Origin of the sequence: Paenarthrobacter sp. NPDC018779 (genome assembly GCF_044391085.1) — a bacterium.
Lineage (GTDB): Bacteria > Actinomycetota > Actinomycetes > Actinomycetales > Micrococcaceae > Arthrobacter.
Genome location: NZ_JBIRZS010000013.1, coordinates 54,708 through 111,528, shown reverse-complemented (window position 1 = coordinate 111,528; position 56,821 = coordinate 54,708). Strand labels below are relative to the sequence as shown.

At 64.0% G+C, this 56,821-nt stretch carries 54 protein-coding genes (2 of these 54 only partly in view); 25 read left to right on the top strand and 29 right to left on the bottom strand.

The features are described 5' to 3' along the window. The 5 genes in view from ACH488_RS14480 to ACH488_RS14460 are tightly spaced (at most 46 nt apart) and all read right to left on the bottom strand, a layout consistent with a single transcriptional unit that may run on beyond the window. Positions 1-294, bottom strand: the start of a protein-coding gene (locus ACH488_RS14480; protein WP_397325224.1) for a bifunctional salicylyl-CoA 5-hydroxylase/oxidoreductase. The gene continues 2,097 nt to the left of window position 1, outside the view; only the first 294 of its 2,391 coding nucleotides appear in the window; its start codon is at positions 292-294; the stop codon falls past the left edge of the window. A 13-nt stretch (positions 295-307) separates the two neighbouring features. Beyond that, positions 308-2,005 carry an AMP-binding protein gene (locus ACH488_RS14475; RefSeq protein ID WP_397325223.1) on the bottom strand — a complete coding sequence of 566 codons (1,698 nt, stop codon included), beginning with the start codon at positions 2,003-2,005 and terminating at the stop codon, positions 308-310. Between the two features lie 46 nt (positions 2,006-2,051). Beyond that, on the bottom strand, positions 2,052-2,918 hold the full coding sequence (locus tag ACH488_RS14470; protein ID WP_397325221.1) for an acyl-CoA thioesterase: 867 nt from the start codon (positions 2,916-2,918) through the stop codon (positions 2,052-2,054). A 2-nt stretch (positions 2,919-2,920) separates the two neighbouring features. After that, the gene (locus tag ACH488_RS14465) at positions 2,921-3,403 is read right to left on the bottom strand and encodes a cupin domain-containing protein (RefSeq protein ID WP_397325220.1); all 483 of its coding nucleotides are present in this window, start codon (positions 3,401-3,403) and stop codon (positions 2,921-2,923) included. A gap of 28 nt (positions 3,404-3,431) precedes the next feature. Next, entirely contained in the window at positions 3,432-4,283 is an 852-nt protein-coding gene (locus tag ACH488_RS14460; RefSeq protein WP_397325218.1) for a fumarylacetoacetate hydrolase family protein, read from the bottom strand. A 137-nt stretch (positions 4,284-4,420) separates the two neighbouring features. Here ACH488_RS14460 and ACH488_RS14455 point away from each other — a divergent pair, with 137 nt between their 5' ends. Then, complete coding sequence (locus ACH488_RS14455) at positions 4,421-4,819, top strand: RidA family protein (RefSeq protein WP_397325217.1); 399 nt, start codon at positions 4,421-4,423, stop codon at positions 4,817-4,819. Between the two features lie 41 nt (positions 4,820-4,860). Beyond that, on the top strand, positions 4,861-5,205 hold the full coding sequence (locus ACH488_RS14450; protein WP_397325215.1) for an iron chaperone: 345 nt from the start codon (positions 4,861-4,863) through the stop codon (positions 5,203-5,205). A 79-nt stretch (positions 5,206-5,284) separates the two neighbouring features. Here ACH488_RS14450 and ACH488_RS14445 read toward each other — a convergent pair whose 3' ends face one another. The 12 genes from ACH488_RS14445 to ACH488_RS14390 all read right to left on the bottom strand — a co-directional run bounded on the left by ACH488_RS14445 (position 5,285) and on the right by ACH488_RS14390 (position 16,921). Continuing rightward, positions 5,285-6,082: an IclR family transcriptional regulator C-terminal domain-containing protein gene (locus ACH488_RS14445; RefSeq protein ID WP_397325213.1), complete on the bottom strand. Its 798-nt coding sequence runs from the start codon at positions 6,080-6,082 to the stop codon at positions 5,285-5,287. Between the two features lie 88 nt (positions 6,083-6,170). Further along, complete coding sequence (locus ACH488_RS14440) at positions 6,171-6,839, bottom strand: 3-oxoacid CoA-transferase subunit B (protein ID WP_397325211.1); 669 nt, start codon at positions 6,837-6,839, stop codon at positions 6,171-6,173. 2 nt (positions 6,840-6,841) lie between these two features. After that, complete coding sequence (locus ACH488_RS14435; RefSeq protein WP_397325209.1) at positions 6,842-7,534, bottom strand: 3-oxoacid CoA-transferase subunit A; 693 nt, start codon at positions 7,532-7,534, stop codon at positions 6,842-6,844. Between the two features lie 4 nt (positions 7,535-7,538). Next, the gene (locus ACH488_RS14430; protein WP_397325207.1) at positions 7,539-8,759 is read right to left on the bottom strand and encodes a thiolase family protein; all 1,221 of its coding nucleotides are present in this window, start codon (positions 8,757-8,759) and stop codon (positions 7,539-7,541) included. 98 nt (positions 8,760-8,857) lie between these two features. After that, entirely contained in the window at positions 8,858-9,328 is a 471-nt protein-coding gene (pcaC, locus tag ACH488_RS14425) for a 4-carboxymuconolactone decarboxylase (RefSeq protein ID WP_397325205.1), read from the bottom strand. After that, the gene (locus tag ACH488_RS14420) at positions 9,325-10,140 is read right to left on the bottom strand and encodes an alpha/beta fold hydrolase (RefSeq protein ID WP_397325203.1); all 816 of its coding nucleotides are present in this window, start codon (positions 10,138-10,140) and stop codon (positions 9,325-9,327) included. Before ACH488_RS14420 ends, pcaC begins: the two co-directional genes overlap by 4 nt. Further along, positions 10,133-11,671: a lyase family protein gene (locus ACH488_RS14415; RefSeq protein ID WP_397325201.1), complete on the bottom strand. Its 1,539-nt coding sequence runs from the start codon at positions 11,669-11,671 to the stop codon at positions 10,133-10,135. Before ACH488_RS14415 ends, ACH488_RS14420 begins: the two co-directional genes overlap by 8 nt. Further along, positions 11,668-12,255 (bottom strand): protocatechuate 3,4-dioxygenase subunit alpha, encoded by a 588-nt coding sequence (gene pcaG, locus ACH488_RS14410; protein ID WP_397325199.1) that lies wholly within the window; start codon positions 12,253-12,255, stop codon positions 11,668-11,670. The genes ACH488_RS14415 and pcaG overlap by 4 nt, the downstream gene beginning before the upstream one ends. A 4-nt stretch (positions 12,256-12,259) precedes the next feature. Beyond that, positions 12,260-13,129: a protocatechuate 3,4-dioxygenase subunit beta gene (pcaH, locus tag ACH488_RS14405; protein ID WP_397325197.1), complete on the bottom strand. Its 870-nt coding sequence runs from the start codon at positions 13,127-13,129 to the stop codon at positions 12,260-12,262. Between the two features lie 41 nt (positions 13,130-13,170). Continuing rightward, positions 13,171-15,042: a bifunctional sugar phosphate isomerase/epimerase/4-hydroxyphenylpyruvate dioxygenase family protein gene (locus ACH488_RS14400; protein ID WP_397325195.1), complete on the bottom strand. Its 1,872-nt coding sequence runs from the start codon at positions 15,040-15,042 to the stop codon at positions 13,171-13,173. Further along, on the bottom strand, positions 15,042-15,944 hold the full coding sequence (locus ACH488_RS14395; RefSeq protein WP_397325193.1) for a shikimate dehydrogenase: 903 nt from the start codon (positions 15,942-15,944) through the stop codon (positions 15,042-15,044). Before ACH488_RS14395 ends, ACH488_RS14400 begins: the two co-directional genes overlap by 1 nt. 206 nt (positions 15,945-16,150) lie before the next feature. Then, the gene (locus ACH488_RS14390; protein WP_397325191.1) at positions 16,151-16,921 is read right to left on the bottom strand and encodes an IclR family transcriptional regulator; all 771 of its coding nucleotides are present in this window, start codon (positions 16,919-16,921) and stop codon (positions 16,151-16,153) included. Between the two features lie 202 nt (positions 16,922-17,123). Here ACH488_RS14390 and ACH488_RS14385 point away from each other — a divergent pair, with 202 nt between their 5' ends. Beyond that, positions 17,124-18,446, top strand: a complete 1,323-nt coding sequence (locus ACH488_RS14385) for an MFS transporter (RefSeq protein ID WP_397325189.1) — start codon at positions 17,124-17,126, stop codon at positions 18,444-18,446. Between the two features lie 166 nt (positions 18,447-18,612). On the opposite strand, the gene ACH488_RS14380 is transcribed toward ACH488_RS14385, so the two are convergent. Further along, on the bottom strand, positions 18,613-21,351 hold the full coding sequence (locus ACH488_RS14380; protein ID WP_397325188.1) for an FG-GAP-like repeat-containing protein: 2,739 nt from the start codon (positions 21,349-21,351) through the stop codon (positions 18,613-18,615). A gap of 271 nt (positions 21,352-21,622) precedes the next feature. Here ACH488_RS14380 and ACH488_RS14375 point away from each other — a divergent pair, with 271 nt between their 5' ends. After that, the gene (locus ACH488_RS14375; protein WP_397325187.1) at positions 21,623-21,859 is read left to right on the top strand and encodes a hypothetical protein; all 237 of its coding nucleotides are present in this window, start codon (positions 21,623-21,625) and stop codon (positions 21,857-21,859) included. A gap of 46 nt (positions 21,860-21,905) precedes the next feature. On the opposite strand, the gene ACH488_RS14370 is transcribed toward ACH488_RS14375, so the two are convergent. From ACH488_RS14370 to ACH488_RS14360, 3 genes are all read right to left on the bottom strand, one after another. After that, positions 21,906-22,193: a MoaD/ThiS family protein gene (locus ACH488_RS14370; protein WP_397325185.1), complete on the bottom strand. Its 288-nt coding sequence runs from the start codon at positions 22,191-22,193 to the stop codon at positions 21,906-21,908. 7 nt (positions 22,194-22,200) lie between these two features. Further along, positions 22,201-23,445 (bottom strand): WD40/YVTN/BNR-like repeat-containing protein, encoded by a 1,245-nt coding sequence (locus tag ACH488_RS14365; protein WP_397325183.1) that lies wholly within the window; start codon positions 23,443-23,445, stop codon positions 22,201-22,203. 85 nt (positions 23,446-23,530) lie between these two features. Next, positions 23,531-24,298, bottom strand: coding sequence for an IclR family transcriptional regulator (locus ACH488_RS14360; protein ID WP_397325181.1), 768 nt, complete (start codon positions 24,296-24,298; stop codon positions 23,531-23,533). A gap of 130 nt (positions 24,299-24,428) precedes the next feature. On the opposite strand from ACH488_RS14360, the gene ACH488_RS14355 reads away from it, so the two are divergent. From ACH488_RS14355 to ACH488_RS14345, 3 genes are all read left to right on the top strand, one after another. Continuing rightward, positions 24,429-25,175 carry an aspartate dehydrogenase domain-containing protein gene (locus ACH488_RS14355; RefSeq protein WP_397325179.1) on the top strand — a complete coding sequence of 249 codons (747 nt, stop codon included), beginning with the start codon at positions 24,429-24,431 and terminating at the stop codon, positions 25,173-25,175. A 58-nt stretch (positions 25,176-25,233) separates the two neighbouring features. Further along, positions 25,234-26,562: an MFS transporter gene (locus ACH488_RS14350; protein WP_397325177.1), complete on the top strand. Its 1,329-nt coding sequence runs from the start codon at positions 25,234-25,236 to the stop codon at positions 26,560-26,562. A 141-nt stretch (positions 26,563-26,703) separates the two neighbouring features. Beyond that, entirely contained in the window at positions 26,704-27,219 is a 516-nt protein-coding gene (locus tag ACH488_RS14345; RefSeq protein ID WP_397325176.1) for a flavin reductase family protein, read from the top strand. A 56-nt stretch (positions 27,220-27,275) separates the two neighbouring features. On the opposite strand, the gene ACH488_RS14340 is transcribed toward ACH488_RS14345, so the two are convergent. Beyond that, complete coding sequence (locus tag ACH488_RS14340; protein WP_397325174.1) at positions 27,276-28,034, bottom strand: SDR family NAD(P)-dependent oxidoreductase; 759 nt, start codon at positions 28,032-28,034, stop codon at positions 27,276-27,278. Between the two features lie 126 nt (positions 28,035-28,160). On the opposite strand from ACH488_RS14340, the gene ACH488_RS14335 reads away from it, so the two are divergent. Together ACH488_RS14335 and ACH488_RS14330 are read left to right on the top strand one after the other, a co-directional pair. Next, positions 28,161-29,177, top strand: coding sequence for a zinc-dependent alcohol dehydrogenase family protein (locus tag ACH488_RS14335; protein ID WP_397325172.1), 1,017 nt, complete (start codon positions 28,161-28,163; stop codon positions 29,175-29,177). A 28-nt stretch (positions 29,178-29,205) separates the two neighbouring features. Continuing rightward, positions 29,206-29,601 (top strand): cupin domain-containing protein, encoded by a 396-nt coding sequence (locus tag ACH488_RS14330; protein WP_397325170.1) that lies wholly within the window; start codon positions 29,206-29,208, stop codon positions 29,599-29,601. An 83-nt stretch (positions 29,602-29,684) separates the two neighbouring features. Here the strand turns inward: ACH488_RS14330 and ACH488_RS14325 are convergent, their stop codons facing one another. Both ACH488_RS14325 and ACH488_RS14320 read right to left on the bottom strand, forming a co-directional pair. Beyond that, positions 29,685-30,914 carry an amidohydrolase gene (locus tag ACH488_RS14325; RefSeq protein WP_397325169.1) on the bottom strand — a complete coding sequence of 410 codons (1,230 nt, stop codon included), beginning with the start codon at positions 30,912-30,914 and terminating at the stop codon, positions 29,685-29,687. A 25-nt stretch (positions 30,915-30,939) separates the two neighbouring features. After that, the gene (locus tag ACH488_RS14320; RefSeq protein WP_397325168.1) at positions 30,940-32,406 is read right to left on the bottom strand and encodes an MFS transporter; all 1,467 of its coding nucleotides are present in this window, start codon (positions 32,404-32,406) and stop codon (positions 30,940-30,942) included. A gap of 84 nt (positions 32,407-32,490) precedes the next feature. Here ACH488_RS14320 and ACH488_RS14315 point away from each other — a divergent pair, with 84 nt between their 5' ends. The 3 genes from ACH488_RS14315 (at position 32,491) to ACH488_RS14305 (ending at position 36,002) form a co-directional block, all read left to right on the top strand. Beyond that, entirely contained in the window at positions 32,491-33,507 is a 1,017-nt protein-coding gene (locus ACH488_RS14315) for an Lrp/AsnC family transcriptional regulator (protein WP_397325167.1), read from the top strand. 111 nt (positions 33,508-33,618) lie between these two features. After that, a complete protein-coding gene (locus ACH488_RS14310) occupies positions 33,619-34,521 on the top strand; it encodes a LysR family transcriptional regulator (protein ID WP_397325165.1) in 903 nt (300 codons plus the stop codon). A gap of 110 nt (positions 34,522-34,631) precedes the next feature. Continuing rightward, a complete protein-coding gene (locus tag ACH488_RS14305) occupies positions 34,632-36,002 on the top strand; it encodes an L-serine ammonia-lyase (protein ID WP_397325164.1) in 1,371 nt (456 codons plus the stop codon). Between the two features lie 3 nt (positions 36,003-36,005). Here the strand turns inward: ACH488_RS14305 and ACH488_RS14300 are convergent, their stop codons facing one another. Both ACH488_RS14300 and ACH488_RS14295 read right to left on the bottom strand, forming a co-directional pair. Continuing rightward, positions 36,006-36,386, bottom strand: a complete 381-nt coding sequence (locus ACH488_RS14300) for a nuclear transport factor 2 family protein (RefSeq protein ID WP_397325163.1) — start codon at positions 36,384-36,386, stop codon at positions 36,006-36,008. Positions 36,387-36,498: 112 nt separating this feature from the next. Continuing rightward, positions 36,499-37,089 carry a TetR/AcrR family transcriptional regulator gene (locus ACH488_RS14295; RefSeq protein WP_397325162.1) on the bottom strand — a complete coding sequence of 197 codons (591 nt, stop codon included), beginning with the start codon at positions 37,087-37,089 and terminating at the stop codon, positions 36,499-36,501. A gap of 110 nt (positions 37,090-37,199) precedes the next feature. Here ACH488_RS14295 and ACH488_RS14290 point away from each other — a divergent pair, with 110 nt between their 5' ends. The 6 genes from ACH488_RS14290 to ACH488_RS14265 all read left to right on the top strand — a co-directional run bounded on the left by ACH488_RS14290 (position 37,200) and on the right by ACH488_RS14265 (position 44,696). Further along, the gene (locus ACH488_RS14290; protein WP_397325161.1) at positions 37,200-38,312 is read left to right on the top strand and encodes an ABC transporter permease; all 1,113 of its coding nucleotides are present in this window, start codon (positions 37,200-37,202) and stop codon (positions 38,310-38,312) included. A 169-nt stretch (positions 38,313-38,481) separates the two neighbouring features. After that, positions 38,482-40,032 carry an ABC transporter substrate-binding protein gene (locus ACH488_RS14285; RefSeq protein WP_397325160.1) on the top strand — a complete coding sequence of 517 codons (1,551 nt, stop codon included), beginning with the start codon at positions 38,482-38,484 and terminating at the stop codon, positions 40,030-40,032. 37 nt (positions 40,033-40,069) lie between these two features. Next, positions 40,070-41,011, top strand: coding sequence for an ABC transporter permease (locus ACH488_RS14280; protein WP_397325158.1), 942 nt, complete (start codon positions 40,070-40,072; stop codon positions 41,009-41,011). Further along, complete coding sequence (locus tag ACH488_RS14275) at positions 41,004-41,852, top strand: ABC transporter permease (protein ID WP_397325156.1); 849 nt, start codon at positions 41,004-41,006, stop codon at positions 41,850-41,852. Before ACH488_RS14280 ends, ACH488_RS14275 begins: the two co-directional genes overlap by 8 nt. Then, complete coding sequence (locus ACH488_RS14270; RefSeq protein ID WP_397325155.1) at positions 41,845-43,425, top strand: ATP-binding cassette domain-containing protein; 1,581 nt, start codon at positions 41,845-41,847, stop codon at positions 43,423-43,425. The genes ACH488_RS14275 and ACH488_RS14270 overlap by 8 nt, the downstream gene beginning before the upstream one ends. After that, entirely contained in the window at positions 43,422-44,696 is a 1,275-nt protein-coding gene (locus ACH488_RS14265; protein WP_397325154.1) for an MFS transporter, read from the top strand. The genes ACH488_RS14270 and ACH488_RS14265 overlap by 4 nt, the downstream gene beginning before the upstream one ends. A 200-nt stretch (positions 44,697-44,896) precedes the next feature. On the opposite strand, the gene ACH488_RS14260 is transcribed toward ACH488_RS14265, so the two are convergent. Further along, positions 44,897-46,084, bottom strand: coding sequence for an ROK family protein (locus ACH488_RS14260; RefSeq protein ID WP_397325153.1), 1,188 nt, complete (start codon positions 46,082-46,084; stop codon positions 44,897-44,899). A gap of 157 nt (positions 46,085-46,241) precedes the next feature. On the opposite strand from ACH488_RS14260, the gene ACH488_RS14255 reads away from it, so the two are divergent. From ACH488_RS14255 to ppgK, 6 genes are all read left to right on the top strand, one after another. Next, positions 46,242-47,537, top strand: a complete 1,296-nt coding sequence (locus ACH488_RS14255; protein WP_397325151.1) for an ABC transporter substrate-binding protein — start codon at positions 46,242-46,244, stop codon at positions 47,535-47,537. 65 nt (positions 47,538-47,602) lie between these two features. Continuing rightward, the gene (locus ACH488_RS14250; protein ID WP_397325149.1) at positions 47,603-48,580 is read left to right on the top strand and encodes a carbohydrate ABC transporter permease; all 978 of its coding nucleotides are present in this window, start codon (positions 47,603-47,605) and stop codon (positions 48,578-48,580) included. After that, positions 48,577-49,473 carry a carbohydrate ABC transporter permease gene (locus tag ACH488_RS14245; protein ID WP_397325148.1) on the top strand — a complete coding sequence of 299 codons (897 nt, stop codon included), beginning with the start codon at positions 48,577-48,579 and terminating at the stop codon, positions 49,471-49,473. The genes ACH488_RS14250 and ACH488_RS14245 overlap by 4 nt, the downstream gene beginning before the upstream one ends. Next, complete coding sequence (locus ACH488_RS14240) at positions 49,470-51,197, top strand: alpha-glucosidase (protein ID WP_397325147.1); 1,728 nt, start codon at positions 49,470-49,472, stop codon at positions 51,195-51,197. The genes ACH488_RS14245 and ACH488_RS14240 overlap by 4 nt, the downstream gene beginning before the upstream one ends. A 112-nt stretch (positions 51,198-51,309) precedes the next feature. Then, positions 51,310-53,235, top strand: coding sequence for a family 49 glycosyl hydrolase (locus ACH488_RS14235; RefSeq protein WP_397325145.1), 1,926 nt, complete (start codon positions 51,310-51,312; stop codon positions 53,233-53,235). 96 nt (positions 53,236-53,331) lie between these two features. Beyond that, positions 53,332-54,132, top strand: a complete 801-nt coding sequence (gene ppgK / locus ACH488_RS14230) for a polyphosphate--glucose phosphotransferase (RefSeq protein WP_397325144.1) — start codon at positions 53,332-53,334, stop codon at positions 54,130-54,132. Between the two features lie 93 nt (positions 54,133-54,225). Here ppgK and ACH488_RS14225 read toward each other — a convergent pair whose 3' ends face one another. Both ACH488_RS14225 and ACH488_RS14220 read right to left on the bottom strand, forming a co-directional pair. Beyond that, positions 54,226-55,380, bottom strand: a complete 1,155-nt coding sequence (locus tag ACH488_RS14225; RefSeq protein WP_397325143.1) for a GGDEF domain-containing protein — start codon at positions 55,378-55,380, stop codon at positions 54,226-54,228. Positions 55,381-55,474: 94 nt separating this feature from the next. After that, the gene (locus tag ACH488_RS14220) at positions 55,475-56,353 is read right to left on the bottom strand and encodes a helix-turn-helix transcriptional regulator (protein ID WP_397325141.1); all 879 of its coding nucleotides are present in this window, start codon (positions 56,351-56,353) and stop codon (positions 55,475-55,477) included. Between the two features lie 130 nt (positions 56,354-56,483). Between ACH488_RS14220 and ACH488_RS14215 the strand changes: the two genes are divergently transcribed. After that, positions 56,484-56,821, top strand: the 5' portion of a protein-coding gene (locus tag ACH488_RS14215; RefSeq protein WP_397325140.1) for an MFS transporter. Its footprint extends 961 nt past the window's final position; the window shows 338 of its 1,299 coding nt (coding positions 1-338); it begins with the start codon at positions 56,484-56,486; the stop codon falls past the right edge of the window.

Here is a 56,821-nt window from a genome sequence, read left to right as displayed (position 1 = left end):
TTCCTTGCGGCTCATCGCGGCGAAGCCCTGGCCGCCCACGGTGATCATTTCGCCGCGGAAGTGGATGTCGATGTCCGACCAGCGGGCGAAGCGGCGGCTCATGTACTCTGCCACCACGGGGTCCGCGTTTCCGATCCCGCCAAGGGTCTCATCGGAAAACACGACGCCGAAGCCGAAGGTATCGCTGGCAGCGTTCCGTTCCCAGAGGGTGATGTGGTGGGACGGGTCCAGCTGCTTCATGAGTGCTGCGAAGTACAGGCCGCCCGGGCCGCCTCCGACGATTGCGATTTTCATGGTGATGCTCCTTCTACGCCTGGCCCTGGCCGGCGGGGGTAAGTTCCTGTGGTTGCGCGGCTGCGTTCGCTGGGGAGTCCGCAGTGTTGCTCTCTTCGAGGACGCGGTCGCGCAGCTTGAAGTGCTGTAGCTTGCCGCTGGGGTTGCGGGGAAGTTCGGTGACGAAGCGGATGTCCCTGGGGTACTTGTACGGGGCGATGGTTTGCTTCACGAAGTCCTGGATTTCCTTACGCTTCGTGGCGTCTCCAATGACGCCTTCGCGCAGGACAATGAACGCGCAGACGATGCTGCCGCGCTGCTCATCCGGGATGCCGATCACTGCGTTTTCCACGACGTCCGGGTGCTGGTCGATCGCGGCCTCAACCTCGGGGCCGCCGATGTTGTAGCCGGACGAGACGATCATGTTGTCCGAACGGGCCTGGTACGTGAAGTAGCCGTCCTCATCCATGGAGAACGTGTCCCCCGTGACGTTCCAGCCGTTCACGACGTAGTTCAACTGTCGGGGGTCGTCCAGGTACCGGCATCCCGTGGGTCCAATGATCGCCAAACGTCCGGACTGCCCGGCGCCGAGCTCGTTGCCGTCCTGGTCCAGGATCGTGGCACGGTAGCCCGGAACCGCTTTGCCCGTCGTGCCGGGGCGGATGTCGTCGCCCGCGGCGGAAATGAAGACATGCAGCATTTCCGTGGCACCGATCCCGTTGACCAGGCTCAATCCGGTGGCCTCGTGGACCGCTTCCCACGTCTCCTTGGACAAGTGCTCTCCGGCGGAAACGGCAATCCGAAGGCGGCTCAGCAGTTCACCACGGTTCTCTTTGAGGATGGCCCGGTAGGCAGTCGGCGCCGTGAACAGGATGGTGGCTCCAGCCTCGGCAGCGCGTTCGGCAAGTTCCACAGGACCGGCCTTCTCCGTCAGCAAGGCAGAGGCCCCGAACCTCAACGGGAAGACCACCAATCCACCCAGGCCAAAGGTGAAGGCCAGCGGCGGGGATCCTGCGAACACGTCGTCCGCGGTGGGCTCAAGGATGTACCGCGCAAAGGTGTCCGCATTGGCCAGGATGTCCCGGTGGAAATGCATGGTCACCTTGGGCACACCCGTGGTACCGGACGTCGGGCCCAGCAGGGCGACATCGTCCGAGGATGTGTCCACCGCCGTGAACTCCCCGGTCTTGCGCGAGCAGCGGGAGGTCAGGTCGCCGTCGTCGTGCGTTCCGTACGTCAGGACCGTAACGTCCTCCCCTGCCGCGACCGCGAGCTCATCCACGAATCGGTGGTCCGAGATGGCAACCACGGGCTTGGTGAGCTGGATGATGGTGGAAACCTCGGTGGAGCGCAGCATCGGCATGGTGGTGACCACCACGGCCCCGGCCTTGATCACGCCAAGCCAGGCCGCGACGATCCACGGGTTGTTGGGGCCGCGAAGCAAGACGCGGTTGCCGGGGACGACGCCCAGGTCTTCGGTGAGGACCTGCGCTACCTGGTTGGAGCGGGTCTGCAAGTCGCCGTAACTCCAGACTTCGCCGTCCGGGGTACGGAGCGCGGGACGGTCGGCGCCGAACTGTTCGACAGCGTCGTCGATCAGTACGGCGGCGGCGTTGAGCCGGTCCGGGTAGTTGAGTTCGGGGAGGGTGAATTCGAACGCCGGCCAGGTTTCGGCGGGCGGCAAGTGGTGGCGGGTGAACGTGTCCACGTGGGCCGATGGCAACATGCTCATGGCCGTTCCTTTCAGTGGTGCGTCGTTGGGGCTGGGAATGGGTGAGTCAGGCGCGGATCATGCCTTCTTGGGCGACGGTGGCGAGGAGTCTTCCTTGCCGGTCGAAGAAACGGCCCATGGCCAGGCCGCGGTTGCTTTGGCCGGAGATGGCTTCCTGGGCGTAAAGCACCCAATCGTCCACGCGGCCGTCGCGGTGGAACCACATGGAGTGGTCAAGGCTCGCGGTGGCGAGTCCGGGGCTGGACCAGTTCAGGCCATTCACCCGGAGAAGCGGTTCGAGGATGGTGTAGTCGCAAACGTAGGCGAGGGCCGTGCGCTGGAGGTCTTTGCTGTCCGGGAGGGAGTCGAAGGCTTTCACCCAGATGGCTTGCTGCGGCGCAGTTCCGCCCTCAAGTTCGACATATACCGGTCCGGGAATATGCCGCATGTCGAAACTACGCCCCGTTCCCCAGTAGTCGGCAGCGGTTCCGTCAGTGTCGGCCAGCACTTCCGCCGCGGACCGCAGCGATTCAGGCTCGACGGCGGCAGGCGCCTGGGGCTGGAAGTCCGGGCCGTCTTCGGAAACCTGGAAGGAACCCATCGCGGCATACACGGGCTTGCCGTTCTGGAAACCCCGTACCGTGCGGGTAGAGTAACCACGTCCATCGCGCAGGCGTTCCACTTCGTAACGGACCGTGGAGCCGACATCCACCGGACGCATGAAGTAGCTGTGCATCGAGTGGAGGTTCCTGTCGGCATCCACCGAACGCATCATCGCCGCCGCGGCCTGGGCCACCATGTCTCCGCCGTAAGCCTTGGGCCACGGAACGTACTGCGTGGTTGCCTCATAGGCCTCGTCGAAGACCTGCGCCTCGGTTTCCGTGAGCTCAACAGCCCGCAGGAAGGTCTCGGAAGTCAGGGTTCCCGTGATCATGGCTAGGCCCGGCGGTAGTCTGCGAGGGTCTCGTCCGGGACGTCCTCGAGGTTGACCACGAGGTTCTCCGGGGTCCGGGCGGTCAGCCAGACGAGCTCTTCGGTGACGGACATGTTCGCCTCGACGTGCGGCATGAACGGGGGCACGAACACCCAGTCGCCGGCCTTCATGTCGATGAACTCTGAGTAGTTCTCGCCAAAGTAGATGCGGCCGTGACCCCGAAGGACGTATCCCCCGGTCTCCGCTTCACCGTGGTGGTGCGGAAGGGAACGGTAACCGGGAGTGTTGGACACCTGGCCGAACCAGATCTTGGTTGCCGGAGTGTGCTGGATGCTGACGCCGGAGACGCGGACACAGTCGCCGGACTGCATCGTGTTGGTGTCCTCCTCGCCTGCGCGGGTCACGACGGGGACAACCTTGCCGTCAGGCTGGGCGTAGATGGAGTTGTCGCCTTCGAGGCGGTACTCGGTGGTGGTCTGGCTCATGGTTTCTCCTTGAATGGTGTGTGGATTCTTAGCCGTTTACGGTGATGTTGGAGTGGATGCGGAACTGGTTTTCCAACCGGCCGATCCCATCGATTTCGGTGACCAGGGTGTCCCCGTCCTGCAGGAAACGCGGCGGCGTCATGCCCATGCCCACTCCCCCTGGTGTTCCCGTGAGGACGAGGTCGCCGGGGCGCAGAGTGGTGAATTGCGAGATGTAGGACAGCAGCTGTGCAGGGCCGAAGACGAGCGTCTTGGTGTTCCCGTCCTGCACGAGTTCTCCGTTGACATAACCGCGGACCTGAAAATGCTCGCCGGCCTCGTCAGCGGTGACCATCACCGGCCCGACGGGCGTGGTCCGGTCCCAAGCCTTGCCCTGGAACCACTGCAGCGTCCGGTTTTGCCAGTCCCGCATGGAAACATCGTTGGCCACGGTGTACCCGGCGATCGCAGCGCGGGCCTGGTCCTCGTCAGCCTGGTACAGCTCCGAACCCACGACGACGGCCAGCTCGGCTTCCCAGTCGACGCGCCCGCTGCCTCGGACGTCAACGGCATCGTTCGCGCCAAGCAGGGTGTCCGCGTACTTGGCGAACAGCGTGGGGTACTCCGGAAGGTCGCGGCCCATCTCCTGGATGTGGTCGCCGTAGTTCAAGCCGCAGCAGATCACCTTGCCGGCGCTGGGCAGCAGGGGTGCGAAGTCCGGGTTGGTCATGACCTCGCCGCCCGCTGCTTGGGCCGCTGTCTTTTCAGCCACGTCCCGCCAGTTGTCCTGACCTAGGAACGCGCCCACATCACTGGCCGGAAGCGCGAGGTAAGCGCCATCGCCCGTGGCGAGTGCCGCCGTCGTACGTCCGCCTGCGGTGCGCAGAGTGGCAAGTTTCATCGGTTGGTTTCCCTTCGATTTTTCGATGTGTCGACTTTTTTACGATCGTCACATATGCTCAACGTAGCAGGGCGGGAATGATCTGCATAGGGGCTTTTCAAAACTTTTCGCAACTGCCACAACCGAGGAGGACCACCATGAGCCACAAGACCATCAACCCGGAATCACTGCCCAAGCCGTCGGGGTTTGCGCACGGCATGCTCGCTGGAAACACCGTGTTCCTGGGCGGTCAGACAGCCCTTGATAAGGACATGAACATCGTGCCGGGCGGCATCGTGGAACAATTCACGCAGGCGTTTTCCAACGTCCTCACCACGCTCAGGGAAGCCGGCGGGCAGCCCGAGGACCTGGTCAACGTGACCATCTACCTCACCGACGTGGACGATTACATGGCCAACGGGCGCGAAATCGGGCACATCTGGCGCGAAATGGCCGGCTCGCAGTACCCGGCGATGGCCGGCATCGGCGTCACGCGCCTGTGGCAAAAGGAAGCCATGATCGAGATCCAGGGCATCGCGGTCATTCCGGAACGGTAAGCCTCTGGCCTCGGCTCTTGGGCGTGCGGCAGCATAGCCGTATGGGAACAGTCACCGAGTACTTGGAAAACGTCAGTGCTGCCAACCGTCCGGCGTTGGACAGGATCGTTGAGATTGCGCGCGAGCTTGCGCCGGACGCGGAAGAAGGCACCAGCTACGGCATGCCCGCGCTGCTGGTTGACGGCAAGGGCTTCCTAAGCGTCCTCGAGACCAAGAAGCACTTGGCGCTGTATCCGTTCAGCGGGCAGATCCTGCCTGAGATGTCCGAGGAGCTGGGTGGGTACTCGTGGTCTCCGGGGACGCTGCGGTTTTCCGTGGATAACCCCGTGCCCGATTCCATGGTGCGGCGGATCCTGGAGACGCGGCTTGCGGCAATCCGGAAGTAAGCCCTCCCCCGCACCCAAGTAGGTCGCAGTTCAGGTCGCTCCCAGCGCTGGGAAGGACTCCAACTGCGACCTACTTGGGTCAGTGCTTCGCGGAGACGTCCTGGGAGATCGCGTCCGCGGTTGCCACGACTTCCGCGCGGACCGAGTCGAGGTAGCCCTCCGCCTGGGCCGCGACCGCTTGGGCCTGCAGGGAAACGTTGATTGCCGCCACAGTGTCGCCGTTGTTGCGGTTGTGCACGGGGGCTGCGATGGACATCAGGCCCAGCTCAAGCTCCTGGTCCAGCAAGCACCAGCCTTGCGTTCGGACACTCTCGACGGCGGCCCTCAGCTCGGGTGCGCTGGCGACAGTTCGCGGGGTGAGGGGCTTGAGTTCGGCCTTCTCCAGGTAGGCATCCAGCTTGGCCGGCGGCAGACCTGCCAGAAGGACACGGCCCATGGAGGTTGCGTACGCCGGGAAACGGGTACCCACGGTGATTCCCACGTTCATGATGCGCTTGGTAGCGACGCGGGCAACATAGAAGATGTCCTGCCCGTCCAGGACCGCGGCTGACGTGGACTCCCCCAGCTTCAGGCTGAGTTCTTCGAGATGTGGCTGGGCGAGCTGCGGCAGGGACAGTGCCGACAGGTACGAGTAACCGAGCTGGAGCACCTTGGCTGTGAGGGCGAAGGTCTTGCCATCGGTCCGGACATAACCGAGTTCCACGAGCGTGTGCAGGAACCGGCGGGCTGTGGCGCGGGTGAGGTCCGTGCGGGCGGCGACTTCGCTGAGGGTCATCACCGGGTTGTTCGCATCGAAAGCCCGGATCACAGCAAGCCCCCGGGCCAACGACTGCACATACTGGTCGCTGGCTGGCGGGGTCACTGCGGAGTCGGTCATGGTTACCAATCCTAGAGTGCGTTGCGGGGCCTACTCTGCGGGCTGATTTGCAGGCTTAGCGCGTTCAGCGGGCCACACAACGGGAGAACTAGGCTCCGGCCTTGAGGGGCAGGGGTACGAGTTCCTGGATTTCTTCGAAGGTGCAGCCGAAGGTTTCGCGGACGGTGACGCCTTCGGGGCCGGTGAGGAACACCGCCTTGTCCGTGTAGACACGGGTGACGCAGCCAACCCCGGTGAGCGGGTACGTGCAGGCCTCCACGAGCTTGGAAGCACCCTCGCGGGTCAGGAGCGTCATCATCACGAACACGTCCTTGGCCCCGGTGGCCAGGTCCATGGCACCCCCAACAGCGGGGATCGCGTCCGGGGCACCGGTGTGCCAGTTGGCGAGGTCACCGGTTGCGGAGACCTGGAACGCGCCGAGCACGCAGATATCCAGGTGCCCACCGCGCATGATCGCGAACGAATCGGCGTGGTGGAAGTACGAGGCTCCGGGAAGTTCGGTCACGGGGATCTTGCCCGCGTTGATCAAGTCACCATCAACGGCATCGCCCTCCGCGGCGGGGCCCATGCCGAGCATCCCGTTCTCCGTGTGGAGGGTGATGTTCTGCTCTTCGGTGAGGTAGTTCGACACCAAAGTGGGCTGCCCGATGCCCAAGTTCACGAACGAACCCGGGGCGATGTCGCGGGCCACCAGCTGGGCGAGTTCGTCACGGCCCAGGGGCTTTTCGGAGGTTTGGATGCTTGTCTGCGTGCCCATGATCAGGCCACCTTTCCGTTCGAACCAAGCGCTGCCGAACCCACCCGCACCACGCTGTTGACGTAAATCCCCGGGGTCACCACGTTCTCCGGATCCAAGGAACCGGTGGGCACGATCTCGGAGACCTGCACGATGGTGTGCTTGGCCGCGGCCGCCATGATCGGCCCGAAGTTCCGGGCTGTCTTGCGGTACACGAGGTTGCCCTTCCCGTCGGCCTTCAGCGCCTTGATCAGCGCGACGTCGGCGTGGATCGGGGTCTCGAACACCTGCCACTTGCCATCCAGGAACCGGGTTTCCTTGCCTTCAGCCAACGTGGTGCCGTACCCGGTGGGGGTGAAGAACCCACCAATACCGGCGCCGGCAGCCCGGATGCGTTCGGCCAGGTTGCCCTGCGGCACCAGCTCCAGTTCGATCTCCCCGGCGTGGTACTTCGCGTCGAAATGCCACGAATCGGACTGCCGCGGGAAGGAACAGATCATCTTCTTGACCCGGCCTTCCTTAATCAACAACGCCAGGCCTTGGTCACCTTGGCCGGCGTTGTTGTTCACGACAGTCAGGTCCTTCGCGCCGCAGTCCATCAGCGCGTCGATCAGTTCGAACGGCTGCCCGGCGTTGCCGAACCCGCCGATCATCACCGTGGAACCGTCCTTGATCCCGGCCACGGCCTCGCCAACAGTGTCAATGAAATTCAGCATGACCTTAGACTCCTTCCGAAACACCAGCGGTAACGTTTTCCAGCACCACGGCCAACCCCTGCCCGACGCCGATGCAGATCGCCGCAACGCCCCATCGCTGACCCGAGGCCTGCAAGGACCGGGCCAGCGTGCCCAGGATCCGGGTACCGGACGCGCCGAGCGGGTGGCCCATCGCGATCGCACCACCGTGACGGTTCACGATCGACGGGTCGATCCCCCACGCGTCCACGCACGCCAGCGACTGGGCGGCGAACGCTTCGTTAAGTTCGACGGCGCCAACCTGGTCCCAGCCGATGCCCGCCTTCGCGAGGGCCTTGTTCGCGGCCTCCACCGGGGCGAACCCGAAGAACTGCGGATCGTTGCCATGTGCACCACGCCCGGCAATACGCGCCAACGGATCCAACCCCAGAATCGACGACGCGGCCTCGGAGCCGATCCACGCCGCCGAAGCACCATCAGACAAAGGCGAGGCATTCCCGGCGGTGACCGTACCGCCGTCGGGCCCTGAACCTTCGGGACGGAACACCGTCTTCAACCCGGCCAGCTTCTCCGCCGAAGAACCGGCACGGATCCCCTCGTCGCGGACCAGGTCCGTCCCCGGAACCGCGGTCACCAGGTTGTCGTAGAAGCCTTCGTTCCACGCAGCATCAGCCAGGTTGTGCGAATCAGCCGCAAAAGCATCCTGCCGCTCACGCGTGATCCCGTACTTCTCCCGGAGCCGTTCCGTGGCCTCGCCCAAGGAAATGGTCCAGTCCTTGTTCATCGCCGGGTTCACCAAACGCCAGCCCAGAGTCGTAGAGGCGAGCGTCATGTCCCCTGCCGGGTACGGCTTGGCCGTCTTCGGCAGCACCCACGGCGCACGCGACATGGATTCGGCGCCACCGACCAGGACCACATCAGCGTCGCCTGCGTTGATCTGCCGCGACGCGATGATCGCCGCGTCCAGGGACGAGCCACACAAACGGTTCACCGTGGTCCCCGGAATCGAGACCGGCAAACCCGCCAGCAGCGTGGCCATGCGGGCAACGTTCCGGTTCTCCTCACCCGCGCCGTTCGCGTTGCCGAACACCACTTCATCAATCCGCTCCGGATCAAGCCCCGGCGCCCGGCGAACCGACTCACGCACCACATGCGCGGCCAAATCATCAGGACGGACAGCAGCCAGCCCCGAGCCGAACTTGCCAAACGGCGTGCGCACGGCATCGTACACAAAAGCCTGGTTCATAGGTTTTCCTTCGTTTCTACGTACCCAACTGGGTCGCAGTTGTGCGCGTTATGAACCGTCAAAACGCGCACTAATGCGACCTAGTTGGGTGAGAGGGTTTAGTTAGGGGTGGGGGACGCTTCAGAAGCAGCGTCGATGTCTTGGAAGACTTTTTGGGCCGTCTTGAACGCCGAGTTGGCTGACGGAACACTGCAGTAGATGGCGGTCTGGAGCAGGATTTCCTTGATCTCGTCCCTGCTCAGGCCGTTGTTGAGGGCCGCCCGGACGTGCATGGCAAGCTCCTCCCAGTGACCGTGGGCCACCAACGCCGTGAGTGTGACCACGGACCGCATTTGCCGGCTCAGGCCCGGCCGCGTCCAGATCCCGCCCCAGGCGATCCTGGTGATCATGTCCTGGTAATCCTCGGTAAAGGAGTCCGTGTTGGCGTTGGCCCGGTCCACGTGCGCGTTGCCCAATACTTCGCGGCGGACCACCATGCCGGCGTCGTAGATCTCCTGGCCGGTGGCCTCGGGGTGCACGGCTCCATAGCGCGACGGATCGCCGCTCCGCTGGGGGTTTACTGCGTTCACAGTCCGTTCTCCTTCATGAAGTTCCGCATCAAACCAGCCACCACGGCCGGCGACTCTGCGGGCGCGAGGTGCCCCACGCCGTCGAGCGCTTCAACAACGGCAGTACCTCCCCCGGCGCGAATGCCGGCGGCCGTCTCCTCAGCCACCGACGGCGGCGCAACGGTATCTTCGACGCCGGCAATCGCCTGCGTGGGGACGGTGATGCTGCCGAGTTGCTCGCGGACGTCGAACGCGGCGAGGGCTTCGCAGCAGAACGAGTAGCTGAAGCGGTCGGCGTCGCGGAGGGCGTGGAGCAGGCGGCTGCTGATGTCCGGCTGGCGGTCCATGAATCCCTTGGCGAACCAGCGTTCGGCAGATCCCTGGATCATGACCGGCGTGCCGAGCGAGCGCACGGTTTCCGCGCGCTCCAACCAGCCTTCGGGCGTGCCAAGCTTGGCGCCGGTGCACTGGACGGACAGGCTGCGGAGGCGGTCGCCGTGCTTGATGCCGAGCTGCAGGCCGGTGGCCCCGCCCAGCGAAACGCCCGCGTAGTGGAACCTCGCCGCTGTACTCCCTGCGGGGATCACCGAGTCGACAAGATCGACGACGGCGTCAGCCAGTTCCGCTACCTCGAAGCCTTCCGAGGCGGCCGGCGAAATACCGTGACCCGGCAGGTCCCAGCCGATGACGTCGTATTCGTCGCCGAGCAACGCGGCGGTCTCGCTCCAGAGCACGGTGGACGTGCCCAGCGACGGGCCGACCACCAGGAGCGGCTTGGCTCCCAGTTCGCGCTGCGGGGACAGCAGCACAGCCTTGACGGTTGGCTTAGCCACGGGTGGCTCCCTTCGTTGATGCAGTGAATTCGGGGTGGGCGGCGAGGATCCGACGGCTGATTTCCTTGGCTTCGCCCAGATAGCTCGCGGGATCCAGCAAGGCGTCGAGCTCTTCGTCGGGGAGCTTGTCCGTGGGAACTGCTTCGCGCAGCAGCTTGCGGTAGGTGTCCGCCTGCTGGTCGGCGGGTGCTTTGAGCGTTTCGTCGACGACGGCCTGCAGCTTTTGCTTTCCGTCTTCGCCCAGGCGGGGTGCGACGGCGGCCGTCACACCCTCGCTGAGGAGCAGCGGACCCGAGATCTCCAGGTTGCGCCGCATGGCCTCGGGGAAGACCCGGAGGCCTTCGGCGAGTTCCCGGAGTTGGATGGCAGCCCCGATGGTGAGCGCGAGAAGGCGACGCAAGGCCGGCCATTCCGTGTGCCAAGCGCCGTCCGGCCGCTCATCGTTGAAGGTCGCTGCAGCCAAGTGCAACTGGGACGCGAAAGCTGGAGCCTGGAGTGCCGCGCTGCGGATCAACACGGACAGCACGGGGTTTTGCTTCTGCGGCATGGCCGAGGAAACACCGCGGCCGGCAGCCAAGGGTTCGCCGAGTTCGGCCACCTCCGGGCGGCTCAGGAACAGCAGGTCGGCGGCGATCTTCCCGAAGGAATCCACGAGTGCGGCCAACGAGTCCCCGAGTCCCGTGACGGCCAAACGGTTGGTGTGCCACGGGGCAACTGCCGGCGAGAGCCCGAGCTTGGAAGCCAAGGAATCGGCCAGCGTGAACGGGGTTGAGCCCGAGCCGGAGGCTGGGCCGGATCCCGGGCTAACCGCGGAGGCTGCGCCGGAACCCGGGCTAGCCGCGGAGGCTGGGCCGGAACCCGGGCTAACCGCCAGGCCTGAGCCGGCAGCCGAGCCAGAATCGCCGGTCAGCTTGGTACCGGAGGCCAACGTTCCGCCCGCGCCGCCGAACTGCACGGGCAACTCCAAGGAAGTGAGCCGCGATGCAGCGGCCGCCACACCCTGGAACCACTGCGCGGACCTGAGCCCAAAGGTGTACGGAAGCGCATGCTGCGTCAGGCTCCGGCCCACACACAGCGTGTCCGCGTGCTGCTCCGCCAAGGCGGCGAGCGCCGTCGTCGTACCTTGCACCTCGGCGAGCAGCGCCGAAACGGTGCGGCTGGCCAGGAGCATGAGGGCTGAATCGAGCACGTCCTGGCTGGTGAGAGAGGTATGCACAGCGGAAGCTGCCCCGATACCGTCAGCGTCCAATTCGCGGACCTTCGCACGGAGTTCGCCGAGGAGCGGGATCACCGGGTTGGCGCCGCCCTGAGCGCGTTCGGCGATGAGGGCGAGGTCGTAGTGACCGGGATCGGCGGCTTCGGCCACCACAGCGGCGGACCCTTCCGGGGCGAGCCCGGCATCCTCAAGGACGGCCGCCCAAGCGGACTCGACGTCGAGGATTGCCGCGATCACGGCACGGTCGCCCGTCAACGCCGTCACGGCAGGTGAGGCGGTGACGGGGCTGAGGAGGCCGAAGTCGCCGTCGATCATGGCTGTTCCGAAAGATCCAGCGAACCGTCCTGCTGGAAGTCCAGGAACACGGTCTCGTCGCCGCCCTGGAGGCGGATGTCCCAGGTGAGTCCACCATCGGCGTCGCGGCGCGCGATGAGGGTCTTGCGGCGCTCGGGATCGAGGGAGCTCAGCAGAGGATCGTTGGCCAGCGCTTCCTCGTTCTCCGGCAGGTACACGCGGGTGAAGAGTCGGTTCATGAGGCCTCGGGCAAAGACGGCCACCGAAATGAACGGCGCCGCTCCAGGCTTCAGCGGTCCCGGGTTGACCGTGGTGAACGTGTAAACGCCCGAGTTGCCAACCGAACCGCGGCCCCAGCCGGTGAAGGTGTAGCCGTCGCGGACCAGCGAGCCGGTGCGCTGGACGATGTTGCCTTCGGAATCCGGCTGCCAGATTTCGAGGATGGCGTCCGGGATGGTGTTGCCGGCGCCGTCGTACACGGTGCCCTGGAGGCGGATGCTGCCGGGGCTGCCCGGTGCCAGGAGTTCGTTGTCCTTATTAAAGGGGAGGGCGTAGCCGTAGAACGGGCCCACGGTCTGGCCCGGTGTGGGTGTCAGCTTGCTCATGTGCTTACTCCTCGTCCCCGGCGTCGCTGTACGCTTCGTTTTCGGTCCAGGTCCGCTTGGAACCGGTCAGGATGATGTCCCACTTGTAGCCGAGGGCCCATTCGGGGCTGGTGAGCTCGTGGTCGTACTGGGCTACGAGCCGGTCGCGGGCGTCCTGGTCCACGATCGACTGGTAGATGGGGTCCAACGGGAAGAGCTGGTCACCCGGGAAGTACATCTGGGTGACGATGCGCTGCGTGAACTCCGAGCCGAACATGGAGAAGTGGATGTGGGCCGGGCGCCAGGCGTTCAGGTGGTTCTTCCACGGGTACGCGCCGGGCTTGATGGTGGTGAAGGAGTAAGAGCCGTCCTCGCCGGTGATGCAGCGCCCGACGCCGGTGAAGTTCGGGTCGAGCGGGGCGGGGTGCTGGTCGCGCTTGTGGATGTAGCGGCCGGCGGCGTTAGCCTGCCAGATTTCCACGAGCTGGCCTGCGACCGGGCGGCCGTCGCCATCCAGGACACGGCCCGCGACGATGATGCGCTCACCTTGGGGCTCGCCGTTGTGCTGGATGGTCAGGTCCGACTCCAGCGCGTGCACGTCCTGGTGACCGAACGCCGGCGAGTAAAGCTCAATGGTCTCCGGGTCCGCGTGGTGCAGGCTCTTCGTGGGGTGGCGCAGGATGGAGCTGCGGTACGGCGCGTAGTCCAAGCGCGGCATGGTCTCGGGAGCCTTGCCGTTCTTCAGCGACTCCGCGTAGCGCTCCTTGATGCCGTTGATCTCGGCACTGAGGTCCGCCTGCGTTTCCACCTTCTTGGCATCGTGCGCGGCGTGTGGCTCTGCTGGCGGCACGAGTTCCTCGGATTCGAGAGCTTGCGCGGTGTTGTCTTGCGGCACAGCCGGCTCCTTTCTATGGATTCTTTGTCAGGTCCGGGCTGCTATGCCCGGTGAAGTGAGTCGTATTGGACGGCGTGGCGCACCGGGGCGTTGGGCGCTCCGTAGCCGTCGTAGGTGCCGCGGCGTTCTACCATCTCGAAGAACACGCTGCCCACAGTGGCCGTGTAGAAGTGGAGGAATTCGCCGTTGGCGTCCCGGTCATACAGGAGGTTGAGTTCCTGGAGCGTGTCCAGGAAGCCGGGTTCAAGATCGAACCGGGCGTCCAGGTCCTCGTAGTAGTTGGCCGGAATCTGCAGGAACTCCAGTCCGCGTTCCCGGGCGGACCGGGCTGTCGCCACGAGGTCGTCCACGGCGAACGCGATATGTTCCTGGTAGGTTTTGCGTGCTTTGTCGGCCTGCTGCGCCGGGGCCAGGTTCAGCACCAGCCGTACCGCGCCGTCGGTGGTCTGCATGACCTGCGAACGCACCAAACCGCTGGGGCTGGGTACTTCGGCGAACGGCTGCGGCTCGAGGGCCAATGCGCTGGTGTAGAAGAGGACGGCTTCGTCGAAGTGCTGCCACGGCTGGGCGAGGTTCACATGGTCAATGACGGCGTTTTGATGTGTAGCCGGGTGTTCCAGCCCCTCGCCGAACTCGTGCGTCCAGGCGGCCGTGCCGTCAGGGCTGCCTTGGCACAGGAAGATCTCGGTGGAGTCCGGCGCGGCGATGCCTTGGAACACTTCCTCGTCTGCCTGGACCTTCCGGGCCACCACCGGCGCCTTGAGTTGCTGGGCGCGGGCGGAGGCAATCACGGGAGAGTCGACGTCGAACCCCAACGCGGCAATAGCCGGTTCGGTGTGCGAGGGTGCCTGTTCGTTGATGATCACGCGGGCTTGGCCCATGGTCCACAACTGGACGTCCTTGGTGCGGTGCCGGCCCTCGAATTCGAAGCCGAGCTGGCCAAGGAGCTTCTCCAGTTGGGCGGTGTCGTCCGCCTTGACCTCGGCGAAGTTGAAGCCTGCCGGCTCGTTCACCTTGGGCAGCGTGGCCAGTTCCATGGGATAACGACGGCGGCCGGCGGCTTTCGTTTCAGTGTTGCTTTCAGCGGGGGTGCCCGCCAACCACTTGGCACTCTGTTCCTCAAGCCAGATGAGCGAGCGCATGGCATCCACGGCCGTCCGCTCCACGTCCGACTGCCGGAAAACGTCGTTGAACACCTCCAAGGAAACAGGCCCTGTGTAACCCGCGCGGACCACGTGGCCCATGAACTTGGCGAGTTCGAACTGTCCCTCGCCGGGGAAAACCCGGTAGTGCCGGCTCCAGGACAGCACATCCATGGAGAGCTTGGGGGCGTCGGCCACCTGGACGAAGAAGATCTTTTCCGCGTTGATGTCCTCGATCGGCGCGGTGTCCCAGTCCCGGGAAAGGATGTGGAACGAGTCCAGGCAGGTGCCGAGGTTGGGGTGGTCCACCATCTCCACCAGGCGGTAGGCGTGCTCGTAATCGTTGACATACTTGCCCCAGGCCAAGGCTTCGTAAGCCACCTTGACGCCGTGGTCCCCCGCCAGTTCGGCGAGTTCGCGCAGCTGTTCGGCCCGAAGGTTATCGTCGTCGATGGTTGCCGTGGCCACGTTGGAGCAGACCAGGATGGTGTCCATGCCCAGGCGCTCCATCAGGTTGAACTTCGCCCCGGCGCGCTTGAGGTTTGCCTTCAGCAAGTCCGGAGTGACGCCGTCGAAGTCGCGAAACGGCTGGTACAAATCCAAGCCGAGGCCCAGATCCGCCGCCATCTTCCGTACGTCCTCGGGGCTGAGCGAAGAGGTGACGAGGTCCTGCTCAAAGATTTCAATACCGTCGAAACCCGCGATGGCGCAGGCTTGCATCTTCTCCCTCAGCGTGCCGGACAGGCAGACCGTAGCGATTCCAGTGCGCATCAGTGGGCCGCCTTTGCCAGTGCTGGTGCCTGCTCTTCAGAGGCGATGAGTTCCAGGAAGTGTTCGCGCATACGGTCGCGGTCGGCGTCCTGTCCGGTAAAGATCTTGAAGGCGTCCGCCGCCTGCCCAACTGCCATGCGGCCGCCGTCGAGCACTTCGCAGCCTTTGGCGCGCGCTTCGCGGACCAGTTGCGTTTCGATGGGGCGGTAGACGATGTCCGCCACCCAGTGGCGGGATTCCAGGAGCTCGATGTCCAGCGGCAGGCCCGGGTGGGCTGCCATGCCGATGGGGGTGCAGTGCACCAAGCCGTCAGCGAGGGGCATGATCTGTCCCAGTTCGGCGATGCTTCGCGGCGTGATGGTTGCAGCCGGGAAGAGTTCGCCCAGCTCTGCGGCACGTTCGGCCGCGCGGTGGGGGTCCATGTCCACGAGGTCCAGCTGCTTGGCGCCTGCCTTGAGCAAGGCGTACGCGACGGCGGATCCGGCACCGCCCGCGCCGAGCTGGACCACGCGATCTAGCTTGGCCTCCGGGAGTCCGTCGGCGAGCGCCGAGCCGAAGCCGGAGAAGTCTGTGTTGTGGCCGATGAACCGGCCGTCCTGGATCAGGACCGTGTTGACGGCACCCAGGCGACGGGCGTCGTCGGAAATCTCGTCAAGGTGCTCCAGCACCAGCTGTTTGCACGGGTGAGTGATGTTGAGGCCGTTGAAACCCATCTGCCGGGCGGCTGTGAGGAGATTCCCGACGGCGGTGGCCGGCAATGCGAGCTCAAGCAGGTCGATGGGGCGGTACAGCAAGCGAAGGCCCTGCACGTCGGCCTCGCGTTCATGCATGGGCGGAGTCAGCGAGGGCATGACGCCTTCGCCAATCAGGCCCACCAGAACGGATTCGGCTCGGTTGCTCATCCTCAAGCTCCTTTTACTTTCACGCTCCGCCGGTGCGTATCAACGCGGTCCCGACCGGGCGTATGACTCAGGTTACTACAGTTGTTCATATTCCGCACGCATGTTCTTATCGCGAACAAACTGCCAGGGCTGCCCCTGCGTTGCTGGGCCTGCCCTGCGTGCTTCGTGAGTGTCTTGCGGCGCAAAGCGGGCCCCACAACGCATGTTCAGCGCTGGGGCAGGCGGGCCGCGAGTTCTGCCGCGGCTTCCTGCAGGGTGGGCACGTGGGCCACGAGTTCCTCCATGGTCAGGCGGAATACCGGCACGGCGACGGCGATCGACGCAAAGGCATTGCCCTGGGAGTTGAGAATCGGCACGGCAACTGCACGCATGCCAATCTCGTTCTCCTCATCCATCACGGCATAGCCCTGGCGGCGGACCTGCTCAATCTCCTCACGGAACTTGTCCCGATCGGTGATGGAGTGCTCAGTCAGGGCCTCGAGGGGAAGTTCTTCGAGCAGTCGCTTGCGCTCGATCTCCGTCTCGAACGCCACGATCGCCTTGCCCACGGACGTGGTGTGGAGCGCACCAAGGTGTCCGGGGTCGCTCGTGACCCGGAAGGACTTGGGTCCGTCCACCTTGTTGACCGTCAGGTGATGGTCGCCGTCGCGAACGGAAAGGATGGTGGCTTCATGCGTGCGTTCAGTGACGCGTTGCAGTACAGGCAGTGCAGTTGCTGCAAAACCGTGATGATTGGAAACGCGCTGGCCGAGCTGGAACACGCGGAGGCCCAGATGGTACCGGCGCCCGTCCGGCTCATAGTCCACAAAGCCATCCCTGGTCAGTGAGCCCAGCAGGCGGTATGTAGTGCTGAACGGCAGGCTTGCGCTCCTGGCAAGGTCCGCCGCACTGGCGCCCTTCGGCTCGTTGCCCAGCAATACCAAAAGGCTCAAGGCCTTGCCAACCATGTCGGTCTTTGTGTCCTCTTTCACACTCATAAGTGAAATACTCTCACATTGTGAGAGCTATTTCTAGATGGTGATTACTTCTCTTGACAAGTGACCCCACTCACAGCCACTATTGCTGTATTACACAAGTAGCTCTCACCATGTGGTTACTTATCGGGAAGCTCCAGCCGCACCTCGCTCGGGATCCCGCACAGCTTTATCCGCGACATCGTCGTCACAGAAGGAACACCCCATGAGCCAAACAATGCCGTCAGCGACGCCAGGCACAGAAACGACCAAGGGAACGCCCAAGAAAGCCGCACTCGCCAGCTTCCTGGGCAGCGCCGTTGAGTACTACGACTTCTTCATCTTCGGATCGGCCGCCGCGCTGATCTTCCCGCACGTCTTCTTCCCGGATGCGGACGCCAACGCTGCCATCATGTCCTTCGCGACCTTCGGCTTCGCCTACGTCGCACGCCCCGTGGGCGCCATCATCTTGGGCCACTTCGGTGACCGGATCGGCCGCCAGAAGGTCCTCATGTTCACACTGGTCCTCATGGGTGCGGCAACCTTCGTGATCGGCTGCCTGCCGGACTTCAAGACCATCGGCTGGTGGGCACCCGTGCTGCTGGTGCTGGCCCGCCTGGCCCAGGGCCTCTCCGCCGCCGGCGAGCAGGCCGGTGCCTCCTCCATGACGCTGGAGCACGCTCCGGACAACCGCCGCTCGTTCTTCACCTCCTGGACCCTCACCGGAACACAGGGTGGACAGATCCTGGCAGCTCTGGTCTTCATCCCGGTGGTGGCGCTTCCCGACGAGATCAAGTACGGCATCGGCTGGCGCATCCCGTTCTGGCTCAGTGCCGTGGTGGTGATGGTGGCCTACTTCATCCGCCGCACCCTGCACGAGCCGCCCGCATTTGCCGAGGCCAAGAAGAACAACCAGATCGCAAAACTTCCCATCGCCGACCTCCTGAAGCTGCACTGGCGCGACGTCCTCCGCGTGGTGTGCTGCGCCTTCATCGCCGCCGTCAGCACGGTGTTCGGAACCCTGGCCATCAAGTACGCCCAGGACGTAGCCCACGTAAACAGCACCATTACGCTGTGGCTCGTGGTTGCGGCCAACATCGTGGCACTTGGCACCCAGCCCCTGTTCGGCATGCTGGCGGACAAGATCGGCCGCAAGCCCGTGTTCGTCTACGGAGCCCTGGCCAGCGCCATCATGACACCGGTCTTCCTCCTGACCCTCGAAGGCGGCAATGTGCCGCTGATGTTCCTGGTCTCCATCGTGTTCTTCTCGTTCGGTTATGCCGCAGCCAACGCCGTCTGGCCGTCGTTCTATGGAGAAATGTTCAGCACCAAGGTCCGTTTCTCCGGCCTGGCCATCGGCACGCAGCTCGGCTTCCTCATGGCAGGCTTCGCTCCGGCAATCGTTACGGCCATGGGCGGAACCAAGGCCGGCGGATGGGTCCAGATCTCCATCTTCAGCGGCATCATCTGCGTGATCGCCGCCGTCTCCGCCCTGACAGCCCGTGAATCCGCAAAGGTCCCGACGGCCCAACTCGGCCTGCACAAGTAGTCCAGCCTGTAACGGAGGAGCGCTCCTTCCCGGCTCCTGGGAGCGCCCACCAGTGACGACACACAGAAATGCCCGGCATGTTCCCCAACATGCCGGGCATTTCAGCGTCCCGCGCAACCTGATTGCGGAGCACGCAGCGCGAGTAGGCGAAGGAATGCTGGCGGGACTACCGCGGATTCAGGGCCACCGGCTTGAACTTGCCTGCGCCGGTCCCGGAGTACAGCAACAAGGAGCCATCCCCGGCTACCCCCACCACTGACGGGTCACCAGTGCCGGTAAATCCGTTGCCCAGCGCCGCGATGCTGGAGAACATGTTCCACCCCGATCCAAGGAAGGAGCGCGACAGGAAGCCACCGGATCCGTCGCCCGGGTAGAGCCACAATCCACCATCGTTGCTCCGGCCCAGGATGTCCTCCCGGCCATCGCCATTGAAGTCGCCGGCCTGCAGCACCAGATTGAACATGTCCCAGCCGGAGCCGATCTGTTTCCGGGGCAGGAACCCGCCGCTGCCATTCCCGGGGTAGGCCCACAACGTTCCATCCGAGGACGCCGCCACGATGTCCGGCTTTCCGTCACCGGTGAAATCGCCGGGGGCAAGCATTTGTGTGAACCACTGCCACCCCGTACCGATCTGCTTCCGCGCCAGGAACTGCCCCTTCCCGTCCGTCGGATAGAGCCACAACGTCCCGTCAGGGGCCCGCCCCACCAAATCGGGACGGGAATCGCCGTCGAAATCGCCGGCACTGAGCACCGTGGTGAACATGTTCCACCCCGTCCCGATCTGCTTGCGCGGCAGGAAACCCCCCGAACCGTTCCCCGGGTAAAGCCACAGAACCCCGTCCTTGCCGCGCGCCAGGACGTCAGCCACGCCGTCGCCGTCGAAATCACCGGCCTCCCAGACCTGGCTGAACGCGGACCAGCCGGCACCGATGGCAATCCGGCCAGCAAAGCCGCTACCGTCACCCGGGTACAGGGTCATGCCGCCGCCCGACGCGGCGGCCAGCACATCCGCGGACTTGTCGCCCGTCAGGTCTGGACCGCCGATGATGTCGCCGGCACTGTTCCAACCACTTCCGACGGCGGCACGCGGCCGGAAGCCTCCCTCGCCGTCGCCGGGGTAGACATAGAGCGTCCCGTCGCTGGCCCGGGCGAGGAGTCCGGAAATGCCGCCGCCGAAGGAACCAGCCGGCGCGAGAGTAGTGAAGACATCCCAGCCCTGCCCGATCTGCGTCGCGGCCAGGAAGCCACCGGAGCCGTTGCCCGGATAGAGCCACAAGCGTCCATCGTTACCGGCGGCAAGGAGGTCGTTGCGCGAGTCGCCATCGAAATCGCCCACGGCCACAATCTGCGAGAAACCCTGCCAGCCTGAGCCCACCTGGCTCCGCGTGAGGAATCCTCCCTTGCCGTTGCCGGGGTAGAGCCACAGTCCGCCGTCACTGGCCCGTGCCAGGATGTCCGCGAAGCCGTCACCGTTGAAGTCGGCCGTGCCGAGGACTGCGTTGAAGATGCCCCAGCCCGATCCGATCTGCACCGGATCTTTCAGCCGGTTCCCGGACTGGCCGCCAAAGAGAAGAAGTGAGCCATCAGCCTCGCGGGAGATCACGTCGGGGAGCTTGTCGCCGTCGAAATCCCCTGCCGAGAAGCGCATGCGGGTCTTGAGTTTCGGATCGGCATTGATGGTGACCGTGGCGGAAGTGCTGGAGACCGCGTTGATGGTGACCTGGGTGCCGGTGTAGGTAGTGAAGGTGCTGCCGGCCTGCCACGCGTGGTTCTTGGCGTACCAGGGTTCGGTGAACGGGATAGTGGAAGGCATGAGTATCAGCGACGACGCGATGGTCGCGCCCCCACGTTGGACGATCTTCACGCCGCGGTTGCCCTCACGGCCCGCCGCGGAGAGGTAGCTGTCGTAGCCCACCGGCTGCCGCAGTTCGAGGTAGTAGACCTCCTTGCTCACGGGGTCCGTGAACTTGATGGCCCGCTGCGCGTCGGTTCCGCCCCACGGTTTGAGGGTGTAGCTCTTGACTCCGCCGGCTACCCCGACGTCCCGGATCTCGTCGCCCCGACCGAAGCCCGCGTAGTCCCAGAACGACGAACTCACCACGGGCTGCGCATATTGAGCCGCACCCATGATGTCCGTGGTGTCCCCATATTCACGGATGTAGCAGGACGGGTCCGTGAACCTGCCGCTGCTGTCCGTCCCGACATCCGGCACACCGCTTCCGCACTGCAGGGCGTCAGCGTGCATCAGGCCGATCACGTGCCCGAACTCGTGCGTCATTACGTTGCTGGAGAAGCTGCTGAGCTGCGGCATCAGCACCCGGCCGCTGTAGCTTCCGCTGCTGTAACCGGCACCCAATGCGTTGCCGGACAAGGTGGAGGTTGGGATGAAGATGACCAGCGCCGTGTAGGGGCTCGCCGACCATTTCAACTCGCTGGTGATCGTGGAAATGATGGTGCCGTAGCTGTCCGTGGATCGGGCGCTCGACTGGAATCCGGCCACCCGGGAGTCCACGGTCATGGACAGCCGGCCCGCCGTCATCGCCCTCCAGTAGCCACTGGTGGCTGCCACTGCCTGCTCGGCTCCGCTCATGGACACCGTGTTGGTATTGTCGGCCAGTTTCGCGGTGACCAGCCGGATCCGGATGTCACCGTTGGGACCCGCCGCGGCCACACCGTCGCTGAGGCGGCTTTCGACGTCGGTAGATCCTTGGGTGGCTCGCGGCGGAACCGTGGGCGGCGTCTCGAAGACGTGATCCGAGTGCGGTGTGCCCTCGACGAATCTGACGTTCGGATTATCGGGGCTGGGCAGCGGCACGGCCGTTGCCGGGGCCTGGACAAAAAGCAGGCCGGTGGCGAAAACCACCAAGCCCGTGGAAACCGCAATTGCACGCCGCAGCAAACCCATGGAATCTCCCAGAGACCGAGCCTTCGGTTCCCGTGAGTCTCAAGAACCGAGATCAGGCTACAACCGGCCCCGCTGACTGCGGCGGACCTGCGGGCCGAGCGTCGGCGCGTCACCCCGCCGGTGACGCGTTCCGGCGTCGGGCATTTCCCGAAACTCGGGCAGCGCCCAATGCTAACCGGACCCTAACCATGCCGAAATACCCCGGCAACAATGCCCCGCCACACTGGAATAGCCGGCAAGTGCAGGCACCAGCTCCAGCCAGGAGGACACCATGCTGAAGGAAGTCAAAACTCAAATAACACGTATACGCGCGATCAGCCAGCTTCACCGCGGAGACGAAATCGAGGCCCGCATGTCCGTGGGACCGGCCTACGACGATGTTGTGATCCGTCGCGGACTCGTCCAGGAAACAGCGCCGGGAATTGGCGTTGTCTGGATCATGGACCGCGTCTCCGGGATGAGGAAAGCCATCAATACCGACGAATGCAGCGTTTGGCGCGTCGCCTGACCCCTTCGCTCTGAGTTTTGGGCACGTGCCCTACCCAGGCACCCGCTCAGCCGCCGGCCACGGACTGGATAATCAAGACCTCCTGGCCGCCAGAAACTTCCGTATCAAGCCCCTTGAGTCGCCGGACCTCGTCACCGTTCACGTAAATATTCACGAAACGGCGGAGCGCACCGGTTTCATCACGCAATCGCCGGGCCAGAACCGGATACTCACCGGTCACAGTGTCCAGCAACTGTCCAACGGTCACAGCCCCGTCGGCGGACGCAGTCAGGTAGGACTGTCCGCCGACGAGAGGCTGCAGGACACCAGGCAGCAGGACCGTTATGTCAGCCACAATGGACCTAGGCCGGTGCCGGGGCGCCGGTAGTATCTTCGGGCGTCCCTGCTGCTTTCGCGGCTGTCTCCACGATCTCAGCCGCCTCCGCCAGCACCGTCTCTTCGGCGGCTGCCAGCGGCGCTTCCACGCCCGCCGGGTTTCCAACCACGACGGCGGCCCTCACGCACAGCACGTCCGGCAGGTGTGAGGCGACTTCGGTAAAGGTTCCGCCCTCGTCGGCGCTGGCATAGACGGACCCGCCGCGGGTTCCGAAGTACACGCCAACGGGATCACCGGTGTCCACGGCCGCAGCGTCACGCAGCACCGCGTTGTACTCGTGGTCCGGAAGTCCCATGTGCAACTCCGTCCAGGTGTTGCCTGCGTCTTCGGTGCGGTGGACACTCAACTTGCTGTCCGGCGGGATGCGTTCACCGTCGGCCTTCAGCGGAATCACCCAGGCCGTGCCCTCACGGCGCGGGTGGGTCAGCATCACGAATCCGAAGTCGGCCGGGAGTCCCTCGGCGATCGAGTTCCAGTTCTCCCCGTTGTCGTCCGTGCGGTACACGCCGTGATGGTTCTGGGCGTACAAGCGCCCTTCTACCGTGGCGTCGGCCGCGATCTTGTGGACGCACTGGCCGAACTCCGGGTTGGGATCGGGCATGAAGTAGGCCGAGATGCCCTTGTTCCGGGGCTCCCAGGAGGTGCCGCCGTCGAGCGATCTGTAGACGCCACCGGTGCTCATGGCGATGTGGACCTGCTCGCCGGAAGGGTCCACGACGATCGAGTGTGCGGCCGCGCCACCGTAGCCGGCACCCCACTCGCTGCGATGCGGGTGGTCCCACAGCCCACGGTTCAGCTCGAAGTGCTCGCCGCCGTCGGTGGATTTCCAGACCGAGATCGGCTCGCAACCGGCCCAGACGACGCCAGGGCGGGAGTCGGCGTCGGGATAGATCTGCCAAATGCGTTCCAGGGCGGCGTCGGTGCCGTCGGGAAACGTGATGGCGCCATTGTCAGGCTCGGTCCATGTGGAGCCAAGGTCATCCGAATGTGCGACGGTGGGTCCCCAGTGCTCGGAACGGACGCCCACCATGATCCGTGTTTTGCCGTCCCGCGTGTCAATCCCGATGCTCGGTATCTCGTTCATCAGGAAGTGCGGGCCGGAGAGGGACCAATTCTTGCGGTCAGGGCTGGTTGCCAGCCACAGACCCTTTTTGGTCCCGATCGCCAAGACATAACTCTCTGCGGTATTTGGGGTTGCCATGAGTCCCATCGAACCATCGTGGGATGGGGAGGGCAATGGGTTCATCGTGGCTATGTGGATAGGCCGGTGCCCCCAGCATGGGCCTACCAAGGCATCAGAAGGTCAGCTCAGCGGAGATCCTGTCCGCGTGGGCCCGGAGCTCCTCGAGAAGTGTCTGGCCAGATGGGTTTCCGGGGCGTTCATTCGCCCCGAAGCGCGACGACGGACCGCTGACGGTGAGTGCGCAAAGAGTCCTGCCCTTCGGACGCTTCACCGCAACCGCGAGCGCAGCTACTCCAGGTTCCACCTCGTTGATGCTCTGCCCGAAGCCCTGCTCGCGGACCCGGCGTACCTCCGCCAGGAACCGCTCCATCGACGTCGTGCCCGCCGTCGTCAGGGCAGCGGGCAGGCCGTCCGCATAGAGACTGGCCAACTCGGCCTCGTCCCGAAGGGACAGGAGCAGCTTTCCGGAGGCCGTGGCGTTGGCAGGCATCAACGTCCCCACGCGGCTTGTCACGCGCATGATGTTTCGGGACTCGACGCCGGCAACGAAGCGGATCGACGCCTTGTGCAGAACGGCCAGTTGGACGGTCTCACCGGATACATCACGCAGGCTCTCCATATGTGACTGCGCCTTTTCGATGCAGTGCTCGATGGCCGATGCGTCGTTGGCACCCAACATGGCTGGACCGAGTCGGTATTTTTTGCCGGTGGTGACTCTCTGCACGTAACCGGCCTCGGCCAACGTGGAGATCAGCCGGTGCGCTGTGGACATGGCACACCCGAGTTCCTTGGCTACGTCAGTAATTCCGAGCTCGGACCTGGTTTGCAGGGAGTCGAGGATTCGAAGGGCCTGTTGAACTGATTGCAGGGTGTCACTCACGGGTTCATCACCATTAAATTCCGCATAAAGGAATACTAGACCAATCTATTCCGTCATACGGAGACCAAAGCTAGATTTAACCATCTGCCGTTGAACGAGCGGCGACTTTCAGCAGAGATCAGGAGCGATTGTGGCGGGAATCGGCGTAATTGGCGGCGGCGGAATTGCAACAAGCATTGCGTCGTACGTTTTGCAGGCGGCGAGCCACCAGTTGACCTTCGTCCAGGGGCGCTCACTGGGCGCTGGGATTGCCACAACCACCGTGGCCACTGATGACGAACTTCGCGAAACCGATCTTGTGGTCGAGGCAGCCCATCCCGACGTAGTCAAGGAACACGGCGCGCGGATCCTCAGGACATCGGACCTTATGGTCCTTTCGTGCGGCGCCCTGGTGGACGACGACGTCCGGCAGGTTCTGGCCGAAACGGCAACAAAGCATGGGACGCGGCTGATCCTGCCGCATGGAGCCCTGGTGGGCGTCGAAAGCTACCTGCCCCAGCAATGGGAGTCGGCGACCATCGAGTTCGTGAAGTCCCCGTCCAGCCTGGAGCCGGCACCCGGGAACGCGGACGGGCGGGTGGTCCTCTACGACGGACCCGTGCGGGGAATCGCCGCACTGTACCCAAGGAACGTCAACGCCATGGTGACGTACGCGCTGGCAACGGTGGGTCTGGATCATTGCCGCGCGCGGCTGGTCAGTGACCCTGACGCAACCGTGGGACGCCTGGAAACGAGCGCCGCGGGAGCCGACGGGTCGCGCCTTCACGTCGTCAAGGAGCAGCCCATGAAAGGTGTCTCCGGCACGGAAATGGCCGCTTCCGTTCTCGGAAGCTTGCAACAAGCCATGGAACAGCGGCCGGGCCTGGTTTTCGGCTGATCACTACCCCCTGCGCCCGGGCAATGACGCCTGCGCATACAAACAAACGAGGTGAACTGTGAAGGAAACGATCTCCGCCGAGACTGTCTCGAACCAGAATCCGGAATCCCGCCCATCACTCAGCAAACTTGCCGTCGCGTCCTGCGCCGGCACGGCGATCGAGTACTACGACTTCCTGGCCTACGCGATCGCAGCGTCAACGGTCTTCAACGCCGTGTTCTTCCCGGCCACGGACCCAGTCATCGGCACACTGTTGTCCTTGGCCACCTTCGCCACAGGTTTTCTTGCCAGGCCACTTGGCGGAATCATCATCGGGCATTTTGGAGACCGGCTCGGGCGCAAGAAGATGCTGCTCCTGACCCTTGTTTGCATGGGTGGCGGCACCGTTCTTATCGGCGTGCTTCCCGGCTACGCCCAGATAGGGATCTGGGCGCCCATCATCCTGGTCCTCCTGCGGCTCATCCAGGGATTCGCCGCGGGTGGCGAGTTTGCCGGGGCCGCGCTGATCGCCATCGAACATGCTCCCGCCAACAAGCGGGGGTTCTACGGAAGCTGGACCATCCTGGGCGTGTCCATCGGCGCACTGCTGGCAACCGGAGCGTTCTCCTTGCTGGGTGCGCTGCCCAAAGACGACTTTGCTGCCTGGGGCTGGCGGCTGCCCTTCCTTGCCAGCATCGTCATTGGCGCGGTCGGCCTCCTGGTCCGGTTTGGCATCGACGAAACACCGGCATTCCTCAAGAACCAAGGCGTTTCAAAGCCGGCGAGGCTCCCGGTGGTGGAGGTTATCCGCAAGCAACCCAAGGCCATCCTGTTGTCCACGGGAGCGCTGATCGGCTATTCGACGTTCGTCTACGTCGTCTTCACGTTCCTCCTCAGCTACGGCACGCAGGAACTGGCGCTTCCCCGCACGTTGCTGCTCAACGCCTCGATGCTCGGCCTTCTCCTGCAGGTTGTCACTGTTCCAGCCTGGGCAGCGCTCTCCGACCGGATCGGCCGGAAACCAGTGATGCTTCTCGGCGGGGTCTTCCTGGTGGTCTTTGCCTTTGCATTGTTTCCGCTGGTCCGCACCGGCAACACCGGCGTCATTCTGGCGGCCGTTGTCGTTGCCTACAGTGGCTCCGCAGCCATCCACGCACCCATGGCCGCGTTCTTCGCCGAGCTCTTTGGGACCGGCGTCCGCTACAGCGGCATCTCCCTGGGCTACCAACTCGGCAACGTTTTGGGTGGAGGCCTGGCGCCGGTCATTGCTACGGCCCTCTTCGCAACGAGCGGGAAAAGCACGGATCCAGTCGCCCTTTACCTGGCCGCGACCGCCGTGGTGAGCATTCTTTGCTTGCTGGCCCTGCCCAACACAGGCCGGAAGGGATCCCTGGAACTTGAAGCATGAGCCCCAGGCCGCCACCACCCACCTTCGTTTCCACGTACGGCCGAGGCAGCCCCTGCCGCACGGATTAGACTTCAACAAATGTTGAGGTTTTAGGGTAGGAGAGGCTCCGGAATCCCAGGGCCTGCAACGAAAGCACAGGTTATGCCCCTCTCCAGCGCCCCGGCCGACACAACACACCACCTTTTCCGCAGCGCATTCCGCACCCATCCCGCCGGTGTGGCAGTGGTGACCGCGGCCGGCGAACGGGGTCCCGTGGGGCTCACCGCGTCCTCGGTTGCTTCCGTGTCCGCCGATCCTCCGGCACTTTCCTTCTCTTTGTCCGGCAGCAGATCGGCGGAACAGCTCATCCAGGCCGAAACAGTGGTGGTCCACATGATGGATGCCGCCCAGCTGGAACTGGTGAACACCTTCTCCCGGCCAGGGACGGAACGCTTCACCGCTGGCATGGACTGGGTCACGCTGCCCACGGGGGAGCCGTTGCTCCGGGCAGCACCGTGGGCCTTGCGGTGCCGGATCACCCACCGCGTGCCGGTGGGAGCATCCATTCTGCTGGCCGCGGAGGTGCTGGAGATCCACGGCGCACCGGGGACCACTGAGCCGCTGGTCTATCACGACCGATCGTTCCACCGGCTCACGGACGCGTCCCGCATCGGCTAGGAACGCCCGACGGCGGATGGTCACCAAGGCGACCATCCGCCGTCGTTGTTTGTGGCTCAGTTGGAAACAGCGGCGGGCTGCTCCGGCCGGATGGAGACCCCCGTATGTTCGGACAGCGAGCTGAGCAGCGCGTCCTGGAACCGATGATCGTGGACCGACGGGTGCGGCTCCCGCACCTTCTGGTGATACCAATACTGGCCGGTTCCCTGAGCCTCCGGCGCTGACCCGGCGGCGAGCCATACCTGCGTGAGGTGGCCCAGGCGCAGGTCATCGGGGGCGCCGGCACCGCCCATGCGTGTGGGCACCCAGCCGGGGTCCACAGCGTGCGTCGAGACCTCGGGCCACAACCGTGCAACTGCGGCCATGAGGGTGGTGACGAACAGTTTGCTGTCCGAATAGGAACGGCTCGCCCGCGCTCCGCTCCATTCGATCCCCTGAAGATCCGGACGGCCGCCCCGGTGCATGCCACTGCTGAGATAGACCAGCCGGTCCGGTGGCTCCATCCCGGCGGTCAGCAGATACGGCGCTACGACGTTCACCGGCAACACCGAAGAGCCATCAAGGACGCCGGCATTGTGGATGACGGCATCGAAACGGCCCAGCTCGTTGGCTTGCCGGACCAGATCGCGCATCTGGTCGGTGTGGGCGAGATCGCCGACCACCGCCTCCGCGCCGCGCTCGAGCAGATCGTCGACAGCCACGAGCCGCGCTTCGGTGCGGACGTGCACCACCACTGAATGGCCGTCGTCGAGCAACGCTTCAGCGGCACCGCGCCCCAGGCCGTCGCTGGAACCGGTGATGAGGATCTTTGCCATGCGCCCCAGCCTAGGTCCCGCGCGGGTAATGGTGGGAGGTACTGCCATAACCCGTACCCGCCGTACCCTCGCTAACTTTCGCCGCACGGGGTTTAGTAGAGGAACCTAGGGAACGGAGACGTGCTGATGCGCGCAACAATCATCCATGCACCCGGCGATGTCCGGGTGGAGGAACGAGACAAGCCGACCATCCAGGAACCCACTGATGCCGTCATCAAACTGGTGGCGGCCTGCGTGTGCGGTTCCGACCTGTGGCCATACCGTGGCGCCGACACCATCGATGAACCCCGACCGATGGGCCACGAGTACGTCGGGATCGTGGAGGAGGTTGGCGATTCAGTTGTCAACGTCCAGGTTGGGCAGTTCGTGGTGGGCTCGTTCTACGCCTCGGACAACACCTGCGAGATCTGCTTGTCCGGTTACCAGTCGGGCTGCATCCATCGCGAAGGCGTGGGAAGCGCCCAGGCAGAATACCTGCGCGTGCCCCTCGCGGACGGCACCCTGGTTGCCACCCCGGAAATGCCCGACGCCGGCAAGGTCGCCTCGCTGCTGGCCGCCTCCGACGTCCTGGGGACCGGCTGGTTCGGCGCCAAGGCTGCCGAAGTGGGCCCCGGCAAGACCGTCGCGGTGGTGGGGGACGGCGCCGTCGGGCTTCTTGCCGTCCTGGCCGCAAAGCACATGGGCGCCGAACGCATCATTGCCATGTCCCGCCACGCCTCGCGCCAGGCCTTAGCCCGCGAATTCGGTGCCACGGACATTGTTGAAGAACGCGGCGATGAGGGCGTGGAGAAGATCAAGGAACTCACGGACGGTCTGGGTGCACATTCGGTGATCGAGGCCGTCGGCACCCAGGAATCCATGATGCAGGCCATCCGGTCCACGCGCCGGGGCGGACACGTCGGTTACGTGGGGGTTTCCCACGACGTGGAACTCCCCGGCCGGGAATTGTTTTCTTCCCACGTCCACCTCCACGGCGGACCGGCACCAGTGCGCGACTACCTGCCCGAACTGATCGACTTGATCTTCAAGGGCGAGATCAACCCCGGCAAAGTCTTCGACTTGGAGCTTCCGCTGGACGAGGCCCCCGAGGCGTATAAAGCCATGGACGAACGCCGGGCCATCAAGGTGTTGCTGCGGCCTTAATTTACGTTTCCCAGCGAGGAGGAATTCAATGAAATACACCCAAAACGGCGGCCAAACCGGAGCCGGACCTGCGGAATGGTTCACGGGCACGGTGCAGATCGACTCGATCCGAACCCCAGATGAGCAGACGGCCATCGGGTGCGCCCACGTCCGGTTCGCCCCGGGAGCACGCACCGCCTGGCACCACCACCCCAAGGGCCAGACGCTGTACGTGACCGACGGCATCGGCTGGGTCGCCCGCCGCGGCGGTGAAGTCCAGGAAATCCGACCCGGCGACGTCGTATATATCGAACCGGGCGAGGAGCACTGGCACGGGGCGACGAACGACAGGTTCATGGCCCACGTCGCCCTCCAGGAGGCCGACGCAAACGGGCAAGTGGTGACTTGGTTGGAGCACGTAACCGATGAGGAGTATGGACTGTAGTTGAAAGCTGAACGGTCCGACGACGGCGGCCTCACCACAGCGAGGCCGCCATCGTACTTTTGGCCGGCTACAGCCGCGCGGCGCTAGGCCTTCAGCGTGCTCGTCGTCGCACCGGGCTCCCGCGCGGCCTGCAGTTCCAGGAGTTCGGCACGCAAAGCCGGGTCGAGCGCCGCGTCGAGCACGGTCAACGCCAGGACCGTAGCCCCGTCCACGACGGCGTCGTCGGCCTCGGGCGTGATGGCGTCGGCGGTGAAGTCCGGGTGGTGCGGAACGGCGGTGCTGTTGCGGACCACCACCATGCCGTGGACAGCCGGGAGGACCTGGGAAACATTGCCCATGTCCGAGGATCCGCCACCGAAAACAGGCGTGTGGTCCACCGGGCGGCCCAAAGCCTCCATGTTGTTGTCCCACAGTCGGCCCAGCCCGGCATGCGTGTCGATCGGAGCGTACGGGTGTTCGGTCTGCCGATGGGTCCAGGTGCATCCGGTGCCGATGGCCGCACCTTCGAAGCAGGCGAGCACGCGGCGCTTGAGGTCCCGCCACACGTCAACGTCCCCGGCGCGCACCTCCACTTGCACAGTGGATTCCCCGGCGATCACGTTGGTGGCGCCGCCGCCGTGCGAGATGAAGGCGTTGGTGTTCGCGTTCTCCGGCAGGTGCTGGCGCAACACGGCCATGTTCATCAACGCCAGGCTCGCTGCGGCACCTGCGTTAATGGCCTTGTCGGGAGCACCGGCCGCGTGGGCTTCGCTGCCCTTGAACTGCACCTCGAAGCGTTCCACGGCAGCCATGCTGAAGGCCGTGGCGCTGCGCTCCACCCCCGTCATTCCGTGCACCATGAGCGAAAACGCGGCGTCCTCCCAGGCCCCAGCCTGCAGGAGCGAAACCTTGCCACCGCCGTGCTCTTCGGCGGGAGTGCCTAGGACCTTGATACGCAGTCCGGCGGCATCGGCTACGGGCTTGAGCGCAAGGGCCGCTCCGACACCCGCCGCCGCGATGATGTTGTGGCCGCACGCGTGGCCTACTTCGGGCAGGGCATCGTATTCGGCACAGATCACCACGGTCAGTTCGCCCGAACCGTACGTGGCCTCAAACGCCGTCGGAATTCCGTACGCACGTTCGGTGACGTCGAAGCCGCCGTCGCGCAGCACCGCGGCCACAGCCGCCGCCGACTCATGCTCTTCCCAGGAGATCTCGGCCAGCGCGTGCACCTTGTGGCTGAGTTCCAGGATGGAAGGTACGACGGCGGTCGCGGCCTCGCGTACGGCGTCGCGCAGGGTTTCCTTGGAGGTGATATCAATCGAAACGGTCATTGTTTCTTTCCTTCTCTGTTGAGGTTCAGTTGGCGGGTTCCAGGGCCTGGTCGGTGGCGGAGTCCTGCTGCCCGGAGGTCCGGGGCTCAGCGGTTTCGGACGCCGCCTTGGCCTGGCGGATGAAGAGCACTGCGATGGCGAAGAGGACACACAGTCCGGCGCAGATCCACCAGACGGCGTGGAAGGAGAACTGCGTGTCCACGCGGACACCGGTGGTTGCGGGTGCGGCCAGGGCGGACATGAGCAGGGCAAAGAGTGCTCCGGCAACGCCGCCGGCAGCAGTCCGGGCGGTGTTGTAGAGACCGGACGCGATGCCCACCGAATCGGCCGCCGCACGCTGCACCACCAGCGTGGGAAGTGTTCCACTGACGATGCCCGTGCCGAGGCCGGCCAGCACCAGCCACACCGTGAAGGTGACCAAGGTTCCGGGTGCCAGAATCATGAGCAGGTAGGCCACGGCTCCGAGGAGTCCGCCGAAAGCGACCGTCCGTGTGCCACCCAGGATGCGGGATACGCGGTCTGCGAAGGTGGCTCCGAGGAACGCGGCCAGCGCCATGATGCTGAGCAGGATTCCGGCGGCGGACGCGGCGGCGCCGAAACCGAATCCGAGCGTCGCTGGATCGGAACGCAGGTAGACCGAGATCGGGGCCTGGGCTCCGAACAGCTGTGCGCCGAACAGGAAGGCCACCACGATCGGCAGGCCGATGCCTCCGCGGAGCAGCATGTTCAGGTCCACCAACGGGTGTTTGATGCGACGGGCGGACACTACCCAGCCCGCGAGCAGTGCCACGCCGACGATCATGGCGATGCCTACAGTCAACGGGGGCCAGGTGGCCAGGTTGGACGCACCGCCCAGGACGGCCACCAGGCCGCCACCGAGCAGGACCGCGCCGAGGTAATCCACCTTGCCTTGGCTGCGAAGCGGGGTTTCCTTGACGAAGATGGCGATGCCGGGGATGCACAGGGCCATGAAGATCGCCGGGAAAAGCAGTGTCAGGGAGAGGCTGCCGACGGCGTCAAGGATGATGCCGGACAAGAAGCCACCGATCGTGGCACCGAGGGTCAACGCGGCGACGAGCCTGCCGATGCTTCGGCCCGACCGTTCCGAGTCACGCTGGTGGACGATGGCAAATTCCAAGGGCAGGAACACTGCCAAGGGTGCCTGGATGGCGCGGCCCACCAGGAACAGTTCGTAGTTCGGCGCGAACGCGACCAGGACGGACGCGGCTGCGACGATTGCCGTGGCGATCATGAGGACCCGTTTGTGCCCGTGGATGTCGCCAAGCTTGGACAGGAGGGGAACAACCAGGACAGTCGCCAGCAAGTAGGCGGCACTGATCCAGTTCAACGAGGCGGCCGAAACACCGTGGTGCTCTCCGATCGATGAAAACAAGGGACTCAACCAGCCTTGCAGGATGCCGCTGCCAAGCTCCATGACAACCAGGAAGCCGACGGCTCCGGCAGCGGTGGATTTCTGCGCAGTTGTACGCATATGCGCTCCGATGTGATGAGAAGTGAACGGGATCACTCCATGATGGAAGGGCCGTGTTTCCGATGGATGAAATTGAAGCTTTCCATGGATTATCTTGCTGATATGCAGGAATACATGCTCGATCCCCTTGAAGAGCGCATCATCCATGCCTTGCAGATCGAAGGGCGCGCCTCGTGGGCCGAACTTTCGCCCGTTCTCGGCGTGGATGCCGTGACACTTTCACGGCGCTGGGAATCCCTCCGGGAAAGGGGACTTGCCTGGGTGACGGGGATCTTCACCGAAGGGGCAAGTGCCTTGGTTGATATCACCTGCATGCCCCAACACACAGCGAAGGTGGCGCAGGAGCTCATCAAGATTCCGGCTGTGATGACACTGGACCACACGTCCGGTGGCCGGGACCTGCTGGCCACGTGCCTCGGAGAGAACCCTTTGGCGATTTGGGATGTGGTGACAAACCAGATCGGCGCCCTTGATGGCGTTCGGAACACACAGACGCACCTGGTCACCGAAATGATCATGGAAGCCTCGGCCTGGAGATTGCGTGCGCTCACCCCCGCAGAAGCCGGCAAGGTGGCCAAGCCCAAGCCACCGCGCGCCCGCGCCCCGCGGACTGTACATCCCGACGTCGAATACGCCCTCCGGCACTGCCTGCTGGAAGACGGGCGCCGTCCCGTGAGCCGCATCGCCGCTGAACACGGGCTCAGCGAACAACGCGTCGCGGACGGACTGGCCCGACTGCGGGCCGACGGACGGCTGCGGCTACGCACGGACGTAGCCCGCAGTGTCACGGGCTGGCCTGTCTACGCCTGGTATTTCGTGCGGACCGCGGCCAAGCACATCCAGCAAATGCGCGGGCTCATGGCCCAGATTCCGGAGGCCCGCACGGCTTTGGCGGTGGCAAGCCAATACAACCTTGTGGTGGCCGTATGGCTGCGGGAAATGACCGATGTGATGCGCTTCGAAGCAGCCCTTGAAGCGGCGGTTCCGAGCGCCCGGATTGTGGACCGAAGTGTGGTCTTCCGGATGAGCAAACACCTAGGCCACGTCATCGATGACCAGGGAAGGGCCACGCTCGGGTTCGTCCATCCCTTCACTCCGTAACAAGGATTGCGGTTAAGTAGAGCTAAACCCAACTAGGTCGCACTTCGCGTCGTTCCCAGCGCTGGGAACGACGCGAAGTGCGACCTAGTTGGACAACCGAAGGGAGCGTCAGTGCTGGACATCCGACGCCTGCATATCCTCAAGACCCTTGAGCTTGAGGGCACCATGACCGCCGCCGCTGCCAAGCTGCACATGACGACCTCAGCCGTCAGCCAGCAATTGGCCGTGCTCGAGAAGGAGGCCGGCCTCGCGCTGCTGGTCCGGACGGGCCGGAAGGTCAGGCTGACCGAGGCGGGCGCCTTGCTGGTGGAGCACTTTGGCCGGATCGCCTCGGAAGTGGAAGCCGCCGAAGCCACCCTGAAGAAATTCCAGACCGACGTCCGCGGCCGCCTGGCCATCAGCGCGTTCCCGAGTTTCTGCAGCACCGTGCTTCCCTCGGCTGTCATGTCCCTGCAGGCGGCCTATCCGAGGCTGGACGTCACCATCTCGGACCTCGAACCGTCCGAGAGCGTGGCCCAACTCCGCGCCGGAAACATTGATATCGCCGTGGTGGACGACCTCAGCGAGATCCAGGACGAAGGCCTGGTGAAGACTGTTTTGGCCCGCGACGAGATCATCCTGGTCCTCCCGCGGGACCGCCCCGTACCGGACAACGGCTCGCCCGTCAGCCTTCCCGACTACGCCCACGAAAGCTGGGTCCTGGACCAGGAAGGCAGCGTTTTTGAACGATTCGTGCTGCAGACGTGCCGCGAAGCCGGCTTCACTCCCAAGGTCATCGCCAACTGCCGGAACCTGATGGCTACGCTGGGCCTGGTCCGTGGCGGACTGGGGGTGGCCCTGATGAGCGAGCTGAATCTTGGCCGCGAGACCCAGGATCTCCAGGTCCGCCGCGTCGATCCGAGCTGCGGCCGCAACATCATCATCCTGTACCGGGCGGCAGGCAAGGCCGCTCCGGCCATTGCCGCCGTCATCGAGGAACTCCGGACCGCCACCGAGGCCCGACCCACAGCCTGATCGTTAAGCGCAGCTTGACGGTTGTTTCACTAATTCCCGATGGACGCGCGCGCCGCCACCCTCCACAGTTGAAAGGGAATCCAGCCCCTTTTGCTCCCTTGGAGGATCCCATGGCATTGAGCGCCCTCGACCTGTTCTCGATCGGCATCGGCCCGTCGTCGTCCCATACGGTGGGTCCCATGCGCGCGGCCCGCACCTTCGTCGACGCCCTGGAACAGGACGGAAAGCTCGACGCCGTTGATCGGGTTCACGCCGGACTGTTCGGTTCGTTGGGGGCTACTGGAAAGGGACACGGCTCGGACAAGGCCGTGATCCTCGGTTTCATGGGCGAACTCCCGGAAACGGTGGACCCCATGGCCGCGGACCGCATGGTGGCCGAGGCGACGGAAGCGAAGAAGATCCTCCTGGCCGGCCGCCGGATGGTTTCCTTCAACCGGGCAAAGGACGTGGTGCTGCATATGCGCCAGTCCCTGCCGGCCCACCCGAACGGCATGCGTTTCCAGGCCTTCGACGGTCAGGGAAACCTCGTCTCCGAGCGCGTGTTCTACTCCGTTGGGGGCGGGTTCGTGGTGGACGAGGACGCAGTGGGCCAGGTAGCGCAGGACAGCGTGGTCCTGCGCTACCCCTTCAGCAACGGACAGGAACTGCTGGACCACTGCGAGCGCGAAGGCATGTCCATCAGTGACGTCATGCTGGCCAATGAAAGTGCCTGGCGAAGCGAAGAAGACACCCGCGCCGAACTCCTGCGCATCTGGGAAACCATGAAGGAGTGTGTTTCGCGCGGCTGTAGCCGTACGGAAGAGCACCTGCCCGGAAACCTGATGGTCCGCCGTCGTGCGCCGCGTCTCTTTGCCGATTTGCAGACCAAAGACGACGCGACCGATCCCCTGCGCGCCGTGGACTGGGTGAACCTGTTCGCCCTGGCCGTGAACGAAGAGAACGCCACCGGCGGCCGCGTGGTCACCGCGCCCACCAATGGTGCTGCCGGAATCATTCCCGCCGTCCTGCACTACTACATGAAATTCGTTCCGGGTGCCTCCGAAGACCATGTGGTCAGGTTCCTCCTGACCGCAGCGGCCATCGGCGTGCTGTTCAAGACCAACGCGTCCATTTCGGGTGCTGAGGTGGGCTGCCAAGGCGAGGTCGGTTCGGCCTGTTCCATGGCCGCCGGTGCACTGTGCGAAATTCTGGGCGGGACCCCCCTGCAGGTGGAGAACGCGGCGGAGATCGGCATCGAGCATAACCTTGGCCTGACCTGCGATCCCGTCGGCGGGCTCGTCCAGATTCCCTGCATCGAGCGCAACGCGATGGCCAGCAACAAGGCCATCAACGCCGCGCGGATCAGCCTGCGTGGGGATGGCATCCACCATGTCTCCCTGGACACCGCCATCAAGACCATGCGCGAGACCGGCGCGGACATGAAGAGCAAATACAAGGAAACCTCGCGCGGCGGCCTCGCCGTCAATGTCGTGGCGTGCTGAGGGCTACTCCGTATCGACCCACGCTGATCGCCACTCCGGTGCTTCGAAGGCTTCGCTCCAGTAGGCCGTTTCCTTGGCGATCTTGCCGTCCCGGAATTCGAAGATGAACACCGTCTCATATTGCGGGCCGGCATAGTCCAGCAGTGCCTCGGCAACCACCAGGTCCCCTCCGCTGGTCATCCTTCGCGGGGTGATGGTGGGCAGTTGCGGGAACGCGTTGTAGATTCCCCGTCGGTTCTCGGCCCCACGCACCACCTCGCCGGATTGGGGCCAGTGCATGATCGCGTCGTCGTGGAAGAGCTCATCCATGACGGCTATGTCGCGGGCATTGATGCAGTCGATCAGCCGCTTGACCACTTGTTCGTTGGGCGTTGCTTCAGTCACGTGCACCCCTCAGGTTGTGTGTTCGATACACGGATCATAGGAGTCCGGGGGCGCCAAGGGGAGAGGTTTTGGCGCGCTGTTGTGGTGTTGTGGTGGCCAACCGGAGGCGGGCTTAGAGGCTTGCGAGGATGGCCCGGGCGGACTTGAGGTAGTCCGGACCGGTCCCTTCCTTGCCGAGGGCGGACTGGATGGCAAAGCCCTGGATCAGCCCCATGACGGCCGGGGCCAGGCAACGGGCCGTGGCCTCCGCGTCCTCGTCAGGCCGCGATGTGCGGATCCACGCCTCCAGGTAGTTCTCAAGGTGCCCGCGGATTTGGACGAGGATGTTCTGGGCAACTTCGCCAAGCTGGTCGTTCCGGACGGCCTCGCCCCACACTTGCACCGCGACGTCCGGGAAGAAGTCCATGGCCATCAGGCCGGACATGAGTGACACCACGGCGTCTTGGGGCGGTGGGACGGGTTGGTGGGCGCTGAGGCGCTCGAGTGCCGCCATGCGTTCCTCGAAGACCCGCCTGCCGGCGTCGACAATCAGTTCCTCTTTGCTGCGGTAGTAAACATAGACGGCTCCGGCGGAGAGCCCGGCCTTGGCGATGATGTCCCCCATGGCCACGTTCGAGAATCCCTTCTCGGCAACGCAGGCGAGCGCGGCCCGCTGGATGCGCTCCCGCATCGCGGCACGGTGTTCCTCGCTGACTTTCGGCATGGGACCACCGTACCCGAAAAGAAAACGAATGATCATTCTTGACGTTTCACTGGTGAGGGTCAAAAATGAAGAACGAACATTCTTTTTGCACGATCCCGAGAGGACGCACCATGTCCGCCACCACCGAACGCACGGCAGCCCCGGAGCACCGCCAGGAGCCACCAACAGGTACCCATACCCCGTGGCCCCACGCACTCCGCACCGCCCTGCTCGCCGCCGTCGCCGTCTGCACGGTCCTGCTGGCCTTTGCCTGGCCAAGCGTCACCGCCAAGGTCCAGAACCTGCCCGTTGCCGCCGTCGGCAGCGCAGAGCAGATCGCCCAGATCACCTCACAGGCACCAGCAGGCGCCCTCGATGTGCGCACGGCCTCCAGCCGCGACGACGCCGTGAACCTCATCAAGCAACGCCAGGTGTATGGCGCGATCGTCCTCGGCGCTTCTCCGGAGATCCTCGTGGCCAGCGCGGGCAGCCCGGTCGCATCCCAAGCACTGACGCAAATGGGCGCACAAATGCAGTCACAGATTCAGGCCCAGGTCATCGCCAAGCTTCAGGCCGCCCTGGCCCAGGCGGCCCAGGGTGCGGCAACGGGCGCCCCGCCCCAGTCCGCGCAGGGCACGCAGCCTGCAGCAGTCCCCCAGGTGGCCGTCACCGACGTCGTACCTCTTTCGTCTGACGACCCACGCGGCACGGGCCTGGCCGTCGCCGGCCTGCCCCTCGCCATGGGCGGCATGATCGGCGGCGTCCTGATCTCGCTGCTCGTCTCCGGGACCTGGCGCCGGCTGGGCGCGATCCTGGCGTACGGCGCCATCGCAGGCCTTGGACTCGCCGGCATCCTGCAGGGCTGGTTCCACACCCTCCAAGGAAGCTACTGGGCGAACGCAGGAGCGATCGGCCTTGGCGTTGTTGCGACGGCAGCGATCATCGTGGGGCTCAACGCCCTGATCGGGCGCGCGGGCATCGCAGTCGGCGCGGTCATCACACTGTTCGTGGGCAACCCGCTGTCTTCACTGACCCAGCCTAAGGAATTCCTCCCCGCTCCCTGGGGCGATGTGGGCCAATGGATGGTGCCCGGCGCCTCCGGAACACTCCTGCGGGACCTCTCCTACTTCCCGGACGCGTCGGCGGCGTTCCCTTGGCTGATACTCGGGGGCTGGGCCGTCGCCGGGGCGGTACTCATCGCCGTCGGCCACTTCCGGAACGCTCCGGCTGTGGCGGAGGCGTAGGAGAACTGTGGGGATGGTCTCATTGGCGTTCGTTTATGAAGGAAGTTGGTTGACCACTTCTTTGGTCTGAAAGTTAGGGCAGCCTACACTTAGTTCTGGCCCAGCGCACCCGGGCTGCCCCAACTTCGCCTGCACCCGCTCGCAGGCTCCCCGTACCTTAGGTGGTTTCATGCGTTTTTCGCTTCCGTCTGCCCTTTCCGCAGGGCTCGTGGCGGTCCTGTCTTTGTCCGGCTGCGGCTTTACGGGGACCGCGTCATCCGGGTCAGCGCCCGCCGTGGACAAGAACCAGCGGATCGTCGTGGACAACTTCCGCGCCCCGGTAGCGAACTGGGCCCTCGAAAGTGACGCTGCCTACATCCTCTCGCTCTCCGGCTGCCTGGAAACCCTGACCCGGTACGACGAATCGCGGGGCAAGATCGTGCCCTCCCTGGCTACGGAATGGAAGCAGGTTTCGCCGCTGGAGTGGGATTTCACCGTCCGCGAAGGAGTGAAGTTCCAGGACGGAACTGCCTTGACGGCTGACACTGTGGTCGGATCGCTGGACAGGGTCCTGAAGGCCGCTGTTCCGGCGCGCGCCTTCAACCCCAAGGTGGTCAGTTCGGTCAAAGCCGTTGACCAGCGCACCGTGCGGATCACCACCCCCACCGAAAGCCCGCTGGTTCCCTATCGCTTGGCCAGCGTCAACACCGGCATCCTCTCCCCCGCCGCCTTCACCGGACAGGGAGTTGACCCGTTCGGTCACTGCACCGGACCCTTCACTCCCGTTTCGGAGAAGGCCAAGCAGTCTTTGACCCTGGACCGCAACGACTCGTACTGGGGTGGGGAAGTCCAGCTGGCAGGGGCGGAGGTCAGGTTCGTGACCGACGGCGCCACCCGCGCCACCCAGGTGAGGACGGGCGAAGCCGACATCTCGATGTCGATTCCGGTCTCCGCGCTGTCCTCCTTGGAAACGGACACGAACGTCAAGGTCCTCAAGGCTGACTCCCCGCGGACGGCGACGCTCTACATGAACAACGCCAAGGCGCCGTTCGACAACGTCAACTTCCGCAAGGCCATCACGTCGGCGCTTGACCTTGAATCCCTGGCATCCAGCGTTTATGAGGGTGCGGCAGTCGCGTCCACCGGACCGTTCGCCCAGTCTGAACCGTGGGCAACCGAGGCCTCGGGCGCTCCGAAGTTCGATGTGGAGAATGCCCGGAAGCTGCTTACCGAGGCCGGCTACACGGCCGACCGCCCGCTCGAGGTCATTGCCATCGTCGAACGCGCGGAGTTTGCCGACGTCGCCACCGTCATCCAGGACAACCTGAAGGCCGTGGGTGTTCCGGTCAGCATCGTGACCAAGGAATATGCCGCCGTCGAACCGGATCTGCTGGCCGGGAAGTATGACATGGTGTTGAGCCAGCGCAACCGGCTGATCGACATTGCCGATCCCATCGGGTTCCTCACGGCCGACTACACCTGCGAGGGGACCTACAACCTTAGCCACTTCTGCAACAAGGACTACGACGCCGTTATCGCCAAGGCGGCGAAGACTACTGACGCGCAGGAACGCTACAAGCTCTACGCCGAGGCCGGGACGATTCTGCGCGACCAGGCAGTAAACGTCTGGCTGGTGAACGAACAAGCCATCGACGCCGTCCGTGCCGATGTGCAGGGCCACACCCAGGACCCGTTGGCGCGTTACGTCGTCCGCAGCAGCACAGCCAAACCCGCTTCCTGACCGCTGTGGCAGTACCCGTCCCCTGGTTGTGGCGCCCATGATGGCATTCGTCGGCAAGAGGACTGCGGCCCTGGCAGCCGCAGTTCTCTTGTCCTCCTTCGCCGTATTCCTGATCCCCTACGTGACCCCCGGCGACCCGGTGCGAAAGATCATTCGCTCGCGCGTCTCCGGGGAAATCATTGACGACTCCGCCGTCACTGCACTGGCTGCCGAACTCGGATTGAACGATCCGCTCTGGACCCAGTACCTGCGTTGGCTGGGACGCCTGCTTACCGGGGACATGGGGTTGTCCTATACCAGCCGGACACCGGTAGCGGATCAGGTGTTCCCGGCTTTCGGAATCACGCTCACGCTGGTCATCCTGGCCCTGGGAACGGCAGCAGTGCTTGCCCTGGTGCTTGGCGTCGTGTCTGCGATCCGACACGGACGGACCGCCGACCGGGTGATCACGGCCTTGACCCAGGCTTTCATCGCCATCCCCGAATACTGGCTGGCGCCGGTCCTTGTCCTGGTGTTCGCGCTGCAGCTCTCCTTGGTGCCGTCTGCAGGTTGGGCCGGCCCTGCCTCGGCGATCCTTCCAGTGGCAGTCCTTGCCCTGCGGCCCACCAGTTACTTCACCTCCGCCGTGCGGGAAGGAGTGTTGGAGGCCATGCAGGCCGAACACGTCGGCGCGGCACGCAGCCGCGGGGTAACCGCGGCCCAAACCATGTGGCGGCACGTGATTCCCAACAGCCTGCTGCCGCTGACCACGTTGGTTGCCGTGTGGTTCGCCGGCTTGCTGGGTGGCTCCGTGATCGTGGAGGTCATGTTCGCGATACCCGGCATGGGAAGGCTGCTGTTCGACGCAGTGGTCAACAGCGATATCCCCGTGGCCCAGGGTGCCGTGGTCCTGATCGTGGCCCTGGCCGTCACCCTGACCACAGCGGCGGACCTCGTCCACACCATCCTCAATCCCCGAATGAGGCACTCCCTTGCCTAGACTCCCCAAAAGGTTGTGGATCGCCTCATCCCTGCCGGCTCTTGTTGTGCTGGCCGTCCTCCTCGCCCCGTGGATCATGCCCTACGCTCCCGAGGCCCAAAACCTTTCTGCCAGGCTGGCCCCGCCCAGTGCAATCCATTGGTTGGGCACGGACCACCTGGGGCGCGACGTCCTCAGCAGATTGCTGGACGGAGGACGGTTTTCCCTGACGCTCGCCGCTCTCGCCACCATAACGACGGCGGTGATCGGTACCGCCGTCGGCGTGCTCAGCGCCCGCAAGCGCGGATGGATCGATGAGTTCTTCACCCGAACCAACGACGTGCTGCTCGCCTTGCCCGAGATGGTCATTGCTTTATTCCTGGTGGCCGCCCTCGGCACCGGCTACCACTCACTGCTGCTGGCACTGACCTTGACCGGCTGGACCCCCTTCGCCCGGCTGGCCCGTGCACTCACCTTGGATGTTTCAGCGCGCGGCTTCATCGAGGCCGCCCAGGTGCTGCGCTGCTCCCCGGCGTTCATCGTCAGGCGCCACATCCTTCCGCACCTCGCCGGACCCTTGCTCGGCCAGGCTACCCTCCGCTTCGGGCAGTTCTTGATCAACGTGGGAGCCCTGTCCTACCTTGGGCTGGGAGTGCAGCCCCCGCAGTCTGACTGGGGGTCCATGCTGGCCGCCGCCCAACCGTACGCGCTGCGGGCACCCATGACCATCCTGGCACCTGGGCTTGTCATTTTTGCCGTTGCCCTGTCCGTCACCCTCATCGGCCAACACGTGCTCAGGTCCTCCACGCGCCCCACCTCCGCCCTGCCTGCGGCACCGGAACAGGAGCCAACGCATGCCTGAACCACTCGTCGTCGAGAATCTCAGCGTGAGCCGCCACCGCCCAGGTGCGCGTGACGAAACTCCGGACCCGATCCTCCGCTCGGTAGACCTGACCGTGGCACAGGGTGAATTCGTCGCGATCGTCGGCGCGTCAGGGAGCGGGAAGACAATGACCGCCCGGGCGGTGATGGGCCTGCTCCCCCACCAGGTCCGCGTTGACAGTGGAGCCATCACGCTGGGCGGCACGGACCTGGTGAACGCCAATGAAACCGAACTCAACAAGGTTCGTGGTGGTCGTATCGGGATGCTCCACCAACAGCCCAAGCGGATGTTCAACCCCCGCATGCGGATCGGCCGCCATGTGGCTGAGCCGCTGAAGCTCCATCGCGGCCTCCGCCGCGGCGAGGCCAAGGACACCATCCTTGAACTGCTGGCCGAAGTGGGGTTCGACGATCCGGCCACCATCGCCGCAGCCTTCCCGCACGAGCTCTCCGGAGGCATGGCCCAACGTGCCATGATGGCGGTTGCGTTGGCGGGCCAGCCCGGCCTGCTGCTCGCCGACGAACCGACCTCTGCCCTGGACAAAGTCCTGGAACGGCAGATCCTGCAACTCATCGACCGCCAGCGCCACAACCGTGGCCTCGGCATCCTGTACATCACCCACGATCTCTCCACCGCTGCTGCCTTCGCGGATCGGCTGATCGTCATGGACCGTGGCAGGATCGTGGAAACCGGGACCGCCAAGCAAGTCCTCAACACACCCCGGACCGACACCAGCAGGGCCTTGGTGGCCGCCTCTGCCCTCGTGCGCGCGGACGGCGCCGCAACCGCCGTCGAGCATCGCGTGGTCCTTGACCTTCAAAGCGTCACCAAACGCTTCCACCGTAAGGCCTCCCCGGCACTGGACGATGTGTCCCTGCAACTGCGTCAAGGCGAAATTCTCGGCGTGCTTGGCCAGTCCGGGTCCGGGAAGAGCACCATGGCCCGCCTCCTCGTCCAGCTCGGCGCACCGGATGCCGGAACCATCAAGGACACCACCGACGGCGGCATCCAGCTGGTCTTCCAGGAACCCCACGACGTCTTCGACCCAAGGTTGAATCTTCGCCGAAGCCTTGAAGCGCCGCTGCTGAACCGCCGGGGACTCCCCGGCAGTGGTTGCAGTGCAGAGGTGGAGCAGGCAGTCAGGGACGTGGAGCTCCAGCCGGAGATCCTGGACAGGTACCCCGGTCAATGCTCGGGCGGCCAGCTGCAACGGCTCACCATCGCCCGCGCCCTCCTGACGAAGCCCAGTGTGCTGATCTGCGACGAAGCTACATCCGCGCTGGACACCGTCACCCAGAAGAAAATCCTGGACTTGCTGATCCGGCTCCACCGGGACAAGGACATGACCCTGATGGTGATTTCCCACGACCTGAACGTGATCCGCTACATGAGCCACCGGGTGGCCATCCTCCACCAAGGCCGGCTCGTAGAGGTTTCCTCCACCACGGACTTCTTCGCCAGGCCCCAACACGAACACAGCAAGCAACTGCTCGCAGCGACCTCGTCTCGCCCCGGACCCACGCCGCAAAACGCTCCATCTGCTGGCGCATGAGTACCCTGCCCCGCGCCAAGGACACCCGGACGTTATTGGCCGCCCAGTTGGTGTTCAACATCGGTTTCTACGCTGTGGTGCCATTCCTCGCCGTGGCCATGCGCGACGACTTTGGGATGCAGGCGGCCGCTATCGGGCTTGTCCTCGGAGCGAGGACTTTCAGCCAGCAAGGCATGTTCCTGGTGGGCGGACTCCTGGCCGACCGGTGGGGTACCAAACGCGCCATGCTCCTGGGGTGCCTGGTCCGCATCAGCGGATACGCCACGCTGGCAGCAGCCACTGATTTTCCCTTGTTCCTGCTGGGCGCGATCCTCACCGGCGCCGGCGGCGCAATGTTTTCCCCGGCCCTGGAATCACATCTCTCCCGGGCCGATCTGGTGGTCGACGGGAACCTGGCCCCGGGGCAAAGCCGGCCACGTTCTGTTTTCGTGTGGCTGGCCATCACCGGAGAAATCGGCGCGGTCCTGGGACCGCTGCTCGGTGCCGCACTGATGGGCTGGGGCTTCGGCGCCTCGCTCGGACTCGGCATCGCCGTGTTTGCCGTGTTCACCGTGGTCCTCTGGATCCGCTTGCCGTCCCTTCCACCCAACGCAGCCCGCACGCCCGAAGCCGCTGCGAACAGCCACAGCCGGAACCACCCCCTCCGCTGCCTGCGCAACCGCCGATTCGTCGCGTTCTGTGCACTGGCCAGCGTCAACATGCTCGCCTACAACCAGCTGTACTTCCTCATACCGTTGGAACTGGACCGCCAAGGACTGGACAGTTCGTGGCTCGCCGTCCTCTTCCTCATTGCGTCTGCGCTCACGATCGTCTTGCAACTGCCCGTTTCCGCCGCCGTGCGCCGCATCGGTGAGTCACGGGCCATGCCGGCGGGCTTCCTGCTGCTGGCCGCTGCCTTTACCGCCGCGTGCTACGGGCAGGTAGCCGGGTCTTCGGCTGTTCCCCTCGTAGCCGTGGTGGTCCTCCTGATTCTTGGCCACATGACCCTCAGGCCAACCATCTTGGCGGCCATTCCCGGATTCCTGGCACTTGGGGACACAGCGGGGCGGGGCGCGTACTACGGGCTCGCCGCCAGCTGCGGCGGCATCGCTGTGCTGCTGGGCAACGCTGCCATCGGCCAACTCCGGCATTGGGCGGAGAACGGCGGGTGGGCAGGAGCGCCCTGGATACTCCTCATCGGCGCTGCGGTGCTTCCGGCGGTCCTCCTGCCCATGGTGCTTCCAGTGCGGGGTCAGTCCGTGGCTATGCCGGCGGGTGACAGGACCTCGTGAATGCAGCGGGGCGGCGGGGTTGGCTGTCCTGTTACAGAGCCGTGAGGGCCGACCGTCTTCCGGATATTGCGGAAGGTCCGATGACCAGCCGGTGTTTGCACAGCACAGAGCATCGAAGACGCGTCGTCGGCAAACCAGCAGCGCGAAGATCCCGCTCTCCAGATCTTGAAGGTACCTCGCGAGTATGAGTCAGGACACTATTAGGAACCCACCGGCGATTCGCGCGTGGGCGCGTTGGAGGTTGCTGGCAGGGTGCCGTGGACGAACGCCTGGATGGCTAGTACGGCCGCTCCGCGGCACCATTGCACGTTGTCCTTTGAGGCCAGGACGATAGGGGGCGTGGTGGCTCGTGGGTCACGGTCCAGTGTTATGCCAGCCTCCAGCGCAGGGCGGGCGACGGCGGCCAGTCGGACTCCTTCTCCGGCAATAATGATGCGCTGTGGCGTGGTCAGGTTGCAGATGGCTGCGATGAGTCTTCCAAGGCCTCGTCCGGCGTCATCAATGACCCGCCTTGCAGCTGGGTCATTCTGGAGGGCAAGGTCGAGAGCTTGTTCGTAGCCGACCTCGTTTCCGAGCGCGTCTGATACGTGCCGGGCTATGGAATCTGAGTTCAAGATGCTTGTTGCGCAGCCCCGGTGACCTGCGAAACAAAGTGGCCCGGTAGGGTCTAGTGGCCAGTGTCCGACCAGGCCAATGCCGTAGTCATCCCCGGCGACGATGGCTCCGTTGGCGATGAGCCCGAATCCTGTTCCCACACCGAGGGTCACGACGGCGAACCGGTCATCTTCCCGCCCTTCACCAAACCAGTGCTCATATTCGGTGAAGGCGACAAGGTCATTATCGATCAGTGTTGGTATTCCGGTCGCTTTTGTTACTTTGCCTGCCAGGTCTAGATCCTTCCAACCAAGGAAGCGGGCATCGATGACGTGTGTGCGGTCTCGGACGAGCCCTCCGATGCCGATGCCGATGCCGCTGATGGCATGGTCCTGACTGAGTTCGCGGGTGAGCCGGGCAATCTGCATGATGACTTCCGCGGACTCCTGGTTCGCAATTTCCTCGCTCAGGTGAGTGCTGATTTCGCCACGAAGGTTCGTGCGGGCAGCTATGATCTCGTTTTCGCGGATCTTCATTCCGATGAAGTGCCTGGAGTCGGCGTCGACGTCCAGTAGCCGGGTGGGCCGGCCTACGCGGCCGTCGTTATGTTCCCCTACTTCCCTGAGCAGGCCTTCTTGTATCAGCGGGGTGCTCACCCGTGTCAGGGAGCCTGCAGAGAGTTGAAGTCGACGTGCTATGTCCGCCCGGGAGATGGGCCCTCTCCGCAAAACCTCGATAGCAACGGGAAGTGATGCGTCCGCGCGTTGGGCGGTCCAGGTTCTAAGAGCGTTCACACAACCATCTTGGCACGCCTATTTAGTTTTGTCATCAAACAAATCTGAGGCAGTCTGCATATTTTTGGGGAGCATTGACAGCCTATTTATTTTGTCACAAAATTATTTCCAGCCCGAAGACGGGTTTTCGCATCAACCCGACCAACGGAGGTCACCGATGATCAGCACCACGAGATTCTCGCGACGGGCATTCGCGGCCCTGGCCGGAACAGCCATTGCCGCTTTGGCCCTGTCCGGATGTTCCACCCCGGAGACCAGCTCCGGGCCGAAGACACTGAAGGTGTGGTGGTGGGAAAATGATGACAGCGCCCTTTCCGCCGGATGGAACCGCGCCGTGGAGCTTTTCAAGGAGAAGCACCCGGATGTCACCGTCGAATTCGAACTCAAGACATATGAGCAGATGCAGCAGTCCGGCCAGCTCCTGCTTGATTCCAACGACGCACCCGACGTTCTCGAGTATTTGAAGGGCAACGCAACAGCTGGTGTGGTTTCCCAGGCCGGGCTGCTCACTGACCTGACTGATGTCGCGAAAGACCGGAACTGGAAGCTCGAGGGCACGGCCCAGGATGTTGGTCTCTACGAGGACGGCATCATGGGTGCCGGGAAGCGGTACGGCGTTACCAACTACGGCGAATATGTCTCTGTCTGGTACAACAAGGATCTCTTCGCTAAGCAGAACATTAAGGTCCCCACGTCCCTTCAGGAGCTGGAGAAGGCCATGGAGACGTTCTCCGGTGCCGGCGTCACACCACTGGCGCTCGGCTCCCAGGACTACCCGGGAACCCACCTGCTGTACGAACTGGCACTGGCCAACATGGATAAGAAGGCCTGGTCGGCCTACCAGCAGTTTGAGGGCGAGGTTGACTGGAGCGCCTGGGAGAAGGCAGCCCGCACGGTGCAGGACTGGACCAAGCGCGGCTACATCAGCAAGGACTCCACAGGGGTCAGCGCACAGGACGCCGGCAATGCCTTCGCCGCCGGTCAGTACCCGATGTTCGTCTCCGGCACCTGGTGGGCCGGCAGCTTCGCCGATGACATCAAATCCTTCGAATTCGACCAGTTCCTCTTCCCGGGCAATGACCAGCACCCCGGCTCGGGCGGCAACCTCTGGGTAGTGCCCGAGAAGGCCAAGAACAAGGAACTGGCCTACGACTTCATCGAAATCACCATGAGCCCGGAAATCCAGAACATGCTGGGCAACAAGGGCGCCGTGCCGGTCGCCGGCGATGAAAATGCCATCACCACCCCGATCGGGAAGCTCACCACGCCCCGATTCAACGAACTGCTCAACAGCAACGACGGCGGTTTGGGCTGGTACCCGGACTGGCCCGTGGCAGGCCTCAACGACGTACTGGTCGCCCAGACCAGCGACCTGGTCCAGGGCAACGTCACCCCTGAAAAGGCCGTCGAGGCCATCAAGACCGCCTACGAACAGGGCAAGCCCACCAAGTAGCGGGCACCAATCCAGGTGGCGGCACCGGTACACCTCAGTGCCGCCGCCTACCCAAAGGACACATCATGACCGCAGTCACCCCGGCCCCCACGGCCACCGCTTCCCCCACCCCCTCGCCGGGGAACAAGAAATCCTCCCGGCACACAGCACGGGAAAGTTCCCACGGCTACTGGATTTACCTCTTACCCGGCGCCATCGGGTTCCTCGCCATCGTCGCGATCCCGTTCGGAATGAACGTCTACTACAGCCTGACCAGCTGGCGGGGCGTCGGCACCCCGAAATTCGTCGGACTGGACAACTACGCGAGGCTCGTGGCCGATCCGGCATTCTGGGCATCCTTCCTGCACAGCATCGCCTTCATCCTGGGCATGGCGATCATCCCCACAGCCTTGGGCGTATTACTCGCCGCAGTTCTATTCGACTACATCGCACCCAAGTTCGGCTCCCGGGTCGCGAGCATTCTCCGCGCCACGTTCTACCTGCCACAGATCCTCCCCATCGTTGTCGCAGGTGTGCTGTGGAAATGGCTGTACCAACCGCAATACGGAATCATCAACACCACCCTGGATGACATCGGGCTGGGCTTCCTGCAGCAAAACTGGCTCGGCGATTCGGACACGGCCATGCTCGCAGTCATGAACGTCCTGATCTGGCTCCAGATCGGCTACACCGTGGTTGTGTTCATGGCGGGCCTGTCCCGAGTCGACCCGGCCCTCTACGAGGCCGCCGAAATCGACGGGGCCGGCTGGTTCCAACGGTTCTGGAGCATCACCATTCCCCAGCTCCGCCCCGAAATCGCCGTGGTCCTGATCACCACTTCCGTGGCGGCGCTCAAAGTATTCGCCCCGATCTACGTCCTCACCAAGGGAGGTCCAGGCACCAGCACCATCGTGCCCGCCTACTTCTCCTACTCAAACTTCTTCACCACCACCCAAGTGGGCTACGGCGCCGCCGTTGCCACACTACTGGCGCTGCTGGTCACCATCATCGCGATCGTGCTGCTGCGCTTCCAGACCCGTAACGCCGAGGGATTCGAAAAGTGACCGCCACAGCCCCCACCACGACACCCAAGCGCCGGCAACAACCAACGCAAACCAGCCGAAGCGCCAAAAACCGGCGCGGCGTCAGCGGATGGACCATCCTGATCCTGCTGGCCGGCTCAGCGCTGCTGATGGTCTTCCCGTTCTGGCTCGCACTGATCAACGCCTTCAAACCCTCGGCCGAGTACATCGCAGATGGGCCGATCGGCGTACCCACCGAACTCGATTTCACCGCCATCATCGACTTCTGGGTAGGGGTGAACTTCAACCAGAAACTGCTCAACAGCATTATCCTCTCCGGCAGTGTGGCCCTGATCGCCGCGGCACTAAGCCTGCTCAGCGCCTTCGCCATCGGCATCGGCCGCATCAAAGGCCGGGTCTGGATCCTGGCCGTGTTCATGCTCGCCTTCACCATCCCCCAAGAGGCACTGGTCTACCCACTGTTCGTGCTATCGCGGGAACTGAACCTCTACGACACCCTCACCGGGGTGACCATCATCCTCGCGGTCCTCCAAAGCGCGTTCGGCACCTACATGCTCGCCTCGGTCCTGGGCTCCTTCCCGACCGAAGTCCTCGAAGCAGCACGCCTCGACGGGGCAAGCCGGTTCCAGATCCTGCGGATGATCGTCTTCCCTCTCACCAGACCCACCCTGACCGTGCTGGTGACGTTCTTCTTCATCTGGACCTGGAACGACTTCTTCCTCCCGCTGGTGCTGCTGCCCTCAGCGGCGAACCAAACAGTCTCGGTGTCCCTGGGTGCCCTCAGCGGACAGTACACCAGCGACCCCACTGCCTTGGCGGCAGCTTCCATGGCAGGCATCCTGCCCGCCCTGATCTTCTTCCTTCTCTTCCAACGCACCCTTATGCGAGGGGTCAACATCGGAGCCATCAAGTGACCAGCACCCAACCCGCGCTACGCCACCCCAGCCTGAGCCCCACCGCCGAGTGGTGGAAAGCCGCCGTCGTCTACCAGGTCTACCCGCGCAGCTTCGCTGACTCCAACGGCGATGGCATCGGCGACATCCAAGGCATCATCGACCACCTCGACCACCTCGAAGACCTCGGCGTCGACGTCGTCTGGCTCTCCCCCGTCTACGCCTCACCACAGGACGACAACGGCTACGACATCAGCGACTACTACGCCGTCGACCCCACCTTCGGCACCCTGGAAGACCTCGACGAACTCATCGCCGCACTCCACGCCCGCGGCATGAAACTCGTCATGGACCTGGTAGTCAACCACACCTCCGACGAACACAAATGGTTCACCGAATCACGCTCCAGCCGCCAGAGCCCCAAACGCGACTGGTACATCTGGCGCGACCCCCGCGACGGAGCAGAACCGAACAACTGGGGCTCCTTCTTCTCCGGTTCCGCCTGGGAATTGGACGAGACCACCGGCCAATACTTCCTGCACCTGTTCTCCAAAAAGCAACCGGACCTGAACTGGGACAACCCCGAGGTGCGCGCCGCCGTCTACCAGATGATGAACTGGTGGCTTGACCGGGGCATCGACGGGTTCCGGATGGACGTCATCAGTTTCATCTCCAAACACCCCGAGCTGCCCGACGGCGCGATTACGGACGGCCAAAGCTGGGGCGAAGGCATCCAGTTCTACGGCTCCGGCCCCAAGGTGCACGAATACCTCCAGGAAATGCACCGGGAAGTGTTCTCCCACCGCGACGCCGACCTGATCACCGTCGGGGAAATGGTCGACGCCACACCCGAACTGGCACGCCTCTACACCGACCAAGACCGGCGTGAGCTGGACATGGTCTTCCACTTCGAGCACGTGGGCCTGGACCACGGCCCCGGCGGGAAATTCACCCGCAAACCGGTGGACCTCGTTGCCATCAAGCACTCCTTCGCCCGGTGGCAGAATGCCCTCGCCGATGTCGGATGGAACAGCCTCTACTGGAACAACCATGACCAACCACGCGTCGTGTCCCGCTTCGGCAACGACACCACCTACTGGCACGAATCAGCAACAGCACTGGCCACCGTGCTGCACCTGATGCGGGGAACGCCCTACATCTATCAAGGCGAAGAACTCGGCATGACCAACATGTCCTTCCAAAGCATCGAAGACTTCCGCGACCTGGAAAGCCTGAACTACTACAACGAAGCCAACCAGGAAGGCGACAGCAGCCGCGCAGCCGATCTCCTGGCCGGGATAGCTGTTGGAGGGCGTGACAACGCCCGCACACCAGTCCAGTGGGACGGGACACCGAACGCCGGATTCACCACAGGGACCCCGTGGATCCCGGTCAACCCAAACCATGAATGGCTCAACGCCGCCGCCCAGCGCACGGACCCCGGCTCCATTTTCGCCTGGTACCGCACCCTGGTCCGGCTCCGTCACGAGGAACCGGTCATCGTTGACGGCCGCTTCGAGCTCCTCCACGCCAAAGACCCGCAGATTTTCGCCTACACGCGCACCAATGACACGACAGCCCTGCTCGTTGTGGCGAACTGCTCTTCGGAACCGTTCACCTTTTCTTCCAGCATCGGCACCAAATGGGCCGACGCGGAGGTACTGCTGAGAAACCAGCCGGACGGTTCCCTGGCTCAGGAACTGCGGCCCTGGGAGGTGGTCGTTCTCAAAAAACGCCTCGCCTAAAGGCAAGCCAACCTGCCGCGTGACCATCAGCACCCACACAACGGAGTGTGCCGCACCCCCCAATAGTGCGGTCTCCACGGGCAGCCCGCCCGACCAACGAGAGGAAACCATCATGCCCACAACAGGGCTGAGGCTACTAACCAAAACCATCACCATCGCCGCCACCACCATGCTCCTTGGCGGCGCCGTCTCTCTGCCCGCACACGCAACAGAGAACAACAAACCCAACAAACCCCCAGCAGCAACCAAAATCAAGACCGCCGACACCGACAACCTGCACACCTGGTGGCACACCAACGGCACCTTCAACACCACCAGCCCAACGGCCAACGACCAGGTCCGCCAGTCAGCGGTCTACGACGTCAAAGTCTCCGAAGCCAAGAAACCCGACAAAAGCTACGACTCCTTCGCCTACATGAGCATCCCCCGCAGCGGGAAAGGAAAAATCGGCTACACCAAAGAAGACGGAGCAGAGTTTTCCTCCCAGGCCGGGCTCTCGATGAGTTGGTCCAGTTTCGAGTACGCCAAGGACGTCTGGGTTGACGTCAGCCTGCGCACCGGGGAGAAAGTCACGTCTGCGAACCAGGTACAAATCAAGCCCAGCAGCTACAACTTCGACAAGCAGCTCGTGGATGCGGACACCGTCAGAATCAAGGTCCCCTACAGTGACACCGGGTACCGGTTCTCGGTCGAATTCGAACCGCAACTGTACACAGCCTTCAACGATATGTCCGGAAACAGCGGAAAGTTGACCACCGTAGCCGAAGGCAACAGGGCGATCCACACCGAACCCCGCAACTCGATGATGATCTTCGCCGAACCGAAACTTCAAAAGAAGGCCAAGGATCGCCTCATCCCCAAGCGGTCTGACGGAAGCATCTACTATCCCAAAGAGGGCGCCGTCCGGAACCTCAACACCGTCACCGACGAAATCATCTACTTCAAGCCCGGCACCTACTACATGGGATCGGACTACCACGCGGTCCTGCCGCCGAACGTCAAGTGGGTCTACCTGGCACCCGGGGCATACGTAAAGGGCGCATTCAAGTTCCCCGAAGGCAACCAAACCCAATACAAAGTCACCGGATACGGGGTCCTCTCCGGCGAGCAATACGTCTACGAGCCGGACACCAGCAACGGATACAAGGCACTTAACGGCGCGTCCAACTGCCACGTCACCTGCGTGAAAATGCTCCAGTTCGAATCCTCCAACACCGGACAGAAACTCGACCTTCAAGGCGTCACGATCAACGAACCGCCCTACCACTCCTTCGTCGTCTACGCCCATGAGGGCGAAACCGAAATCGGGGTCGAGCGCTTCAACATGAACGTGGAGAACTACAAGCAGGTCGGCAGCTGGTACTGGCAGACCGACGGACTGGAACTCTACGACGGCAGCACCATGAAGAACACCTTCTTCAACGCCAACGACGATGTCCTGAAGATGTACCACAGCGACGTCACCATCGATAACACCGTGATCTGGAAGAACGAAAACGGCCCCGTGGTCCAATGGGGCTGGACCCCCCGGAACATAGACAACGTTAAAGTCACCAACACAACCGTCATCCACAACCGGATGTACTGGAAAGACGTCAAATACAACACGTGCATCTTCAACTCCTCCTCGCACTGGGAGGACATGGGCTCCACAGCCAAAGCTGACCCCACCACCACCGTCAAGAACATGACGTTTGAGAACTTCACAGTCGAAGGCATGACCAACTGCGCCATCCGCGTCTACGCCCTCTCCAACACCGAGAACATCAACATCAAAAACCTCAACATCGACGCGTGGAACGGCCTCGACTGGACCTCACAGGTCAGCCACCTCAAGCGCTACACCAACGCCGCCGGCGAAAAAGTCACCATCGGCAACGAGGTCCCCGACGGCAACGGCCTGTCCCTGGAGAACTACACCGTCGGAGGTGAAGTGATCGAGAAAACAGCAAACAACTGGGCCGATTACCAGCCCGGACGACTCGGCTTCGACGGCGAGAACTGGGACAGCTGGAACGCCTACAAAACCACCCCCTGACACCAAAAGAACCAACCACCAACGCAGATCGCAATGAAGCGGGCGGCAGCCAAGCAGGCTGCCGCCCTCTTCTGCATCACAAGCCGAAGGAACACCATGGCCACGAACACCCCCACAAGCGCGCACTACATCGGCATTGACATTGGCGGCACAGGCATCAAGGGCGCCCTCGTCAACCTCGAGAAAGGCATTGTGCAAGGAAGCCTCACCCACCTCCCCACACCCCAACCGGCAACCCCGGCACAAGTAGCTGAAGTCGTTGCCCAAATCACCGCCGAGCTGACGGCAGGAACTGACTCAGTCGATGCACAGTCCCCAGTAGGGGTGACCTACCCCGGGATCGTCAGCCACGGGATATCGCGATCCGCCGCGAACATGGACAAAGCCTTCATCAACCTCGACATCAACAACCTCTTCACAGAGCGACTCCGCCGACCCGTCTCGGTCATCAACGACGCCGACGCCGCCGGCCTGGCAGAGGCCCGCTGCGGTGCAGGCAGAGGAACCAAAGGCACAGTCCTTGTCATCACCCTCGGCACCGGCATCGGCTCCGCCCTGATCTTCGACGGACAACTGGTTCCAAACACCGAACTCGGCCACCTCTCCATCGACGGATTCGACGCCGAAATCAGAGCATCCGCCGTAGCCCGCGAACGCGAAGGACTGACCTGGAAGGACTACAGCGTCCGGCTGCAACGCTACTTCTCCGAACTCGAGTTCATCTTCTCCCCCGAACTGATCATCATCGGCGGCGGCATCTCCCAACGAACGGACGAATACCTTCCCTACCTCAAGCTGCGAACCCCTGTGGTTCCCGCTACTCTGAGGAACGAAGCCGGAATCTACGGAGCAGCCAGGCATGCGGCGACTGCCCGCACCCTCCTCGCCGTGGCCTGAGCGACAGGTGCGTGTCCCAAAGCGAGGGTGTGCTCCAGTGGTTTTAATTGGTTGACGGCCCTTTCGAAACTTTCCAAAGCACCCGAAGCGCACTCACCCTCGCACCACCCCCGCCTCCACCTGGCCAGCCACATTGAACGCCCGGTTCCGCCCCGCGGCTTTGGCCTGGTAAAGGGCCTCGTCCGCCGTCTGGATCAGTTCCTCCAGCGACGGCCCGGAACAGGGGGTGGACGCGATCCCGTAGCTGACCGTAGGAAAACTGAGCCCGTCCGGCGCCGGAGCAGCGGCCAGGCGGCGGCTGATTTCCGCCGTGATGGCTCCGGCCGCAACCTCGTCGGCACCCGGCAGCAGGATGACGAATTCTTCGCCGCCGTATCTGCCCACCAGATCCGTCCGGCGCAGTGACCCTTCGCAGGCTGCGGCAAAGGCCCGGATTGCGGCGTCGCCGGCGGTGTGGCCGTGCGTGTCATTGATGGTCTTGAAGTGGTCCAGGTCGGCAAGTACGACGGCGGCAACCGCACCTGTCCGCTGCACGGCAGCCAGCTCGCGTCCTGCCAACTCCATGAACGCCTCACGGTTCAGGAGCCCGGTCATACCGTCCCGGGTGGCGCGTTCGTTGAGTGCGGTGATGAGTTGGTCGTTGCTGAGCACGGTCATGCTGAAGGAGACCAACACCAGCAACATGAGCAGCAGCATGCACGTGATGGCGGGACTGAAGAACGAGTTGAGTATTTCGCTGGTGGGCCCATCCAGGACATACACCGCGGCCCGGCAACCGAAATAGGCCACCAGGATCGCTGCGACAACCAGCAACGGCCGGTGCGCCTGGGACGCCGGCGACTTCAGCATGGCCAGTTCCCGGACGGCCAGCGCCATCCCCACTGCCATCGAAACGAAGTAGACCAGGCCGCCGGGCCAGACTCCGTCAGTGCTTGTTTCCAGGAACGAGGCACAGGCCGTGGCCCCGGGAGCCACAAGGAAAGGCCACAACGGAGCCCGCAACCCCCTAAGGGACCGGAACCCTGCCCACACTCCGAAAGCGCCCGCTACCAGCAGCGCATTTCCGAACGGGTTCGCTGCCCACGTCCAGCCGGTGCCTTTCAGCCAGTAGGCAGCATTGCCCACCAGCCAACAGCCCAGCGCAACGCACCAGCAGGCGCTGTACAGGGACCGGGTCCGCCGATAGGACCCCAAAAACAGCACGCACAACGTCAACGTCACGATTGCCAACGCCAACTTCAAACTCACCAGATCCAGCATCCACGCCCCCATCCAACGGACCAGCTTAAAGCCTTCCCTTGGATGGGCCGAACATGACGCGGCGGGCTGCGTGCAGGAGGCCTCAGCTGGCGCCCGCGGCCACCTTTTCAACCACGTTTTCAGTCGCCGCCCAAGACGCGAGAAGCTTCAGGGCTTCCTCACTGGAACTTCCGGGAACGGCTGGGTACACGGTGACGTGCAGGCCTGTGTCTTCATCTAGCTCCAGCTGTTGGTAGGTGAGCTCCAAAGCCCCCACTACCGAGTGATGGAAATTCTTCATGCCTGAACGGTGGCGCCGCACATTGTGAGCGGCCCACGGTGTCCGGAACTCCTCGCTCCGCATGGACAGCTCACCCACCAGTTCGGCAATGCCTTTGTCGTGCGGGAAACGTCCGGCCTGGCGGCGCAGGATCTCCACGTTGGTGTTCTTGGCCCGTTCCCAGTCGGGGTAGAAGTCCTGTCCACGCGGATCCAGGAAGATGAACCGGGAGTGGTTCGCCGGCCCGGCCGTGCTGCGGAAAAGGTCGTAATACATGGCGTAGCCCAGGGCGTTCGCCGCCACCACGTCCATGCGGTTGTTCGCGATGAGGGCCGGAGCACCGGTGATGGCGTCCAGGAAGTACTGCAAAGCGGGGTCGAGGGTGGGGCCGGCCTTCTTGGCCTTGGCCCGGTTGCCGCGGTTTGCCGTGCGGGCAAGATCATAAAGGTGGTCCTGTTCGGCACGGTCCAGCTGCAACGCCCCGGCGATTGCGTCCAGCACACTGTCCGATACTCCGGACAGGTTTCCCCGCTCCAAGCGCGTGTAGTAGTCCACGCTCACTCCGGCCACGCGTGCCACCTCGTCACGGCGCAGGCCGGAAACACGGCGACGGGCACCGAACGATTCGATGCCTGCCTGCTCAGGGGTGATTCGTGCGCGGCGGGACATCAGGAACTCCCGCACCTCCGATCGATTGTCCATGGTCAACACGTTACGACCCCACGCGTTCGTTGTGAGAGGTTCTGCTGGAACCCGTATAACCCGGGCCTCCCACCTGTTGAACGGACCGTGGTCCGATAGGTCTCAGTTGCTTTACCGGAGAGGCCCAGCCATGTCACCAGATACTTCCACTGCCACCCAACCCCAAGCCCATGCTGACACGCATTCCGTGAGTCATTGGGCCGGGGTCTTCGCCCTGTCCTTCGGAGCCTTCGCCCTGGTGGCTTCCGAGTTCATGCCGGTCAGCCTGCTCACCCCCATGGCCCAGGACCTTCAAGTCTCCGAGGGCCTGGTGGGGCAGGGCATCGCGATTTCGGGACTGTTCGCAGTCCTGACCAGCCTGCTTATCTCCACGGTGGCCGGCAGGCTGAACCGGAGGACGTTGCTGATTGGCCTGGCGGTGCTGATGGGCGCCTCAGGTGCCCTGATCGCCCTCGCACCGGGATACCT

What these genes read in the sequence shown, in the direction of transcription:
- ACH488_RS14460 (WP_397325218.1), bottom strand. Translation starts at nt 4,283, where the DNA reads ATGAAACTTGCCACTCTGCGCACCGCAGGCGGACGTACGACGGCGGCA.
- ACH488_RS14390 (WP_397325191.1), bottom strand. Translation starts at nt 16,921, where the DNA reads ATGAGTGTGAAAGAGGACACAAAGACCGACATGGTTGGCAAGGCCTTG.
- ACH488_RS14330 (WP_397325170.1), top strand. Translation starts at nt 29,206, where the DNA reads ATGAAATACACCCAAAACGGCGGCCAAACCGGAGCCGGACCTGCGGAA.
- ACH488_RS14295 (WP_397325162.1), bottom strand. Translation starts at nt 37,089, where the DNA reads ATGCCGAAAGTCAGCGAGGAACACCGTGCCGCGATGCGGGAGCGCATC.
- ACH488_RS14450 (WP_397325215.1), top strand. Translation starts at nt 4,861, where the DNA reads ATGGGAACAGTCACCGAGTACTTGGAAAACGTCAGTGCTGCCAACCGT.
- ACH488_RS14345 (WP_397325176.1), top strand. Translation starts at nt 26,704, where the DNA reads ATGCCCCTCTCCAGCGCCCCGGCCGACACAACACACCACCTTTTCCGC.
- ACH488_RS14470 (WP_397325221.1), bottom strand. Translation starts at nt 2,918, where the DNA reads ATGATCACGGGAACCCTGACTTCCGAGACCTTCCTGCGGGCTGTTGAG.
- ACH488_RS14270 (WP_397325155.1), top strand. Translation starts at nt 41,845, where the DNA reads ATGCCTGAACCACTCGTCGTCGAGAATCTCAGCGTGAGCCGCCACCGC.
- ACH488_RS14285 (WP_397325160.1), top strand. Translation starts at nt 38,482, where the DNA reads ATGCGTTTTTCGCTTCCGTCTGCCCTTTCCGCAGGGCTCGTGGCGGTC.
- ACH488_RS14465 (WP_397325220.1), bottom strand. Translation starts at nt 3,403, where the DNA reads ATGAGCCAGACCACCACCGAGTACCGCCTCGAAGGCGACAACTCCATC.
- ACH488_RS14250 (WP_397325149.1), top strand. Translation starts at nt 47,603, where the DNA reads ATGACCGCAGTCACCCCGGCCCCCACGGCCACCGCTTCCCCCACCCCC.
- ACH488_RS14320 (WP_397325168.1), bottom strand. Translation starts at nt 32,406, where the DNA reads ATGCGTACAACTGCGCAGAAATCCACCGCTGCCGGAGCCGTCGGCTTC.
- ACH488_RS14415 (WP_397325201.1), bottom strand. Translation starts at nt 11,671, where the DNA reads ATGATCGACGGCGACTTCGGCCTCCTCAGCCCCGTCACCGCCTCACCT.
- ACH488_RS14440 (WP_397325211.1), bottom strand. Translation starts at nt 6,839, where the DNA reads ATGGGCACGCAGACAAGCATCCAAACCTCCGAAAAGCCCCTGGGCCGT.
- ACH488_RS14380 (WP_397325188.1), bottom strand. Translation starts at nt 21,351, where the DNA reads ATGGGTTTGCTGCGGCGTGCAATTGCGGTTTCCACGGGCTTGGTGGTT.
- ACH488_RS14265 (WP_397325154.1), top strand. Translation starts at nt 43,422, where the DNA reads ATGAGTACCCTGCCCCGCGCCAAGGACACCCGGACGTTATTGGCCGCC.
- ACH488_RS14365 (WP_397325183.1), bottom strand. Translation starts at nt 23,445, where the DNA reads ATGGGACTCATGGCAACCCCAAATACCGCAGAGAGTTATGTCTTGGCG.
- ACH488_RS14475 (WP_397325223.1), bottom strand. Translation starts at nt 2,005, where the DNA reads ATGAGCATGTTGCCATCGGCCCACGTGGACACGTTCACCCGCCACCAC.
- ACH488_RS14375 (WP_397325187.1), top strand. Translation starts at nt 21,623, where the DNA reads ATGCTGAAGGAAGTCAAAACTCAAATAACACGTATACGCGCGATCAGC.
- ACH488_RS14235 (WP_397325145.1), top strand. Translation starts at nt 51,310, where the DNA reads ATGCCCACAACAGGGCTGAGGCTACTAACCAAAACCATCACCATCGCC.
- ACH488_RS14305 (WP_397325164.1), top strand. Translation starts at nt 34,632, where the DNA reads ATGGCATTGAGCGCCCTCGACCTGTTCTCGATCGGCATCGGCCCGTCG.
- ACH488_RS14435 (WP_397325209.1), bottom strand. Translation starts at nt 7,534, where the DNA reads ATGCTGAATTTCATTGACACTGTTGGCGAGGCCGTGGCCGGGATCAAG.
- ACH488_RS14280 (WP_397325158.1), top strand. Translation starts at nt 40,070, where the DNA reads ATGATGGCATTCGTCGGCAAGAGGACTGCGGCCCTGGCAGCCGCAGTT.
- ACH488_RS14220 (WP_397325141.1), bottom strand. Translation starts at nt 56,353, where the DNA reads ATGGACAATCGATCGGAGGTGCGGGAGTTCCTGATGTCCCGCCGCGCA.
- ACH488_RS14315 (WP_397325167.1), top strand. Translation starts at nt 32,491, where the DNA reads ATGGATTATCTTGCTGATATGCAGGAATACATGCTCGATCCCCTTGAA.
- ACH488_RS14430 (WP_397325207.1), bottom strand. Translation starts at nt 8,759, where the DNA reads ATGAACCAGGCTTTTGTGTACGATGCCGTGCGCACGCCGTTTGGCAAG.
- ACH488_RS14290 (WP_397325161.1), top strand. Translation starts at nt 37,200, where the DNA reads ATGTCCGCCACCACCGAACGCACGGCAGCCCCGGAGCACCGCCAGGAG.
- ACH488_RS14445 (WP_397325213.1), bottom strand. Translation starts at nt 6,082, where the DNA reads ATGACCGACTCCGCAGTGACCCCGCCAGCCAGCGACCAGTATGTGCAG.
- ACH488_RS14400 (WP_397325195.1), bottom strand. Translation starts at nt 15,042, where the DNA reads ATGCGCACTGGAATCGCTACGGTCTGCCTGTCCGGCACGCTGAGGGAG.
- ppgK (WP_397325144.1), top strand. Translation starts at nt 53,332, where the DNA reads ATGGCCACGAACACCCCCACAAGCGCGCACTACATCGGCATTGACATT.
- ACH488_RS14335 (WP_397325172.1), top strand. Translation starts at nt 28,161, where the DNA reads ATGCGCGCAACAATCATCCATGCACCCGGCGATGTCCGGGTGGAGGAA.
- ACH488_RS14385 (WP_397325189.1), top strand. Translation starts at nt 17,124, where the DNA reads ATGAGCCAAACAATGCCGTCAGCGACGCCAGGCACAGAAACGACCAAG.
- ACH488_RS14455 (WP_397325217.1), top strand. Translation starts at nt 4,421, where the DNA reads ATGAGCCACAAGACCATCAACCCGGAATCACTGCCCAAGCCGTCGGGG.
- ACH488_RS14340 (WP_397325174.1), bottom strand. Translation starts at nt 28,034, where the DNA reads ATGGCAAAGATCCTCATCACCGGTTCCAGCGACGGCCTGGGGCGCGGT.
- ACH488_RS14325 (WP_397325169.1), bottom strand. Translation starts at nt 30,914, where the DNA reads ATGACCGTTTCGATTGATATCACCTCCAAGGAAACCCTGCGCGACGCC.
- ACH488_RS14255 (WP_397325151.1), top strand. Translation starts at nt 46,242, where the DNA reads ATGATCAGCACCACGAGATTCTCGCGACGGGCATTCGCGGCCCTGGCC.
- pcaG (WP_397325199.1), bottom strand. Translation starts at nt 12,255, where the DNA reads ATGAGCAAGCTGACACCCACACCGGGCCAGACCGTGGGCCCGTTCTAC.
- ACH488_RS14395 (WP_397325193.1), bottom strand. Translation starts at nt 15,944, where the DNA reads ATGAGCAACCGAGCCGAATCCGTTCTGGTGGGCCTGATTGGCGAAGGC.